Source organism: Gemmobacter nanjingensis (assembly GCF_014652195.1).
Taxonomy (GTDB): domain Bacteria; phylum Pseudomonadota; class Alphaproteobacteria; order Rhodobacterales; family Rhodobacteraceae; genus Gemmobacter; species Gemmobacter caeni.
In genome coordinates this window covers 1-55547 of record NZ_BMYI01000001.1, presented here as the reverse complement: position 1 = coordinate 55547, position 55547 = coordinate 1, and the positions used below count along the sequence as shown (strand labels likewise).

The 55547-nt window shown below is 62.8% G+C and carries 56 protein-coding genes and 2 tRNA genes (1 of these 58 running past the window's edge); 29 read left to right on the top strand and 29 right to left on the bottom strand.

Translation table 11 applies throughout. The features are described 5' to 3' along the window. The 7 genes from IE126_RS00290 to IE126_RS00260 form a co-directional block, all read right to left on the bottom strand. On the bottom strand, positions 1-474 hold the 5' portion of the coding sequence (locus IE126_RS00290; protein ID WP_189379872.1) for a hypothetical protein. It extends 462 nt beyond the left edge of the window; 474 of the gene's 936 nt are visible here — the first part of the coding sequence; it begins with the start codon at positions 472-474; its stop codon lies beyond the left edge, outside the window. Between the two features lie 76 nt (positions 475-550). After that, a complete protein-coding gene (grxD, locus tag IE126_RS00285) occupies positions 551-910 on the bottom strand; it encodes a Grx4 family monothiol glutaredoxin (RefSeq protein ID WP_054303686.1) in 360 nt (119 codons plus the stop codon). Positions 911-1222: 312 nt separating this feature from the next. After that, positions 1223-1465 carry a BolA/IbaG family iron-sulfur metabolism protein gene (locus IE126_RS00280; RefSeq protein WP_054303684.1) on the bottom strand — a complete coding sequence of 81 codons (243 nt, stop codon included), beginning with the start codon at positions 1463-1465 and terminating at the stop codon, positions 1223-1225. Positions 1466-1494: 29 nt separating this feature from the next. After that, positions 1495-1992, bottom strand: a complete 498-nt coding sequence (locus IE126_RS00275; protein WP_189379871.1) for a GNAT family N-acetyltransferase — start codon at positions 1990-1992, stop codon at positions 1495-1497. Beyond that, positions 1989-4151, bottom strand: coding sequence for a phosphoribosylformylglycinamidine synthase subunit PurL (gene purL, locus IE126_RS00270; protein ID WP_189379870.1), 2163 nt, complete (start codon positions 4149-4151; stop codon positions 1989-1991). The genes IE126_RS00275 and purL overlap by 4 nt, the downstream gene beginning before the upstream one ends. Before the next feature lie 68 nt (positions 4152-4219). Next, positions 4220-4798 (bottom strand): DUF6151 family protein, encoded by a 579-nt coding sequence (locus IE126_RS00265; RefSeq protein ID WP_054303681.1) that lies wholly within the window; start codon positions 4796-4798, stop codon positions 4220-4222. A 261-nt stretch (positions 4799-5059) separates the two neighbouring features. Beyond that, positions 5060-5953, bottom strand: coding sequence for a LysR family transcriptional regulator (locus IE126_RS00260; RefSeq protein WP_054303680.1), 894 nt, complete (start codon positions 5951-5953; stop codon positions 5060-5062). A gap of 174 nt (positions 5954-6127) precedes the next feature. Between IE126_RS00260 and IE126_RS00255 the strand changes: the two genes are divergently transcribed. From IE126_RS00255 to IE126_RS00190, 14 genes are all read left to right on the top strand, one after another. Next, positions 6128-9520: an indolepyruvate ferredoxin oxidoreductase family protein gene (locus IE126_RS00255; RefSeq protein WP_189380319.1), complete on the top strand. Its 3393-nt coding sequence runs from the start codon at positions 6128-6130 to the stop codon at positions 9518-9520. Between the two features lie 61 nt (positions 9521-9581). Further along, entirely contained in the window at positions 9582-10538 is a 957-nt protein-coding gene (locus tag IE126_RS00250; RefSeq protein ID WP_189379869.1) for a lysophospholipid acyltransferase family protein, read from the top strand. Then, positions 10489-11301 carry a glutamate racemase gene (gene murI, locus IE126_RS00245; RefSeq protein ID WP_189379868.1) on the top strand — a complete coding sequence of 271 codons (813 nt, stop codon included), beginning with the start codon at positions 10489-10491 and terminating at the stop codon, positions 11299-11301. The genes IE126_RS00250 and murI overlap by 50 nt, the downstream gene beginning before the upstream one ends. Then, on the top strand, positions 11298-12065 hold the full coding sequence (locus IE126_RS00240; protein ID WP_189379867.1) for a DUF1684 domain-containing protein: 768 nt from the start codon (positions 11298-11300) through the stop codon (positions 12063-12065). Before murI ends, IE126_RS00240 begins: the two co-directional genes overlap by 4 nt. Before the next feature lie 62 nt (positions 12066-12127). Beyond that, positions 12128-13156 (top strand): N-acetyl-gamma-glutamyl-phosphate reductase, encoded by a 1029-nt coding sequence (argC, locus tag IE126_RS00235; RefSeq protein ID WP_189379866.1) that lies wholly within the window; start codon positions 12128-12130, stop codon positions 13154-13156. Between the two features lie 10 nt (positions 13157-13166). Then, a complete protein-coding gene (gene ccmE, locus IE126_RS00230; protein WP_054303674.1) occupies positions 13167-13622 on the top strand; it encodes a cytochrome c maturation protein CcmE in 456 nt (151 codons plus the stop codon). 69 nt (positions 13623-13691) lie between these two features. Beyond that, positions 13692-14303, top strand: a complete 612-nt coding sequence (locus tag IE126_RS00225) for a holin-associated N-acetylmuramidase (RefSeq protein ID WP_189379865.1) — start codon at positions 13692-13694, stop codon at positions 14301-14303. Beyond that, a complete protein-coding gene (locus IE126_RS00220; protein ID WP_189379864.1) occupies positions 14294-14587 on the top strand; it encodes a 3TM-type holin in 294 nt (97 codons plus the stop codon). The genes IE126_RS00225 and IE126_RS00220 overlap by 10 nt, the downstream gene beginning before the upstream one ends. A 51-nt stretch (positions 14588-14638) precedes the next feature. Continuing rightward, the gene (argS, locus tag IE126_RS00215) at positions 14639-16381 is read left to right on the top strand and encodes an arginine--tRNA ligase (protein WP_054303671.1); all 1743 of its coding nucleotides are present in this window, start codon (positions 14639-14641) and stop codon (positions 16379-16381) included. A 69-nt stretch (positions 16382-16450) separates the two neighbouring features. Beyond that, positions 16451-17524 carry an SPOR domain-containing protein gene (locus IE126_RS00210; protein ID WP_189379863.1) on the top strand — a complete coding sequence of 358 codons (1074 nt, stop codon included), beginning with the start codon at positions 16451-16453 and terminating at the stop codon, positions 17522-17524. Next, positions 17521-18522 (top strand): beta-N-acetylhexosaminidase, encoded by a 1002-nt coding sequence (gene nagZ / locus IE126_RS00205; RefSeq protein WP_189379862.1) that lies wholly within the window; start codon positions 17521-17523, stop codon positions 18520-18522. Before IE126_RS00210 ends, nagZ begins: the two co-directional genes overlap by 4 nt. Further along, positions 18515-19309: a segregation and condensation protein A gene (locus IE126_RS00200; RefSeq protein ID WP_054303668.1), complete on the top strand. Its 795-nt coding sequence runs from the start codon at positions 18515-18517 to the stop codon at positions 19307-19309. Before nagZ ends, IE126_RS00200 begins: the two co-directional genes overlap by 8 nt. Continuing rightward, positions 19306-19947: an SMC-Scp complex subunit ScpB gene (gene scpB, locus IE126_RS00195; RefSeq protein ID WP_054303667.1), complete on the top strand. Its 642-nt coding sequence runs from the start codon at positions 19306-19308 to the stop codon at positions 19945-19947. The genes IE126_RS00200 and scpB overlap by 4 nt, the downstream gene beginning before the upstream one ends. 4 nt (positions 19948-19951) lie before the next feature. Further along, positions 19952-20164 (top strand): hypothetical protein, encoded by a 213-nt coding sequence (locus tag IE126_RS00190; RefSeq protein ID WP_189379861.1) that lies wholly within the window; start codon positions 19952-19954, stop codon positions 20162-20164. Between the two features lie 78 nt (positions 20165-20242). Here the strand turns inward: IE126_RS00190 and IE126_RS00185 are convergent, their stop codons facing one another. From IE126_RS00185 to IE126_RS00150, 8 genes are all read right to left on the bottom strand, one after another. After that, on the bottom strand, positions 20243-21322 hold the full coding sequence (locus IE126_RS00185) for a 2'-deoxycytidine 5'-triphosphate deaminase (protein WP_189379860.1): 1080 nt from the start codon (positions 21320-21322) through the stop codon (positions 20243-20245). 69 nt (positions 21323-21391) lie between these two features. After that, positions 21392-21469, bottom strand: a tRNA-Pro gene (locus IE126_RS00180). A 61-nt stretch (positions 21470-21530) separates the two neighbouring features. Beyond that, on the bottom strand, positions 21531-22385 hold the full coding sequence (locus tag IE126_RS25815) for a MerR family transcriptional regulator (protein WP_229825138.1): 855 nt from the start codon (positions 22383-22385) through the stop codon (positions 21531-21533). Positions 22386-22399: 14 nt separating this feature from the next. Further along, positions 22400-22702, bottom strand: a complete 303-nt coding sequence (gene ihfA, locus IE126_RS00170; RefSeq protein ID WP_082401028.1) for an integration host factor subunit alpha — start codon at positions 22700-22702, stop codon at positions 22400-22402. A gap of 144 nt (positions 22703-22846) precedes the next feature. Further along, positions 22847-23818: a beta-ketoacyl-ACP synthase III gene (locus tag IE126_RS00165; protein ID WP_189379859.1), complete on the bottom strand. Its 972-nt coding sequence runs from the start codon at positions 23816-23818 to the stop codon at positions 22847-22849. Next, a complete protein-coding gene (gene plsX, locus IE126_RS00160; RefSeq protein WP_054303662.1) occupies positions 23815-24915 on the bottom strand; it encodes a phosphate acyltransferase PlsX in 1101 nt (366 codons plus the stop codon). Before plsX ends, IE126_RS00165 begins: the two co-directional genes overlap by 4 nt. A 24-nt stretch (positions 24916-24939) precedes the next feature. Continuing rightward, a complete protein-coding gene (rpmF, locus tag IE126_RS00155; protein ID WP_082401027.1) occupies positions 24940-25146 on the bottom strand; it encodes a 50S ribosomal protein L32 in 207 nt (68 codons plus the stop codon). 164 nt (positions 25147-25310) lie between these two features. Then, a complete protein-coding gene (locus IE126_RS00150) occupies positions 25311-25877 on the bottom strand; it encodes a YceD family protein (protein ID WP_189379858.1) in 567 nt (188 codons plus the stop codon). A 174-nt stretch (positions 25878-26051) separates the two neighbouring features. On the opposite strand from IE126_RS00150, the gene IE126_RS00145 reads away from it, so the two are divergent. The 13 genes from IE126_RS00145 (at position 26052) to IE126_RS00085 (ending at position 38444) form a co-directional block, all read left to right on the top strand. Then, on the top strand, positions 26052-26522 hold the full coding sequence (locus IE126_RS00145) for an outer membrane protein assembly factor BamE (protein ID WP_054303724.1): 471 nt from the start codon (positions 26052-26054) through the stop codon (positions 26520-26522). A 77-nt stretch (positions 26523-26599) separates the two neighbouring features. Next, positions 26600-27358 carry a GNAT family N-acetyltransferase gene (locus IE126_RS00140; protein ID WP_108129494.1) on the top strand — a complete coding sequence of 253 codons (759 nt, stop codon included), beginning with the start codon at positions 26600-26602 and terminating at the stop codon, positions 27356-27358. A gap of 34 nt (positions 27359-27392) precedes the next feature. Further along, on the top strand, positions 27393-29201 hold the full coding sequence (locus IE126_RS00135) for an ABC-F family ATP-binding cassette domain-containing protein (protein ID WP_189379857.1): 1809 nt from the start codon (positions 27393-27395) through the stop codon (positions 29199-29201). 119 nt (positions 29202-29320) lie between these two features. Then, on the top strand, positions 29321-29911 hold the full coding sequence (locus tag IE126_RS00130; RefSeq protein ID WP_108129496.1) for an outer membrane protein: 591 nt from the start codon (positions 29321-29323) through the stop codon (positions 29909-29911). Positions 29912-30030: 119 nt separating this feature from the next. Next, the gene (gene cysS, locus IE126_RS00125; RefSeq protein WP_189379856.1) at positions 30031-31398 is read left to right on the top strand and encodes a cysteine--tRNA ligase; all 1368 of its coding nucleotides are present in this window, start codon (positions 30031-30033) and stop codon (positions 31396-31398) included. Further along, positions 31395-32447, top strand: coding sequence for a cysteine desulfurase family protein (locus IE126_RS00120; RefSeq protein WP_189379855.1), 1053 nt, complete (start codon positions 31395-31397; stop codon positions 32445-32447). The genes cysS and IE126_RS00120 overlap by 4 nt, the downstream gene beginning before the upstream one ends. A gap of 4 nt (positions 32448-32451) precedes the next feature. Beyond that, positions 32452-33972 (top strand): Fe-S cluster assembly protein SufB, encoded by a 1521-nt coding sequence (gene sufB, locus IE126_RS00115; protein ID WP_108129499.1) that lies wholly within the window; start codon positions 32452-32454, stop codon positions 33970-33972. Continuing rightward, positions 33969-34283: a heavy metal-binding domain-containing protein gene (locus IE126_RS00110; protein WP_189379854.1), complete on the top strand. Its 315-nt coding sequence runs from the start codon at positions 33969-33971 to the stop codon at positions 34281-34283. The genes sufB and IE126_RS00110 overlap by 4 nt, the downstream gene beginning before the upstream one ends. A gap of 8 nt (positions 34284-34291) precedes the next feature. Then, complete coding sequence (gene sufC / locus IE126_RS00105; protein WP_054303653.1) at positions 34292-35047, top strand: Fe-S cluster assembly ATPase SufC; 756 nt, start codon at positions 34292-34294, stop codon at positions 35045-35047. After that, complete coding sequence (sufD, locus tag IE126_RS00100) at positions 35047-36324, top strand: Fe-S cluster assembly protein SufD (protein ID WP_189379853.1); 1278 nt, start codon at positions 35047-35049, stop codon at positions 36322-36324. Before sufC ends, sufD begins: the two co-directional genes overlap by 1 nt. After that, complete coding sequence (locus IE126_RS00095) at positions 36284-36808, top strand: YIP1 family protein (protein WP_229825137.1); 525 nt, start codon at positions 36284-36286, stop codon at positions 36806-36808. The genes sufD and IE126_RS00095 overlap by 41 nt, the downstream gene beginning before the upstream one ends. Before the next feature lie 2 nt (positions 36809-36810). After that, positions 36811-38031, top strand: coding sequence for a cysteine desulfurase (locus IE126_RS00090; protein ID WP_189380318.1), 1221 nt, complete (start codon positions 36811-36813; stop codon positions 38029-38031). A 336-nt stretch (positions 38032-38367) separates the two neighbouring features. Next, positions 38368-38444, top strand: a tRNA-Arg gene (locus tag IE126_RS00085). Positions 38445-38455: 11 nt separating this feature from the next. Here IE126_RS00085 and IE126_RS00080 read toward each other — a convergent pair. The 9 genes from IE126_RS00080 to IE126_RS00040 all read right to left on the bottom strand — a co-directional run bounded on the left by IE126_RS00080 (position 38456) and on the right by IE126_RS00040 (position 48952). After that, positions 38456-39367, bottom strand: coding sequence for a LysR family transcriptional regulator (locus tag IE126_RS00080; protein ID WP_103025184.1), 912 nt, complete (start codon positions 39365-39367; stop codon positions 38456-38458). A 101-nt stretch (positions 39368-39468) separates the two neighbouring features. Then, a complete protein-coding gene (locus IE126_RS00075; RefSeq protein ID WP_103025183.1) occupies positions 39469-39900 on the bottom strand; it encodes a DUF488 domain-containing protein in 432 nt (143 codons plus the stop codon). A gap of 165 nt (positions 39901-40065) precedes the next feature. After that, entirely contained in the window at positions 40066-42042 is a 1977-nt protein-coding gene (uvrB, locus tag IE126_RS00070; protein WP_030541533.1) for an excinuclease ABC subunit UvrB, read from the bottom strand. 151 nt (positions 42043-42193) lie between these two features. Beyond that, the gene (locus tag IE126_RS00065) at positions 42194-43540 is read right to left on the bottom strand and encodes a DUF3422 family protein (RefSeq protein WP_229825136.1); all 1347 of its coding nucleotides are present in this window, start codon (positions 43538-43540) and stop codon (positions 42194-42196) included. Next, entirely contained in the window at positions 43512-44846 is a 1335-nt protein-coding gene (locus tag IE126_RS00060) for an NAD(P)/FAD-dependent oxidoreductase (RefSeq protein WP_103025204.1), read from the bottom strand. The genes IE126_RS00065 and IE126_RS00060 overlap by 29 nt, the downstream gene beginning before the upstream one ends. A gap of 20 nt (positions 44847-44866) precedes the next feature. Continuing rightward, positions 44867-45697 carry an S-formylglutathione hydrolase gene (fghA, locus tag IE126_RS00055; protein WP_103025181.1) on the bottom strand — a complete coding sequence of 277 codons (831 nt, stop codon included), beginning with the start codon at positions 45695-45697 and terminating at the stop codon, positions 44867-44869. A gap of 145 nt (positions 45698-45842) precedes the next feature. After that, positions 45843-46241, bottom strand: a complete 399-nt coding sequence (locus IE126_RS00050; RefSeq protein ID WP_103025180.1) for a VOC family protein — start codon at positions 46239-46241, stop codon at positions 45843-45845. Positions 46242-46293: 52 nt separating this feature from the next. Next, on the bottom strand, positions 46294-47403 hold the full coding sequence (locus IE126_RS00045) for an S-(hydroxymethyl)glutathione dehydrogenase/class III alcohol dehydrogenase (RefSeq protein ID WP_103025179.1): 1110 nt from the start codon (positions 47401-47403) through the stop codon (positions 46294-46296). Between the two features lie 337 nt (positions 47404-47740). After that, a complete protein-coding gene (locus tag IE126_RS00040; protein WP_229825135.1) occupies positions 47741-48952 on the bottom strand; it encodes a glutathione-independent formaldehyde dehydrogenase in 1212 nt (403 codons plus the stop codon). A 400-nt stretch (positions 48953-49352) separates the two neighbouring features. Here IE126_RS00040 and IE126_RS00035 point away from each other — a divergent pair, with 400 nt between their 5' ends. Continuing rightward, positions 49353-50027 (top strand): SDR family NAD(P)-dependent oxidoreductase, encoded by a 675-nt coding sequence (locus IE126_RS00035; RefSeq protein WP_103025177.1) that lies wholly within the window; start codon positions 49353-49355, stop codon positions 50025-50027. Between the two features lie 48 nt (positions 50028-50075). Here the strand turns inward: IE126_RS00035 and IE126_RS00030 are convergent, their stop codons facing one another. From IE126_RS00030 to IE126_RS00020, 3 genes are all read right to left on the bottom strand, one after another. Then, positions 50076-50996, bottom strand: a complete 921-nt coding sequence (locus IE126_RS00030) for a LysR family transcriptional regulator (RefSeq protein ID WP_103025176.1) — start codon at positions 50994-50996, stop codon at positions 50076-50078. Between the two features lie 162 nt (positions 50997-51158). Beyond that, a complete protein-coding gene (locus tag IE126_RS00025) occupies positions 51159-51503 on the bottom strand; it encodes a metal/formaldehyde-sensitive transcriptional repressor (protein ID WP_456071383.1) in 345 nt (114 codons plus the stop codon). Positions 51504-51710: 207 nt separating this feature from the next. Next, positions 51711-51974, bottom strand: coding sequence for a DksA/TraR family C4-type zinc finger protein (locus tag IE126_RS00020; protein WP_030540722.1), 264 nt, complete (start codon positions 51972-51974; stop codon positions 51711-51713). Between the two features lie 508 nt (positions 51975-52482). Between IE126_RS00020 and IE126_RS00015 the strand changes: the two genes are divergently transcribed. Then, complete coding sequence (locus IE126_RS00015) at positions 52483-52887, top strand: single-stranded DNA-binding protein (protein WP_189379852.1); 405 nt, start codon at positions 52483-52485, stop codon at positions 52885-52887. A gap of 56 nt (positions 52888-52943) precedes the next feature. Here IE126_RS00015 and IE126_RS00010 read toward each other — a convergent pair whose 3' ends face one another. Further along, positions 52944-54281 (bottom strand): serine hydrolase domain-containing protein, encoded by a 1338-nt coding sequence (locus tag IE126_RS00010; RefSeq protein WP_229825133.1) that lies wholly within the window; start codon positions 54279-54281, stop codon positions 52944-52946. A 30-nt stretch (positions 54282-54311) separates the two neighbouring features. Continuing rightward, positions 54312-55313 carry an AraC family transcriptional regulator gene (locus tag IE126_RS00005; RefSeq protein ID WP_100196027.1) on the bottom strand — a complete coding sequence of 334 codons (1002 nt, stop codon included), beginning with the start codon at positions 55311-55313 and terminating at the stop codon, positions 54312-54314. Positions 55314-55547 lie beyond the last annotated feature (234 nt).

Genomic DNA, 55547 nt, shown 5'->3' with positions numbered 1-55547 from the left:
TCCGGGCGCGGGCAGAGGCGCCACACGCCCCTCCAGCAGAAAGCCGTTCACATAGGCGCCGCGCGGGCCTTCCAGCAGGGCCAGGATATCCGCGGTGCTGCGCGCAACCGGGGCATCGGTCAGGCCCAGCCACCAGTCAGCCGTGCGCCACAGACTTCCCGCCGCGATCAGCGCGACCCCCAGCACCAGAGCCGAGAGGACCGGCACCGCCAGCGCGCGGTCACGCCCCTTCGGTTTCGGATAGACCAGCCGCAGCAGCAGGTGCCCCAGCCCCAGCGGCAGGGCCAGCGCAGCGGCGGCGGCAAGGTTCGGCTCGAACACATCGGTCCGGTTTCCGGTCATCACCAGGGCCACCACCAGCCACAGTGCGGCGCCCGCCGCCGCCACCGTCCATTTCCAGCTGAGCCGGGCGAAGGCCAGAAACAGCAGCGCCGAGCCTGCGGCAATGGCCGCCAGAATCGCTTCGATCCCCATGAAATGAAAAACCCTGTCTGCAATCACTGCGGACAGGGGTCAGGGCTTTGACCTGAAGGTCAACGCAAAATGCGCCTCAGGCATTCGCCTCGCGGATCTTGTCGGCGGCTTCCTTGTTGAAGCCGATGCCATTCGATTCCAGCAGCGTGTCGAGTTCGCCCGAAATGGTCATTTCGGTCACGATGTCGCAGCCGCCGACGAATTCGCCCTTCACATAAAGCTGCGGAATGGTCGGCCAGTCGGAGAAATCCTTGATGCCCTGACGGATCTCGGCATCGGCCAGCACATTCACATCGGCGAAATCCACGCCCATGTAATTCAGGATACCCGCCACACGGGACGAGAACCCGCATTGCGGCATCATCTTGGTGCCCTTCATGAACAGCACCACGTCGTTTTTGGTGATCGTCTCGCGGATCTGGTCCTGCGCGCTCATCTTGCGGTTCCTTTGCATCGCTGGGGCCTTGCCCCGGTCTCAAGCGTTAATCTGTCTGTCTGATCCGGCGAAGCATCCTGCGCTGGATGTGGTTCGCTCTCCGGGTGAGTGCGTCGTTCCGGGCCATGGCTGCCGCGAAACTTGCGTGGTCTATCGCCTCTGTCCCAAGCTCTGGCTTGTGGTCTGGAACTTTCGGTTCCTCGCGGGGAGCGAGGGGCCGGTATCTGCCCCGCCGCCGCATCTGGGACAGCCAGACCAGCGCCACGATCCCGAGCAGAACCGCCAGAAACCAGAGTTTCGGCGTCACGCCTGTTACTCCGGCGCCTTGGTGGTCAGGGCGAGGGCATGCAATTCGCCATGCGCCCCGTCCATCTTGCCTTTCAGGCTGGCATAGACGGCGCGCTGCTGTTGCACGCGGTTCATGCCCTTGAAGCTGGCGTCCACCACCTCGGCCGCCCAGTGATTGCCGTCTCCGGCGAGGTCGGTAATGGTGATCTGCGCATCGGGAAAAGATTCCCGGATCAGCGCCTCGATGTCCTTGCCTTCCATGGGCATGTGGGTGTCTCCTGTCCTTCCCGTCCAATCTAGGACGAGCGGACGGGGGCTGCAAGCGGTGGCCATGGGCCGCGTGTCTGCCATTCGCGTTCCAGCATGGACATAAAGACACAATCCACCCAGTCCCCGCTGGGGCGCTGCCAGCATTCGCGCCAGACGCCCTCGCGCTGAAACCCTGCGCTTTCGAAGAATCGCAGGGCGCGGCTGTTGTCGGCGGTGCAGTCAAGGCCCAGCCGATGCGCCTGGCGTCTGGTGAAGACCTCTGTCATCAGCGCCTCCAGGAAGGGGCGGCCAAGGCCCGGGCGGCTCACGGCAAATTCGCGCAGTCCCAGCACACGGGGCAGCCATTCGACAATCAGTGCAAAGCCCACGGGTTCGGTCGCATCGAGCCAGAGCAGCAGGTCGCCAACGGCAATCGCTTCCTCGATCTGGCCCTCGGCGGGGGGATCGAGGAAGACGCGATTGTCAGCGCGCAGCCAGAGGGCGCGGATGAATTCCGCGTCCAAAGGCTGCGCGACACGGATCATCCTTCGATGGCCGCGGCGAAGGCACCGCGATACAGCGCCGAAAGATCGGCCAGAGCGGCGCTGTCTGCGCCAAAGTGGACGGTATCGCCGCCAAAACGACCGACGCGCAGGACCGGAACGCCCGTGGTCAGCGCGGCAGCTTCCAGCGCGGCGGCGCCTTCCTCGGATGCGGCCACCAGATAGCGGGCCTGATCTTCACCGAACAGCGTCGGAATGTCGCTTGCGTCCAGTGCCACGCCAAGTCCCGCCCCTTCAGCCATTTCAAAGGCCGCGAGTGCAAGGCCACCGTCGCCAAGGTCTGTCGCGGCGCGCAGCGCCTTGCGGTTGGCGCGCAGGAAATCGCCATGGCGCTTTTCGGCTTCCAGATCGACATGCGGCGCATCGCCCGCCTCGATCCCGAAGGCCTCGGCCAGCAGGGCGGACTGGCCCAGATGGCCGAAGGTTTCCCCGATCACCAGCGCAACATCGCCATCGGCGGGGCGGCCCGCGATCAGGTCATCCAGCGAGGCCAGAAGGCCCACGGCGCCGATGGTCGGCGTCGGCAGGATCGGCTGGCCATCGGTTTCATTGTAAAGCGAGACGTTGCCCGAAACGATGGGCATTTCCAGCGCTGCCACAGCCGCGCCGATACCTTTGATGGCGCCGACGAACTGGCCCATGATCTCGGGCTTTTCGGGGTTGCCGAAATTCAGGTTGTCGGTGGTGGCCAGCGGCAGGGCGCCCACGGCGGTCAGGTTGCGGTAGGCCTCGGCCACCGCCTGCTTGCCACCCTCGAACGGGTTCGCCTTCACATAGCGCGGCGTCACGTCGCTGGTGAAAGCCAGCGCCTTGGCCGTGCCATGCACCCGCACCACGCCCGCTGCCATGCCGGGGCGGACAACGGTATCGGCGCCGACCTGGCTGTCATATTGTTCCCACACCCAGCCCTTATGGGCATAGGTCGGGCTGCCGATCAGCGCACGCAGCGCGTCAATGGCACCGATGGCGGGCACATCGCCAAGCGCGGCAGCGGTCGGGGTTTCCACCCACGGACGGTCATATTCCGGCGCGCTGGACGACAGTTTCGACAGCGGCAGATCGGCCTTGACCTCGTTGCCGTGCAGGATGAGGAAGCGGTCTTCCGGGATCGTCTCGCCCACGATGGCGAAATCCAGATCCCATTTTTCGAAGATCGCGCGGGCCACCGCCTCTTTTTCCGGCTTCAAGACCATGAGCATCCGCTCCTGGCTTTCCGACAGCATCATCTCATAGGCGGTCATCGCCGCTTCGCGCTGCGGCACATGGTCGAGGTTCAGCCGGATGCCCAGACCGCCCTTGTCGCCCATCTCCACCGCCGAACAGGTCAGACCCGCCGCGCCCATATCCTGAATGGAAATCACGGCGCCGGTTTGCATCAACTCAAGGCAGGCTTCCAGCAGGCGCTTTTCGGTGAAGGGGTCGCCGACCTGCACGGTGGGGCGTTTTTCCTCGATGGTCTCGTCGAATTCGGCCGAGGCCATGGTGGCACCGCCCACGCCGTCGCGGCCGGTCTTGGCACCAAGATAGACCACCGGCATGCCGACGCCCGAGGCCGCCGAATAGAAGATCGCATCCGCATCGGCGAGGCCGGCGGCGAAGGCGTTCACAAGGCAGTTGCCGTTGTAGGCGCGGTGGAACCGCACCTCGCCGCCGACGGTGGGCACGCCGAAGGCATTGCCGTAACCACCGATCCCTTCAACCACACCCTTCACCAGATGCGCGGTTTTCGGATGCGAGGGCAGGCCGAAGCTCAGCGCGTTCATCGCGGCGATGGGGCGGGCACCCATGGTGAACACATCGCGCAGGATGCCGCCGACGCCGGTGGCCGCGCCCTGATGCGGCTCGATGTAGGACGGGTGGTTATGGCTTTCCATCTTGAAGATGACGGCCTGACCGTCGCCGATATCCACCACGCCCGCATTTTCACCGGGACCGCAGATGACCTGCGGGCCGGTCGTCGGCAGGGTGCGCAGCCATTTCTTCGACGATTTGTAAGAGCAATGCTCATTCCACATGGCCGAGAAGATACCCAGCTCTGTGAAGGTCGGCTCGCGGCCGATGATTTCGAGGATGCGCTGGTATTCGTCGGGCTTGATCCCGTGCGAGGCGATCAGCTCGGGAGAGATGGCTGGTTCTTGCATGGCGGCGCCCTGTCGTGATGCGTGATGCGGGCTTCTTTAGGGGAAGGCGCGGCCCGAGGAAAGGCCCGTTACCGGCCTGAGGGCGGCCTTGCGGCATTGCGCTGGTCCCGGGTGAGGATTTCAGGCCGCACTGCGGGCGTGCGGCTGTCGCGAAAGAACGGGTTCTGTCGCCAGCTTCCGGTGATCTTCGCGGGAAGCGCGCGGGCCAGCAGGCCGAGGATGGCGCCGAATGTGCCGTTCGGTTTCACCGGGCTGTGTGCGGCAGCCGTATTGGCATGGCAGGTCACCGGGCCGAACCCCGCCTGACCGGGTTTCAGGATCGCCGCGAAGAACGGCAGGCCCATATGCGGCAGCGAATTGCCGATGGGCGCACCGCAGCAGCCCGCATACCAGCGCATCAGCCCCTTCGGCCCCAGACGCAGGGCCGCCAGCCGGTCATATCCGGCGGTGAAACGGATGTGCTGCGGCAGGGTCTGGAAAATCTCGGTGCCGCCCCGGGCATCCAGCCAGATTGCATCGGCCTTCAGGTGGCGCACAAAGCTCTGGCAATCGGCGCAGTAGCATTCAACATGCGTGCCGGGGGCGGTTGGTGCGATTTCCCACTGCATCGTGCCGCAGGTGCAAAGGAATTGTCGGGGATTGGTCATGTGTGCCTCCGTCATGCGGGAGAGCCTGCCATATTCCGCAGGCAACCGCCCGAATAATCGGCAGAGCAAAAAAAAGGCCGAGCAGAAGCTCGGCCCAAGTCCAACAGGGAGGTATGAAGCCGACAAGAGAGAAACTCGATTGCCGTCTTCAAGACGCCATTTATGTGGGCAGATCGCACGGATCAAGGGCAATCATGCCGCAGGTGCAGCATGGCCGTCATGCGCTCGCTGCATGGCTGGCCAAACATGCCTCGCAAGTGCTTAATTTTGGTGCGTTTTACGAAAAAGCTGGATCTCTTCGGTCACGAAATCCCGGAAGGCGGAAACCCGCTTCGAATGCCGCAGCTCCTCGGGGTAGGCGAGGAATACCGGAACCTCGTTTGAATCGACATCCGGCAGCACCCGTACCAGATGCGGAAAATCTTCGGTGATGTAGTCAGGCAGGACGCCGATGCCGATATGGCTGAGCACCCCTTGCAGCACGCCGAAGTAGTTGTTCACCGTGAAGGTCGACGGGATGTCATAGCTCATCAGTTGCGCGACCAGCGCGGCGCCCGCTGCCACCTGCGACGTGCCCGCGTGCTGGCAGATCAGGCGATGGGCGCTGAAATCCGCCATGGTCGAGGGCGTGCCATGTTCGGCCAGATATTCAGGCGAAGCGTAGAGCCGCATGCGAATGTTCATCAACCGGCGGCGGATCAGATCGGCCTGGCTCGGTTCTTTCATGCGGATCGCCACATCGGCCTCCCGCATCGGCAGGTCCAGCACACGCTCTTCCAGCATGAGGTCGATCTTCAGCGCCGGATATTTGCGGTAAAGCTTCACCAGACGCGGCGCCAGCCACAGCGTGCCGAAGCCCGTGGTGGTGGTGACGCGCAATTCGCCAAAGACCTCATCCTCGCTGTCGCGGATGCGGGCGGCGGTGGCTTCCAGCCGTTTGACCATCGCGGTGGTGGCGTCGAACAGCAATTCCCCCTGTTCAGTGAGAATCAGCCCCCGCGCGTGGCGGTGGAACAGGGTGACATTGAGGCTTTCCTCCAGCGCCCTGATCTGCCGCGAGACGGCAGACTGGCTCAGATGCAGGGTATCCCCCGCATGGGTCAGGCTGCCCGCATCGGCAACCGCGTGAAAGATTCTGAGCTTGTCCCAGTCCATCGTGAAACTCTTCTTGTTTTTTGCACCGCTAACATTTCCGCAGGTAAATAGTCACGCTTTTGTGCCTGTAAACGGCAAACCGGCGGAAATTCCCGCTTTGTAGGTCAGCATTTTTGACCTATCATGGCGGATATGACCGTTTTGCAAGGGAGGTGCACAATGGGCGTGCAGAATGTGATCCGCAAGGATGTGTCGCTGGCCGACAGGTATGACATGACGAAATCTCCGGTCCTGCTGAACGGGACGCAGGCCCTTGTGCGCGTGATGCTGATGCAGGCGGCGCGGGACCGGGCGGCCGGGCTGAATACCGCCGGCTATTGTACCGGCTATCGCGGCTCGCCGCTTGGGGCGGTCGACCTGACCATGAGCAAGGCAAAGCGCGAGCTGGAGGCGGCGCAGACCCTGTTCCAGCCGGGGCTGAACGAGGATCTGGCAGCGACCGCGATCTGGGGCAGCCAGCAGGCCGAACTGCGGGGCGAGGGCAAGCATGATGGCGTCTTTGCCCTGTGGTATGGCAAGGGACCGGGGGTGGATCGCACCGGCGACGTAATGCGCCACGCCAATATGGCCGGGACCAGCCGCTTCGGCGGGGTGCTGATGGCGATGGGGGACGATCACACCGGCGAAAGCTCTACCGTGCTGCACCAGTCCGACTGGGCGATGGTCGATGCCTATATGCCCGTTGTCAGCCCCGCAGGCGTGCAGGAGGTGCTGGATTACGGGCTTTACGGCTGGGCGCTGAGCCGGTTTTCCGGGCTCTGGGTCGGCCTGAAAACCATGAAGGACACGGTGGAGGCGACGGCGGTGGTCGATGGTGACCCGTTCCGCCTGAGCTTTGTCACCCCCGATTTCCGCATGCCGCAGGGCGGGCTGAACATTCGTCTGGGCGATACGCCTGTCGCGCAGGAAGCGCGGATGATCGACTTCAAGCGCTTCGCCGCCGAGGCGTTTTCGCATGCCAACGGCATGGACAAGCGCATGTGGGGCAAGCCCGGCGCCCGGATCGGTTTCGTCGCGGCGGGCAAGAACTGGCTCGACCTGACCCATGCCATGAGCCTGCTGGGCCTCGACGCGAATGAGGCCGAGCGTCTGGGCGTCACCACCTACAAGGTTGGGCAGACATTCCCGCTGGACATGAAGGGCTTCCACGACTGGGCCGAGGGGCTGGAGGTCATTGTCGTCGTCGAGGAAAAGCGCAAGCTGATCGAGGTGCAGGTGAAAGAGGCGATCTTCGACGATCGTCGCGGTCGCCGGGTGCTGGGCTGGAAACACGATCGCACGCATGAAGAACTGTTCCCGACCCGCTTCGCGCTGGACCCGCTGCATATTGCGGAAAAGATCGGCGGCATCCTGATTGAAGAAGGGCGCGGGACTGAGGCAGTGAAGGCCGGGCTGGCCCGGATTTCCGAGGCGCGACGTGCGGACAATGCCCGCGATCTTGCGGCGCGTCTGCCGTATTTCTGCTCGGGCTGCCCGCATAATTCCTCGACCAAGGTGCCCGAAGGCAGCCGCGCCTATGCCGGGATCGGCTGTCACTATATGGTGCAATGGATGGACCGCTCTACCCAGGGCTTTACCCATATGGGCGGCGAGGGGGCCAACTGGATCGGCGAGGCGCCGTTCTCCAAACGTGAACATGTGTTCCAGAATCTTGGCGACGGCACCTATAACCATTCAGGTGTTCAGGCGATCCGGGCTGCTTTGGCCTCGGGCACCAATATCACCTACAAGATCCTGTTCAACGATGCTGTCGCCATGACCGGCGGGCAGTTCAACGAGGGCGGCCTGACCCCCGACCGCATCGCGCGTGAAGTGCTGGCGATGGGCGTCAAGGAGCTGGCGCTGGTTTATGACCCCAAGGAAGACCTTGATCTGTCGAAGTTTCCTGCCGGAATCGCGCGCCATACGCGCGACGAGATGGAAACCGTACAGAAGCATCTTGCCACGGTGCCGGGTGTTTCGGTGCTGCTGTATGTGCAGACCTGTGCAGCCGAAAAACGGCGGCGGCGCAAGAAGGGCAGTTTCCCCGAGATTGATAAACGGGTGTTCATAAACACCGATGTCTGTGAGGGCTGTGGTGATTGCGGCGTGCAGTCGAACTGTGTTTCCGTGGTGCCGGTGGAAACCGAACTGGGCCGCAAGCGCGCGATTGACCAGTCGTCCTGCAACAAGGACTTTTCCTGTCTCAACGGCTTCTGCCCGTCCTTCGTGACGCTGGCGGGTGCAAAGCCGCGCAAGGCGGCTGCGAAGGCGCTGGACCTGCCAGATCTGCCGGAACCCGTGCTGCCCGTTATCAACGGCACGCATAACATTGTCATCACCGGCGTCGGCGGCACCGGAGTGGTGACCATTGGCGCCATTCTTGCCATGGCCGCGCATATCGACGGCAAGGGCGCGGGCATGATGGAGATGGCGGGCCTCGCGCAGAAGGGCGGCGCCGTGCATATCCATTGCCGTATCGCGGAAAAGCCTGCTGACATTTCGGCGATCCGCGTGGCGGTGGGCGAGGCCGATGCGGTGATCGGCGGGGATCTGGTGGTGACGGCGGGGGCCAAGACGCTGGGCCTGATGACCACGGGGCGCACGAAGGCCGTGGTCAACGACCATGAGATCGTGACCGGCGAGTTCACCCGCAACACCGAATTCCGTATTCCACAAGAGGATTTGCGCGTCGCCCTTCAGGCGCGGCTGCAACAGGCGGTGCGGTTCATCGACACGACCGAACTGGCGCGCGTGGCGCTGGGGGATTCGATCTTTTCCAACATGGTGCTCTTGGGTATGGCCTGGCAGGCGGGGCTTGTGCCGCTGACGCTGGCGGCGCTGCGCGAGGCGGTGCGGCTGAACGGCGCGGGGGTGGAGGCCAATCTGCGCGCCTTTGACCTTGGCCGCTGGGCGGCCGAGAAACCGCAGGAGGCCGCCGCGTTGCTGGTGCCCGAGGCGAAACCGCAGGTCGATCCCGTTGCCTTCCGCGCCGATCATCTGCGCGCCTGGCAGGATGACAAGCTGGCCGCGCGCTATCTGGCGGCGGTGGCGGCGGCGCCGGAAAGCCTGCGCGACTCTGTGGCAAAAGGCTATCACAAGCTATTGGCATATAAGGACGAATACGAAGTCGCGCGGCTGCATCTGAAAACGATGGCGAAGGCGCGGGAGCAGCTTGAGGGCACCTTGCGCCCGACCTTCCACCTCGCGCCGCCGATTCTTGGCGGAACCGGGGCGGATGGCCGACCGAAGAAACGCGCCTTCGGCCCCTGGGTTCTGCCGCTGTTCCGCTTGCTCGCCCGGATGAAGGGTCTGCGCGGCACCGCCCTCGATCCGTTCGGCCGCCACCCCGAACGCCGTATGGAACGCGCGCTGATCGCGGAATACGAGGGCGACATGGCGGCGCTTCTGCCCCTGTGCACCCCCGCGACGGAACCTCTGCTGCGTGAGTTGCTGGAGCTGCCGCTGACGATTCGCGGCTATGGTCCGGTGAAGACGGCCAACGCCGAAAAGGCGTCCAGACGGCGGGCCGATCTGATCGCGCAAATTCGTGCGGGTGGTGACAGCGCGCCGCGTCTGGCGGCCTGAGCGTCATCGCGTTGTAACCTTTCTGTCGTTTGCCTGTGGCGACGACAGAAAGGGAACGCGCATGAGTCTGGTCGAAGCACAGCGGAATGTCAGCCGCGATATCTCCTATGCCTCGGCCGCGCGGTCGCGGGGCGGGCGGGCGCTGATCCGGCTTCTGGAAAACGCGACCGGACGGCCGCGCGTGATCGCCCGCGCGGCCGGATATGAGGCGGCGATGGCCGCCGGGCAAAGCTTCTGGCAGGTGATGCCCGAAAAATTTGGTCTGCGGCTTGAGGTTACATCCGGTTCTTTAACCTCTGTCCCGGGCTCCGGCCCGCTGGTGATGATTGCCAATCACCCTTATGGCATCCTTGACGGGCTGATGATGGGCAATCTGCTGGATGCGTTGCGCGGAGATTTCCGCATCCTCGCCAATTCGGTTTTCGTCAAAGCGCCCGATCTGCGGCGGGTGATCCTGCCGATTTCCTTTGACGAAACCCCCGAAGCGGTGGCGCTGAACCTTCAAACCCGACGCACGGCGCTGGACTATCTGACCGGCGGCGGGGTCATCGGCATCTTTCCGGGTGGCACCGTCTCGACCGCCGCGACTCCGTTCCGCGCCCGACCGATGGACCCCGGCTGGCGCAACTTTACCGCAAAGCTGATCCAGCGCAGCGGCGCGACAGTGGTGCCGCTGTTCTTTGAGGGCGAGAACAGTCGCTTGTTCCAGATCGCCAGCCACCTGCATTACACGCTGCGGCTGGGGCTGCTGATCAAGGAGTTCCGCGCCCGGATGGACCGGCCGGTGCGGGTGGCTATCGGCCAGCCGATCCCGCCGGATCGTCTTGCCACCTTTGGCCCGGACGCACGCGGGATGATGGATTTCCTGCGCCGTTCCACCTATGAGCTTTCCCCGAGGCCGGTCGACTCGTATGCTTATGGCTACGAGTTCGAGGCGAAATACAAATCCCGGCAAGGGGAGGGCAGCGATGGCGGTAGGCGTGTTCGATTCGGGGCTGGGGGGGCTGACCGTTCTTGATGCGGTGGCCCGGCGTCTGCCCGAGGTTCCCTTTGTCTATTTCGGCGACAATGCCCATGCGCCTTACGGGGTGCGGACGCATGACGACATCTTCAACCTGACCTGTGCCGCGGTCGAGAGGCTGTGGGCCGAGGGATGTGATCTGGTGATCCTTGCCTGCAACACCGCCTCTGCCGCCGCGCTGAAACGGATGCAGGAAACATGGCTGCCCGCCGACAAGCGGGTGCTCGGGGTGTTTGTTCCGCTGATCGAGGCGCTGACCGAACGGCAATGGGGCGATAACAGCCCGCCGCGCGAGGTTGCGGTGAAACATGTGGCGCTGTTCGCCACCCCGGCCACCGTGGCCAGCCGCGCATTTCAGCGCGAACTTGCCTTCCGCGCCATCGGTGTCGATGTCGAAGCGCAGCCCTGTGGCGGCGTGGTCGATGCCATTGAGCAGGGCGATGAGATTCTGGCCGAAGCACTGGTGCGCAGTCATGTCGAGGCGCTGAAGCGCCGGATGCCGCATCCCGAGGCGGCGATCCTGGGTTGCACCCATTACCCCTTGATGCAGAACGCCTTTCAGGAGGCTCTGGGGGCGGATGTGAAGGTGTTCAGCCAGGCCAATCTGGTGGCGGAAAGCCTTGCCGATTATCTGGCGCGGCGGCCGGAGTTCATCGGCTCCGGCACCGAGTCGAAGTTCCTGACCACAGGTGACCCGGCGAATGTGTCTTCCAAGGCGACGCAATTCCTGCGCCGCCGTATCGCTTTCGAGGCGGCATGACGCCGTTTGACGACTGGCAGGCGGCGCGGCTGTCGGCGCTGGTGGCCGAGGATGGCTGGCTGAACCTGACCGATCGGCTGGAATTGCAACCCGGCCGCTGGACAGTGGGCAGCGGCGCCGGCAATGACCTGCGCCTGTCGGTCGGGCCGGAGCGGCTGGGCCTGCTGGAACTGGCGCCCGATCTGGCCGCGCGGTTCGAAACGGTCGACGGTGTGGAGGATTTCATGCCCGGCGCCGGGGGCTTCCCGCTGCTGCGGGTGCCGCCGCTCTTGCTGGAACTGCATATCGTGGAGGGCGCCCCGGCACTGCGCGTGCGGCAGATCGACCATCCGGCGCGCGCGGGCTTCGCTGGCATCGAGCGGTTTCCCTTCGATCCGGCCTGGGTGATCGCCGCCGACTGGCTGGCGCTGGAGGTGCCGATCACCCGGCAGGTCGAGATGGTGGCAGGCCGCAGCGATGCGGTGACGCAGACCCATGTCGCGCGGTTCGGCCATGAGGGGCAGAAGGTCAGCCTTGTTCCGACCCATGTGAAGGGCGGCAAGCCGATGTTCGTGATCCGCGATGCCACCTCGGGGCGTGAAACCTATGGCGCCTCGCGGTTTCTGATCGGCGAGGTCGAGAGGAACCGCGTCTGGCTTGACTTCAACCGCGCCTTCAACCCGCCCTGCGCCTATACCGAATTCGCAATCTGCCCGCTGCCGCCACCTGAGAACCGGCTGTCCTTCGCCATTCGTGCCGGGGAACGTGCCCCCAAGGGCCACTGAGCGCTTGCATTGCGCCGCGACCGGCCGCAAAGAAGGGGCGATTTCCAGTCAGGGAGACCGCCATGAAAAAGCGCATCGCCATCCTCGGGGCATCCGGTTACACCGGGGCCGAGCTGGTGCGACTGATCGCCACCCATCCGCAGATGCAGATCGTCGCGCTGTCGGGTGACCGCAAAGCGGGCATGGCCATGGCCGAGGTCTTTCCCTTCCTGCGTCATATCGACCTGCCAAAGCTGTGCAAGATCGACGAGATCGACTTTTCCAAGGTCGATCTGGCCTTCTGCGCGCTGCCGCATGCGACCTCGCAGGCCGTTATCAAGGACTTGCCGCGCGATCTGAAAATCGTCGATCTGTCGGCCGATTTCCGGCTGCGCGATGTGGCGGAATACGAGAAATGGTATGGGCAGCCCCATGCCGCGCCGGAGTTGCAGGCCGAGGCGGTCTATGGCCTGACAGAGTTCTATCGCGAGGACATCCGGTCCGCCCGGCTGGTCGCGGGCACCGGCTGCAATGCGGCGACCGGACAGTTCGCGTTGCGCCCGCTGATTGAGGCAGGCTGCATTGATCTGGATGACATCCTGCTGGATCTGAAATGCGGTGTTTCGGGGGCCGGGCGGTCACTGAAGGAAAATCTGCTTCATGCCGAGCTGTCGGAAGGCACCCATGCCTATTCGGCAGGGGGCAAGCACCGGCATCTGGGCGAATTCGATCAGGAATTCAGCAAGATCGCTGGCCGGCCGGTTCTGGTGCAGTTCACCCCGCATCTGGCGCCGATGAACCGCGGCATCCTCGCCAGCGTTTATGTGAAGGGCGATGCGAAGACCGTCTGGTCCGCACTGGAGGCGCGTTATGCGCTGGAACCCTTCATCGAGGTGCTACCTTTCGGCGCACTCCCCTCGACACGGGATATCCGCGGCTCCAATTTCTGTCATATCGGGGTGGTGGGCGACCGGGTGCCGGGGCGCACGCTGGTGGTGGCGACGCTGGACAACCTGTGCAAGGGTTCGTCCGGTCAGGCTATCCAGAATGCCAACCTGATGCTGGGGCTGGAGGAGACCGCGGGGCTGATGCTGGCTCCCGTCTTCCCGTAAGGAGACGACCATGAAGGGGCTGAAGAAAACGCGCCGCATCCAGATCATCGCGCTGGCTTTCGTCGCGCTGGCCGGATCGACCGCGCTGATCGGCTATGCGATGCGTGACGGCATCAATTTCTTCCGAGCCCCGGCGCAGGTGGTGGCCGATCCGCCGCAGATGGACGAGGTGTTCCGCCTGGGCGGGCTGGTCGAGGATGGCTCGCTGGTGCGCGGGCAGGGCGAGACCATCACCTTCCGCGTCACCGACGGCGCCGAAAGCATCCCCGTCGCCTATACCGGCGTGCTGCCTGACCTGTTCAAGGAGGGCCAGGGCATGATCGGCACCGGCAAGATGGTGGATGGCGTGTTCGAGGCGACCGAGATTCTGGCGAAGCATGACGAGACCTACATGCCGAAAGAGGTGATTGACGCGCTGAAGGAACAGGGCGTCTACGAAGACCCGAACAAGCAAAGCGGATCGTAACGCGCGCCTCCTTTCCGGCCGGTTAATCAGTCTGGCCCAGCCTGTCCCCATGTTTCACAGGGGCAGGCCATGCAGACCGTCAAACAGATCGCAGAAGAAATTGTCGCCCGCGAGGGCGGCTATGTGAATGACCCCGCCGATCCGGGCGGGGCCACCAATCACGGTGTCACCATCCATACCCTGCGGCGTCTGGGGCTGGACCTTGATCGCGACGGGCAGGTGACAGCGGCGGATGTGCGTCGCCTGACCCGCGCGCAGGCGGTGGAGATTTACCTCAGGCATTATTTTGAACGGCCGCGTCTGGCGGAATTGCCCGTGGCTTTGCAGGCCAGCGTCTTTGATATGTATGTCAATGCCGGTTCCAATGCGGTGAAGATCCTGCAACGGCTGTTGACCACGCTGGGCTGGCCACTGGTGGATGACGGCGTGATCGGGCCGAAGACACTGGCGGCCGCACGGCTGGCGGCTGAGGCTATGCCGAACACGCTGCCCGACGTATATGGGGTGGCACGGCGGAATTATTACTATGCGCTTGGCGATGCGCGGCCTGCCAGCCGCAGATATTGTCGCAGGCGGGATGGCGGCAAGGGCGGCTGGATCGTGCGGGCCGAGGCGTTCATTCGCCCCGCGCTGCATCTGACCGAGGCGCAGCATCGCGCGCGGGTGGCATCATGGGGCTGAACCTTCTGTCCGATACCGCCCGCCTGCGGCGCATTACCGAACTGGTGGCGCAGGGCGACGGCCCTGAACTCAGCGCCCGGATCGACCTGATGAACCGTGCGATCCGGCCGCTTTCGGTGCTGTCGGTCTTTGCATTGGTCGCTTCGGCCTTTCTGGACCCGGAGCGTTATAGCGCCGGAATGGTTGCGCTGGCGGGCACGCCCTGGCCTGTCTGGGGCATCGCCGCGCTGATTGTGGCCCTGCATTTCCTGACGCGCGGCCCCGGAACACCTGCCCGAACTTGACCCGCCTTCCGGCCTCTGGCATGTGCCGGAGGGATAGGAAGGACGTGCAAGATGAACCTGTTCACCGAACTGCGGAACCTCGTCGTGGCCGAGCTTGGAGCGATGGCCGCTTCCGGCGCGCTGCCCGAGGGGCTGGACCTTGGAGCCGTCACGGTCGAGCCGCCGCGTGATGCGGCCCATGGCGACATGGCGACCAATGCCGCCATGGTGCTGGCCAAGCCCGCCGGGATGAAGCCGCGCGACATCGCGGATGCGCTGGCCGCCCGTCTGGCGAACGATCCGCGCATCGCGGCGGCTGAGGTGGCGGGGCCGGGTTTCCTGAACCTGCGGCTGCAACCGGGCGTCTGGCAGGGGCTGGTGAAGGCCATTCTGGACGCCGGCGCCGATTACGGCCGGTCCGATCTGGGCGCCGGGCAGAAGGTGAACGTTGAATTCGTCTCGGCCAACCCGACCGGCCCGATGCACGTGGGCCACGTGCGGGGCGCGGTGGTGGGCGATGCGCTGTCGAACCTGCTGGCCTTTGCGGGCTGGAACGTGACGCGCGAATATTACATCAACGACGGCGGCGCACAGGTGAACGTGCTGGCGCGGTCGGCCTATGAGCGCTACCGCGAGGCCAATGGGCTGGAGCCGGAAATCCGCGAGGGGCTTTACCCCGGCGATTACCTGATCCCGGTAGGCGAGGCGCTTAAGGCGAAATATGGCACCAGCCTGCTGGACCAGCCTGAATCCGTCTGGCTCGACGATGTGCGAGAATTTGCCACCGAGCAGATGATGCAGATGATCCGCGAGGATCTGGCGGCGCTTGGTGTGCGCATGGATGTCTATTCCAGCGAGAAGGCGCTTTACGGCACCGGCGAGATCGAGGCTGCGATCGAAACCCTGCGCGGCATGGGCCTGATCTACGAAGGCGTGCTGGAGCCGCCGAAAGGCAAGACCCCCGAAGACTGGGAGCCGCGCGAACAGACGCTGTTCCGCTCGACCGCGCATGGCGACGACGTGGACCGTCCCGTGATGAAATCGGACGGGTCGTGGACCTACTTCGCCCCCGACATCGCCTATCACTACAACAAGGTGCGGCGCGGCTTCGATCAGCTGATCGACATTTTCGGCGCCGACCATGGCGGCTATGTGAAGCGGATGAAGGCTGCCGTTTCAGCGCTGTCCGACGGGCGGGTGCCGCTGGACATCAAGCTGATCCAGCTGGTGAAGCTTTACAAGAACGGCGAGCCCTTCAAGATGTCGAAACGTGCAGGCACCTTCGTGACCCTGCGCGATGTGGTCGAGGAGGTGGGCGCCGATGTGACCCGCTTCGTCATGCTGACCCGCAAGAACGACATGGCGCTGGATTTCGACTTCGACAAGGTTCTGGAACAGTCGAAGGACAATCCGGTTTTCTACGTTCAGTATGCCAATGCCCGGATCAACTCGGTCCTGCGGAAGGCACGCGAAGCGGGTGTTGCGGTGGATGACGCGACGCTGGCGGGGGCGAAGCACGACCTGCTGTCGCATCCGGCGGAACTGGCGCTGGTGGGCAAGCTGGCGGAATGGCCGCGTCTGGTGGAAATCGCCGCGCGCGGCAATGAACCGCATCGCGTGGCCTTCTACCTTTATGAGCTGGCATCGGACCTGCATGGCCTGTGGAACCGGGGCAATGACGAGCCTTCGCTGCGCTTCGTGCAAGAGGATGTGACCGTTTCGCAGGCGAAAATCGCCCTGGCGCGGGCCGTGGGCGTTGTGATTTCTGCCGGTCTTGCTATTTTGGGGGTCACGCCGGTCGAGGAAATGCGCTGACAAAACGCGCCCCGCCGGTCACACAGGCAAAGACGCGACGGGCTTCGTGCCCGTGCGCCGGGGCAGAGAATGGCAGACGTGGATTACGACGGCTATGATTCCCGCTATGATGCGGGGCAGGGAACTGAGGCCCGCCGGGGCCGCCGCTGGGTCAATCTGACCGGCGGGCTTGTCTCGGTGGCCTTGTTGCTGGGGGCGGGCTGGTGGGGCTATCGCATCGCCATGCGCGATGTGATGGGCATTCCGGTACTGAAGGCCGCCGAAGGCCCGGCGCGGGTGGCCCCAGACAATCCGGGCGGTGAGATTACCGCCTATCAGGGTCTTTCGGTCAATGATGTTGCAGCCGTGGGGGTTGCAGCCCCGCTGCCCGACGAGATCGTTCTGGCCCCGCGCCCGGTGGAATTGTCACAACAGGATACGCCCGGCCTTGCCGCCGAGCCGCCGCCCGAGCTGGTGGCCGCAGCACCCGAGCCGCCGGTGCAGCCGCTGTTGCCGTTGCCGGAGGCCGAGGCGCCGACATCAGCCAATCCCATGCCCGAAGCACTGGCCGCCATGTCGGATGCGGATCTGCCGCTGGACCCGCTGACCTCGGTCGGGCCGCTGGGCGATCCTGCCACTGACGCGGCTTCCGATGCCCCGGCGGATGTGCTGGCGCTGGCCGATCAGCTTGCCGCCGGCGCCGCGCCACTGACCCCGGCCAACCCGGACGCCATCCCGTCCGAGCCCGAAGCCTTCGTTCCGGCGCCGGTGGTTCCCGGTGGTATCGGCAAGTCGCTGCTGCCTCTGGCCCGTCCGGCCGGGCTGGTCCCGGCCAGTGCGGCGCCTGTTGCCAATGCGGTGACGGCGGCGCTCACCGCCGCCACGGCCGAGCTTGACCCCGCGACGCTTGCCCCCGGCACCCGCCTTGTGCAGTTTGGCGCATTCGACAGCGCCGACGAGGCGCGCGCGCAATGGGACAAGCTGGCCGGTCGCTTTGGTGATCTGATGCAGGGCAAATCACGGGTGATCCAGTCTGCGGAAAGCGGTGGTCGCACCTTCTACCGCCTGCGTGCCGAGGGCTTCGCCGACGAGGATGATGCCCGCCGCTTCTGCGCTGCCATCACCGCTGAAGGCCCGGATTGCATTCCGGTGGCCGTGCGATGACCCACGGTGCCACGGTCTTCGGTTGTGCGGGGCCGGTGCTGCTGCCCGAGGAAAAGGCTTTCTACCGCGCGGCTGATCCGCTGGGGTTCATCCTCTTCGCCCGCAATGTCGAAACGCCTGAACAGGTGGCCCGGCTGACCGCTGATCTGCGGGATGCTGTGGGGCGTGATGCGCCGGTTTTTGTTGATCAGGAAGGCGGGCGCGTGCAGCGCCTGCGCGCGCCGCACTGGTCGGAATGGCTGCCGCCGCTGGATGCGGTGGCCCGCGCCGGGGCAGGGGCTGCGCGCATGATGTGGTTGCGCGCCCGTCTGATTGCAGCGGAACTCCGCGCTGTCGGCATTGACGGCAATTGCGCGCCCTGCCTCGATATTGCGACCGATGTGACCCACCCTTTTCTGCGCAACCGCTGCTATGGCACCGATCCGGCGATGGTGATCGCAATGGGACGCGCCACGGCTGACGGGCATCTGGCGGGCGGCGTTCTGCCGGTGATGAAGCATATGCCCGGTCATGGCCGCGCCAGTGCCGACACGCATCACGATCTCCCGACAGTTGCCACCGATGCCGATACCCTGCGCCAGACGGATTTCGCGGCCTTCCGCGCATTGAACGATCTGCCTGCCGCCATGACGGCGCATATCGTCTTTTCGGCTTTTGACAGCGAACCGGCGACCTGTTCCGCCGCCATGATGCGGGTGGTGCGTGAGGAAATCGGCTTTGGTGGTCTGATCCTCTCGGATGATCTGAACATGCAGGCGCTGCCCGGCACCCTGGGCGAGCGCGCCGCCCGCGCCGTCGCGGCGGGTTGCGACATCGCCCTGCACTGCAAGGGCGATATGGCAGAGATGCAGGCTGTAGCGGTCGCTGCGGGGCAGCTGACCCGTGAGGGACAAGCGCGGGCCGAAGCCATGCTGGCCGCCCGCAAGGCGCCTGAGCCTGCCGATCTGCCGGCCCTGCGGGCCGAACATGATGCGCTGATCGGGGGGGCGGATGGCTGACGGCTGGGAGGACACCGGGCCAGAGCGGCTCAGTGTCAGCGACCGGCTGGCGGCAGAGGCGCTGATCGTCGATGTCGACGGGTTCGAAGGCCCGCTTGACCTGCTGTTGACGCTGTCGCGCACTCAGAAGGTCGATCTGCGGCGCATTTCTGTGCTGCAACTGGCCGAGCAATATCTTGGCTTCGTGGATCGCGCCAAGGCGCTGCGGATCGAACTGGCGGCGGATTATCTGGTGATGGCGGCCTGGCTCGCCTATCTGAAATCGCGTCTGCTGCTGCCTCCCGACCCGACCGAGGAAGGCCCCAGCGCCGAGGAACTCGCGGCCCATCTGGCGTACCAGCTGGAGCGGCTGCAGGCGATGCGCGAGGCGGCAGCCCGGCTGATGGCCCGTGACCAGCGGGGGCGTGACTTCTTTGTGCGCGGTCTGCCGGAGGAGGTGATCCGCGCCCGCAAGGTGACTTATACCGCTTCGCTGATCGACCTGATGCGCGCTTATGCCCGCATCCGCACCAAGGATGAATTCCGCCCCTTCGTGATGGACCGCGACGACGTGTTCACCATGGAACAGGCGCTGGAGCGGTTGCGCGGCCTGATCGGCTATGCCGCAAGCTGGTCCGACCTTGAAAGCTGGCTGCCCGAAGGCTGGGACCGCAATCCGATGCGCCGGCGTTCCTCAATTGCAGCACATTTCGCGGCTATCCTGGAAATGGCGAAACGGGGCCAGGTCGATATCCGGCAGGGGGAAACCTTTGCTCCGATCCAGATTCGCCGGAAGGACGGCGCATGAGCGAACCGCAGGAAAAAAGCCTTTTCGATGCTCCGCCCATTGCGGAACAGGAGCGTATGGTCGAGGCGATCCTGTTCGCCGCCACGGAACCCGTCTCGGTCGCGGAACTGGAAAAGCGCATGCCGCATGGCTGCGACCCGGCCGAGGCGCTGGCCTATCTGCGCCGCCGCTATGAGGGGCGTGGCGTGCGTCTGGTACGGGTGGGCGATGCCTGGGCCTTCCGCACCGCGCCCGATCTTGGCCATCTGATGCAGAAAGAAGTGGTTGAGCAACGCAAGCTCAGCCGCGCCGCGATCGAGACGCTGGCCATTATTGCCTATCACCAGCCCGCCACCCGCGCCGAGATCGAGGAAATCCGCGGCGTCGCCGTCAGCCGCGGCACTATCGACCAGTTGCTTGAGATGGAATGGATTCGTCTGGGCCGCCGCCGCATGACACCGGGGCGCCCGGTGACTTTCGTTGTCACGGAAACCTTCCTTGATCACTTCGGGCTGGAATCGGCCCGCGACCTGCCGGGGCTGAAGGATCTGCGCGCGGCTGGCCTGCTGGACAACCGCCCGCTGCCCGGCTCGATGCAGCGCCCCGATGAAGACGATGAAGACAGCCCCACCGGCCAGACCGAACTATTCGAGGATTGACGCCATGGATGCAGGACGGATCTTTCAGCAGATCTTCAACATGATTTTCCGCCGCGCGATGAATACCGCGATCAACAAGGGCATCGACCATGTGGCGCGCAAGGGCAAGCCGCCGGGGCAGATGACGGCGGACGAACGCAAACAGGCCAGCGCGGCGCGCGACATGACGAAAAAGGCCCGCCAGGCGGCCCGCATCGCCCGCCGTCTGGGCCGCTGAGCCGCATTTTCTGTCGAGAAGTATCCTCGGGGGAGGTGCCGTGGGGGCGGGCAGCCCCCATGGCACATTCAAGCCCGCTCAGGCGCGGAAATGCTTGGCAAGCTTCAGACCCTGCCCCTGATAGTTCGAGGCGATCCCGGCGCCATACAGTGTCTCGGGCCGCTCTGACATCCGCTCATAGACCAGCCGCCCCACGATCTGCCCATGCTCCAGCACGAAGGGCGCCTCGTGGCAGCGTACCTCCAGCACACCGCGCGAGCCTGTGCCGCCTGCCGCCGAATGGCCGAAGCCGGGGTCGAAGAAGCCTGCGTAATGTACGCGGAACTCGCCCACCATCGCCAGATAGGGCGCCATTTCGGCGGCGTAATCCGGCGGGATCGTCACTGCCTCGCGGCTGACCAGAATGTAGAAGGCACCGGGATCGAGGATGATCCTGCCGTCGCGGCTGCGGATTTCCTCCCAGAACTCGGCGGCCGGGTAATGACCGATCCGGTCAAGGTCGATGACGCCGGTATGGGGCTTGGCGCGATAGCCCACCAGATCATCCGGCCCCGGCCGCAGATCGACGGAAAAGCCCAGCCCTTCCGAGATCACCGCAGGCCCGTTTACCAGCGGTTCGCGCCCGTGCAATGCGGTGAGGTCCGCATCCGACAGCACGGCCTGACCGTGGCGGAAGCGGATCTGGTTCAGCCGCTGCCCGGCCCGTGCCAGGACAGAGAAACTGCGCGGGCAGACCTCGGCATAAAGCGGGCCGCTGTAGCCCCCGGCGATGCGGTCGAACTCCACCCCGCCATCGGTGATGGTACGGGTGAGCAGGTCGAGCCGCCCGGTCGAGCTTTTGGCATTGGCGACGGCGGTGATGCCCTCGGGCAGCGCCAGCCGCTCCATCAGGGGAATCACATAGACGCAGCCCTTTTCCAGAACAGCACCGGCGCTGAGGTCCATGCGATGCATCTCGAATTCGGCGATCCGTTCGGCCACGCTGCGGCCCTGACCGGCGAGGAAGGAGGCGCGAACGCGATAGGCGACATCACCCAGACGCAGGTCGAGACTGGCGGGCTGGATTTGTTCGGGAAGGATGGGCCGGTCGGCGCCGATCACGCCATCTTCGATCAGGCGGCGCAGGGTTTGCGCGGGCAGAACTCCGGTTTCAGTCACGCCATCCCCCGTGCATGGATCAGATACGAAAAAACCCGCGCCTTGTTTCCAAGGGCGGGCTTTTCTCGGTGGTCGGGCCGGCGAGATTCGAACTCGCGACCTTCCGCCCCCCAGACGGACGCGCTAACCAGGCTGCGCCACGGCCCGACTGCGCGGATACATAACGATAATTCCGGCGGGGGCAAGCGCCAAATCGCATCGTGGCAATTTATCCGCGCCGCGTCCGGCGGATCGCCTCCAGCCGCGCCTGAAGTGCTTGCAGACGCGGTTGTGCAGTGGCCAGCGCGGCCGCGCTGGCCATGCGGGCTTCTGGCGTCAGGCTCCGCAGAATCGCCGGAAGCCAAACCGGGTCCGATTCGGGCGGCGGGGCAGGTGGCGCCGCCCCGGCATCGGCGCTGGCCCCGGACGATTCGGCCCTGGTAGAATCGTCGGGCTCCGCCGCGGCTGTGTCTTCGGTCGGGCCGGGGTTCGTCTCTGGCGCTTCGGCCATCAGGTTTTCAGCCGGTGCGGCGGTTTCGTCCCCCTCGTCGGGCACCTCCCCGAAATCGAAAAGCGAGGGCTGGTCATCTGGCTGTCTGGGCATGTCCACCGCCGTCGTCATCTCGGGATCATCGGGTGCCGCGGCCTCGGCGGGCGGTGGCGCTTTCGGCGCGGCGCGGGCGGCGGCGGCCATTTCGGTGGAGATGGCCGCGATTTCCTGCCAGTCGTGCAAAGACACGACCTCGGCGACAGGCGGGGCATCATCGGTCGCATCCAGGGCCGCGTCAAAAGCCTCCAGATCGTCGGAAACATCCGTGCCCGACAGGCTCGCAACATGGCGAACGCCTTGCTCGCGCAGAATTTTCTGCACACCGCGAATCGTCATGCCTTCGTCGTGCAGAAGTTTGCGGATGCCTTGCAGCAGCGCGACATCGGTGGGGCGGTAATACCGCCGCCCCCCGGCACGCTTCACCGGCTTGATCTGCGGAAAGCGGCTTTCCCAGAACCGCAGCACATGGGCCGGGGTTTCCAGCTGATCGGCCACTTCGCTGATGGTGCGGAAGGCATCGGGCGATTTCTCCATGCCCCAGGCCCCGGTCAGCCTTTCGTGCCGCTGGCGACACGCTCTTTCATCAGATGCGACGGGCGGAAGGTCAGCACGCGGCGCGGGCTGATCGGCACTTCATCGCCGGTCTTGGGATTGCGGCCCATGCGGGCCGACTTGTCGCGCACCGAGAAGGTGCCAAAGGACGAAATCTTGACCGTCTCGCCGCGTACCAGCGCATCCGAGACATGCTGGATCACGGTTTCCACCAGTTCGGCGGATTCATTGCGCGACAGCCCCACCTCGCGGAAGACGGCTTCGCTCAGATCCATGCGCGTCAGAGTCTTTTCACTCATTCCCAAATCCCCCCCGGGTTTTCAGGAAGATTGAGGGCATTGGGTTTTCGAGTCAATATCAACCACTTGTGCGGGCAAGTTCAGATGGCGTTCCCGGGGCCAATCCGGGGCAATATGGCGGTATCCTGCGCAGGTTGCGAACAATCACCAGCGCAGGACGACCGAACCCCAGGCCAGACCGCCGCCGATCGCCTCGGTCACCACCAGATCGCCGGGTTTGATCTGCCCGCGCGTCACGCCGACCGACAGCGCGAGCGGGATCGAAGCGGCCGAGGTATTGCCGTGGTCCTGCACGGTCACGACCACACGGTCCATCGGCACCTGCATCCGCTTGGCCGTGGCCTCGATGATACGGATATTGGCCTGATGCGGCACGATCCAGTCCACATCCTCACCGCTGAGGCCGATCTTCTCCAGCGCGGTATGGGCGGTTTCGGCCAGCTTTTCGACCGCGTGGCGGAACACTTCCTTGCCCTGCATGCGCAGATGGCCGGTGGTGCCCGTCGAGACCCCGCCATCGACATACAGTATATCGCGATGCCGCCCGTCGGAATTGAGGTCGACCGACAGGATGCCCCTGTCGGCAGGGGTGCCGGACCCGTCATGCGCCTCAAGCACCAGCGCGCCCGCGCCATCACCGAACAGCACGCAGGTGCCCCGGTCGGTCCAGTCCATCAGGCGCGAAAAGGTCTCGGCCCCGATCACCAGCGCCCGGCGCACCTGGCCCGAGACGATCAGCGCATTGGCATTGGCCAGCGCATAGACGAAACCGGCACAGACCGCCTGGACGTCATAGGCGAAACCGCGTGTCATCCCCAGGCGCGCCTGCACCATGGTGGCGGCGGAGGGGAAGGTCAGATCGGCGGTCGAGGTGGCGACAACAATCGCGTCAATATCGTCGACCGTCAGCCCGGCATTGGCCAAAGCCGCCTCGGCCGCGCGGGCGGCAAGGTCCGAGGTCGTCTGACCCTCGGCCGCGAAATGCCGCCGCTCGATTCCGGAACGGGAGCGAATCCATTCGTCTGACGTGTCGATGGTTTTCTCGAATTCGGCATTCTGAACCACCCGCTCGGGCAGATAATGCCCGACGCCCTTGACCACGGCCCTGATTGTCATTCCTGCCCGCCTCCTTCGACGGCGGCATCCTGCCCCGCGCGTCCGGCGGATGCAACCCGGGCCGCCAGCCGGTCGACAAAGCCCGAACGTGCCAGTTGCGCCGCCAGACGGATCGCGGCGGAAACGCCGGTCGCATCGGCGCCGCCGTGGCTTTTCACCACAGTGCCGTTCAGGCCAAGAAATACCCCGCCGTTCACCCGGCGCGGGTCGATCCGCTTTTGCAGGCGCTTCAGCGCCCCCAGCGCCAGCAGCGCCCCCAGCTTCGACAGAATACCCGAGGCAAAAGCCTCGCGCATGAAATCGGAGGACAGCTTCGCGGTGCCTTCGCCGGTTTTAAGGGCGATATTGCCGGTGAACCCGTCGGTCACGATGACATCGACACGGTTTGACGGAATGTCGCCGCCTTCGACGAATCCCACGAAATCGAACTCCGCAGCATCCTGCGCGGCGAGCATCCGGTCATGTGCCAGCTTCAGTTCTGCCCGGCCCTTGTGTTCCTCGGTGCCGACGTTCAGCAGACCGACACGCGGGCGCCGCAGATGCAGCCCGTTGCGCGCGTAGGCCGCGCCCATGGTGGCATATTGCAGAAGATCTTCGGCCTCGGCCTTGATGTCGGCGCCAACGTCCAGCATCACATTGAACCCGCCGGGGTTGCGCGAGGGCCAGAGACAGGCAATGGCCGGCCGGTTCACCCCCGGGAGCTTGCGCAGCCGGATCATGCTGACCGCCATCAGCGCGCCTGTATTGCCGCAACTGACCGCAACAGCGGCCTCGCCATCCTTCACGCTGTCGATGGTGGACCACATTGAGGTGCCCGCGCCATGGCGCATCACCTGGCTGGGCTTGTCTTCCATCGTCACCACACGCGGGGCATGGCGAATCTCACAGCGATCCGCGATCTCGGCATGTTGCGAGACCAGCGGACGCAGCACCGCCTCGTCGCCGTGCAGCAGGAAGGCCAGGTCGGCATCGGCACGCGCAGAATCAACAAGACCGGCAACAACCGCTGCCGGTCCGCGATCCCCGCCCATGGCGTCTACCGAAATGATCGTGCGCTGCTGAGCCTGCGCCGGACGTTCGCTTCCGTTCGTCGTCATGGTCGGCCGGGGAGGGGAAGCGGCTTACGCCGCGTCCTCGTCCACGTCGACTTCGGTGGTCACAGCCACGACTTCACGCGAGTCGTAGTGGCCGCAGGCGCCGCAAACGTGGTGCGGACGCTTCAGTTCGCCGCAGTTCGGGCATTCCGACGGGTTGCCTGCGACGAGAGCGTCATGCGAGCGACGCATGTTGCGGCGCGAACGGGTGACTCGGTTCTGAGGGACAGCCATGTCTCAACCTCGGGTTAGTGAGGGGACAAGCCCCTGATTCTGTTCTGGGAAAAGCCAATTTCCGACCCTCTGGCACGGCGGCTTTTCACGGTGTTTGCGAGGCGCGGAACATAGTCGAATTCTGGCCGGGTGCAAGTCTTTTCTGCATCCGTTCCGGGTTCGCGTCACTCGGGTGTCGTATCGCCTTTTCCGAGCTTTTCCGCAAGCCCTGCCAGACCGGCAAAGGGGCGCAAATCCTCGTCGCGCAGCGGTTTTACTCCGGGTGCCGCGAAAACCGCCTCGCCCAGCTCGACACCGGGCGCGCGCGGATACATCGGCAGCGCCAGCGCCAGCGCCTCCAGTGCCACCACGCCGGGGTCGACGATCTCTGGCAGCGGTTCCTGCGTGTCATCCTCGGGCATTTCCACCTCGTCCCCTTCGGGCACGGGCATCTCGGCCAGATAGCGGCGCCGGACCTCCTCGCGGATTTCGGTGATGACGGGAACAAGTGTGACGCAGCAGGGCTGTTCCACCACGGCGGCAAGCTCTGCCACCAGTTCCCAGTCGCGACGCCCCACCGGCCGTAGCTCGCCCCGGAAGGTCAGTTCCGGGACGTCGGTGATTTCCAGCGCCTGCGCCACGGCGGCGCGGGTGTCGGCGTCGGGTTCCAGCCTGAACCGCGTGGGTTTGCGCGCCGCGAGGGCGGCGATGCGCAGCGGGTGGCTCAGGGCAGGGGTGGTCGGTTCGGTCATTGGTGTCTCCGCAAGGCGGGGCGCGCGTTCCATTCTTGAACAGCGGCCCGACCTTCTGTAAGCCGGAAGGCAAGCCGGCCGGGCGTCATGCCGGAAGCGCGGCATCTGATGCGATCCGGGATAAGTCCCATGCCGGTCAAAGGCAAGGGGCGCCCGGAAGGGACGGGAGAGAACATGGCTTCGGCAGGCAGCAGCATGCGGCGGATCGGGCTCTGGCTCGCGGGGGCACTGGTCGCGGGGGCCATGGCGGCCTGTGCGCCGGTCTATCGCAACCACGGGTATGTGCCGACGGACGACGAACTGGCCGAGGTGCAGGTGGGCGCCGACAACCGTGACAGCGTGGCGGAAAAACTTGGCCGTCCTTCGGCTGAGGGTCTGCTGAACGACGAGGGCTGGTTCTATGTCCAGAGCCGCTGGCGCCACTATGGCGCGCAGGAGCCGCAGGAAATCGACCGTCAGGTCGTGTCGATCACCTTCGATCAGGGCGGCGTCGTGCGCAATGTCGAGCGGTTCGGTCTGGATCGCGGCGAGGTCGTGGTGCTGTCGCGGCGTGTGACCGAAAGCAATATCAAGGGAATCGGCTTCCTGCGGCAGATCATGGGCAATCTGGGTCGGTTCCGCGCCGATCAGTTCCTGCAACAATAGCGCGGGCCGTCATCGGCCCGTCGCAGGCTTGTGGCAAACCGGGCGCGCAAGGCCCGGCAGACGGGCGGGAGGTCGGGGTGCAGCCGTTGCGCAAAGGTCGTCTGGTGGCGCGGGTGGCGCAGGAGGCGGGGGATGTGCAGCGCGCGCAGGCCCTGCGGCAGATGTGCTTTCGCGGCCCCGCTGCGACCGGGCTGGATACCGACCGCCACGATGCCGATTGCCTGCATGTTCTGGTCGAGGATACGGAAACCGGCGCGCTGGTCTGCTGCTACCGCCTGCTGCCGCTGACGGGCGGGGCCGAGATCGGGCGCAGCTATTCAGCGCAGTTCTATGACCTGCGCCCCTTGCACAGCTTTCCCGGCCCGATGGTGGAAATGGGGCGCTTCTGCATCGCGCCCGGTCACCGTGACCCGGACATCCTGCGTCTTGCCTGGGGGGCGATGACCCGGATCGTCGATGCGATGGGGGCGGAACTGCTGTTCGGCTGTGCCTCGTTCCTCGGCACCGATGCCGACCGCCATGCCGAGGCTTTCACCCTGCTGCGCGCAGGCCATCTGGCGCCGCGCCGCTGGTTGCCGCGGGTCAAGGCGCCGCGGGTATTCCGCTTTGCCAAAGCTTTGGCGGGGCGCGAACCTGACCGCAAGCGCGGCATGCTGACCATGCCGCCCTTGTTGCGCACCTATCTGTCGATGGGGGGCTGGGTTTCGGATCACGCCGTAGTGGACGATCAGCTTGGCACCCTGCACGTCTTTACCGGCGTCGAGATCCGCGCGATTCCCGAGGCCCGCGCCCGTGCCCTGCGCATGGTCGCGAGCCCGGAACCCGGAGCGGCTTGACCTGCGGCCCCGGCGCCTTTACCTGCCGCCTATCATGGCACGCGCACCCCTTCTTCAGCTTTCCGGCATCTCGCTCACCTTTGGTGGCAATCCCTTATTTGACGGGCTCGACCTGACTGTGCAACCGGGCGACCGGGTGGCACTGGTCGGGCGCAACGGCTCGGGCAAATCCACGCTCATGAAAATCATGGCGGGGCTGGTCGAACCCGATCAGGGGCTGCGCACCGTGCCCCCCGGCGTCAGCGTCGGCTACATGGAACAGGACCCCGATCTTTCGGCCTATGCCGCGCTGGGCGATTATGCCGCGAGCGGCCTGCCTGCGGATGAAAGCTACAAGGTCGATGTGGTGGCCGAGGGGCTGAAATTCCGCCCCGATACGCCGGTTTCCAGTGCCTCGGGCGGGGAACGTCGCCGTGCGGCTTTGGCCAAGCTCATGGCTGAGGCGCCGGAACTCATGCTGCTGGACGAGCCGACCAACCATCTGGACATTCAGGCGATCCAGTGGCTTGAGCGCGAGCTTTCCGAAACCCGCACTGCCTTCGTGCTGATCAGCCACGACCGTGCCTTCCTGCGCGCGCTGACCCGCGCGACGCTTTGGGTCGACCGGGGCGAGGTGCGGCGGCGCGAACAGGGATTCGAGGGATTCGAGGAATGGCGCGAGCAGATCTGGGCCGAGGAGGATGACGCCCGGCACAAGCTGGAGCGCAAGATCAAGCACGAGGCCAAATGGGCGGTGGAGGGCATCAGCGCCCGCCGCAAGCGCAACATGGGCCGGGTGCGTGCGTTGCAAGACCTGCGGGCGCAGCGCGCCGCGATGATCCGCCGTCAGGGCACCGCCGCACTGGATCTGGACAGCGGCCCGACCTCGGGCAAGAAGGTGATCGAGGCCAGGGGGCTGAGCAAGGCCTATGGCGACAAGCAGATCATCCGTGATTTCGACCTGCGCGTGCTGCGCGGTGACCGGGTGGCCTTTGTCGGGCCGAACGGCATCGGCAAGACCACGCTGCTGAAAATGCTGATCGGGCAGGAAACGCCGGATGCGGGCACGGTGACTCTGGGCACAAACCTGCAAATTGCCGTGTTCGACCAGACCCGCGCGCGGCTGGACCCGGAGGCGAGCCTTTGGGAAAACCTGACCGGCGATCCGCTGATGGCGGTTTCCGGCGCGTCGGATCAGGTGATGGTGCGCGGCACGCCCAAGCATGTTGTGGGCTATCTCAAGGATTTCCTGTTCAGCGAATTGCAGGCCCGCGCGGCGGTCAAGTCGCTGTCGGGTGGCGAAAAAGCGCGGCTTCTGCTGGCCAAGCTCATGGCGCAGGAATCGAACCTGCTGATCCTTGACGAACCGACCAACGATCTGGATGTCGAAACGCTTGATCTGTTGCAGGACATCCTCGGCGAATATGACGGCACCGTGCTGCTGGTCAGCCATGACCGTGATTTCATCGACCGGGTGGCGACGACGACCATCGCGATGGAAGGCGAGGGCAGGGCAACCGTCTATGCCGGCGGCTGGAGCGATTATCAGAGCCAGCGCCCGGTTGATGCGCCTGCGCCAAAGGCTGCCGCGCCGAAGCCCGCCATTGCCGCAAGGCCCGACCCCGCGCCGAAGAAGGCCGAGGGCCTCAGCTTCACCGAACGCAAGCGTCTGGATGAACTGCCCAATGTCATCGAGCGGCTGGAACATGAAATCGGCAAGCTGGGTGAATTGCTGGCAACGCCGGACCTCTTCACCAAAGAGCCGGTGAAGTTCCGCAAGGCCTCGGACATGCTGGCTGAACGGCAGCAGGCGCTGGCTGCGGCCGAGGAGGAATGGCTGGAACTGGAAGAAAAGGCCGGGTGATCGCAGGCAATCGCGGCGCTTCAAGGTGCCGTGATGAACTATTGAGTTCAGTTTCGTCAGGCGCCATCTCTGGACCGACGCGGCGACAAAGACCGCCGTGATGGTAAGGAGAAAGACCGATGAAACGCTTTGCCCTGGCTGTTCTGGCCCCGCTGACGCTTGCCGCGCCTGCCTTTGCGGGTGGGCTTGCAACCCCCGCCCCGGAACCCGTGGTAACCGCTCCCGTGCCGGTCGCGCCGGTGCGCGCCGATGGCAATTGGGGCGGCGCCTACGCCGGTGCGCACCTTGGCTATGCCGATGTGAATGACCCCAATGCCGATGGCGCCTTCGGGGGCGCGCAACTGGGTTATCGCTGGGATCTGGGCACCACCGTTCTGGGCGTCGAGGCCGATGTGTCTGGCACCAATATCAAACCCTCCGCCGGTGGCGGCAAGGTTGATACGCTGGCCCATCTGAAGCTTCAGGCGGGTTACGATTTCGGTCGCACGCTGGTTTATGCGACGGCGGGCGCAGCCTATGCCAAGGGCGATATCGGCGGCACCAATACCTCTGACACCGGCTATTTCGGCGGGATCGGCGTGGACTATCAGGTCAACGACCAATGGACCGTTGGCGGCGAGGTTCTGGCCCATCGCTTCGACAATTTCGACGGAACCGGGCTTGACCCCGATGCGACGACCGCGGCGCTGCGGGTCAACTATCGCTTCTGATTGCCCGTCCGGGCAAGGCAGGGGGCGGCGGGGCGATCCGCCGCCCTTTCGCATGCGGATCAAGGTTTCCAAGCCGTCGCGAAAGCGGTAAGTCGGCGCCATCCCAAAGGGAGAGCAACATGACCACGACGATCCGCCTGCACAACACCCGCACCCGCCAGACCGAAGATCTGGTACCGCTGATCCCCGGCAAGGTGCGCATGTATGTCTGTGGGCCGACCGTCTATGACCGCGCCCATATCGGCAATGCCCGGCCCGTGGTGGTGTTCGACACGCTGTTCCGCCTGCTGCGCCATGTCTACGGCGCGGAGCACGTCACATATGTGCGCAACTTCACCGACGTCGATGACAAGATCAACGCCAAGGCCGCCCAGACCGGCCGCCCGATCCGCGACATCACGGATGAAACGATCGGCTGGTATCACGCCGATATGGATGCGCTTGGCGCCCTGCGCCCGACGCATGAGCCGCGCGCGACCGAATATATCGGCGCGATGATCGCCATGATTTCCGATCTGATCGACCGGGGGCACGCCTATGCCGCTGAGGGCCATGTGCTGTTCGATGTGCGCAGCTATGCCGATTACGGCAAGCTCTCGGGCCGGTCAGTCGATGACATGATCGCCGGCGCGCGGGTCGAGGTGGCGCCCTACAAGCGCGACCCGATGGATTTCGTGCTATGGAAGCCCTCGGACGACACGTTGCCCGGCTGGAACAGCCCCTGGGGGCGCGGGCGTCCGGGCTGGCATATCGAATGCTCGGCCATGAGCCGCGAATTGCTGGGCGAGACCTTTGACATCCACGGCGGTGGTATCGACCTGCAATTCCCGCATCATGAGAATGAAATCGCGCAAAGCTGCTGCGCCAATCATTCTGGCCAGTTCGCGAATATCTGGATGCATAATGAGATGCTTCAGGTCGAGGGCAAGAAGATGTCGAAATCGCTCGGTAATTTCTTTACCGTCCGCGACCTGCTGGATCAGGGCTATCCGGGCGAGGTGATCCGGTTTGTCTACCTCGGAACGCATTACGCGCGGCCGATGGACTGGACGCATGAAAAGGCGATGCAGGCGGAAGGCACGCTGCGCAAATGGCGGGGGCTGACGAAAGGCGTTCAGCCGGGGCAGGTGGCCGATGCGGTGGTGGCGGCGCTGGCGGGCGATCTGAACACCGCTGGGGCATTGGCGGAACTGCACCGGCTGGCGGGCGACGGCGATGCGGCGGGGTTGCTCGCCTCGGCGCAACTGCTGGGCTTGCTGCTGCCGGAACTCGGCGGCTGGGACGAGGCCGGGGTGGACCTTGCGCCCTGGGTGAACCGTCTGGCCGGGTTGCGCGCCGAAGCGATGGAGACGAAGGATTTCGCCCCCGTCGATGCGTTGAAATTGGCACTGATGACGGCAGGGCTGGAGGTGCGGATGTCGAAAGCGGGGGTGGAGCTGCTGCCCGGCCCCGGTTTCGATGCGGCCAAGCTTCCGGTGCTGGAATGAAACCACGCACCTATCTCGACTGGAACGCGACCACGCCGCTGCGCCCTGAGGCGCGGGCGGCGATGATCGCGGCGATGGATCTGGTGGGCAACCCCTCCTCCGTCCATGCCGAGGGGCGGGCGGCGAAATCGCTGCTGGAACGCGCGCGCGGCCAGATCGCCACCGCACTGGGGGCAGATGGTGCCGACATCGTGTTCACCTCGGGCGCGACCGAGGCGGCGGCGCTGGCCTGTGCCGGGCGTGACCTGCATTGCGGCGACATTGAACACGAAGCCATCAGCGCCTGGTGCACCCCCGATCTGCCGGTCGATGCGGCGGGGCAGGTGACGGTGACCGACCCGACGAAAACCGCACTGCAATATGCCAATTCCGAAACCGGCATCGTGCAGGCGCTGCCTGAGGGGCTCGCGGTCTCCGACCTGACGCAAGCCTTTGGCAAGCTTCCCTTTGCCTTCAACTGGCTGGGCTGCGCCATGGGAATCGTCTCGGCCCATAAACATGGCGGGCCAAAGGGAATCGGCGCGCTGATCCTGCGGCGGGGGCTGGACGTTCCGGCGCAGCTGAAGGGCGGCGGGCAGGAGATGGGTCGCCGCGCCGGAACCGAGAACCTGATCGGCATTGCAGGATTCGCTGCCGCCGCCGAAGCCGCCGCGCGGGATCTTGCGGACGGGGTCTGGGAGCGGGTGGCTGAATTTAGAAATATTCTAGAGTCAGCATTGTCAGCCGCAGAGAATGAGACTATTTCTGTCGGGAAAGGAAGTGTTCGACTTCCGAACACCCTGTGCCTCGTCACCCCCGGCTGGAAGGGCGAGACGCAGGTGATGCAGATGGATCTGGCTGGTTTCGCCGTTTCGGCGGGCTCGGCCTGTTCCTCGGGCAAGGTTCGGGCCAGCCGGGTGCTGCGCGCCATGGGGTTCGACGAGACCGCCGCCGCCTCGGCGCTGCGCGTGTCGATTGGCCCCGAGACGACGGAAGAAGATGTGTTGCGCTTTGCCGATGCCTGGACAGCGCAATACCGCAAGGCCCGCAAGCGGGCGCAAGAGGGATAAGGCCATGACGGCACTGGAAACCGAAGACCAGATCGAAGTGCGCGACGGCGTCGACCGCGAGACGATCGAAACCGTGCAGGCCATGGCCGGCAAATACAAATACGGCTGGGAAACCAGCATCGAGACTGAATATGCGCCGAAGGGGCTCAATGAGGATATCGTGCGCCTCATTAGCGAAAAGAACGGCGAACCGGAATGGATGCTGGAATGGCGTCTGGCCGCTTATCGCCGCTGGCTCCAGATGGAAGAACCTCGCTGGGCCATGCTGAACTACCCGGAAATCGACTATCAGGATCAGTATTACTACGCCAAGCCGAAGAGCATGGCGGTGAAGCCGAAGTCCCTGGATGAGGTCGATCCGAAGCTGCTGGCGACCTATGAGAAGCTGGGGATTCCACTGAAGGAACAGATGCTTCTGGCCGGTGTTGAAGGTGCCGACGAGCCGCGCAAGGTTGCGGTTGACGCGGTGTTTGACAGCGTTTCCGTGGGCACGACCTTCAAGGAAGAGCTGAAGAAGGCGGGCGTCATCTTCTGCTCGATCTCTGAAGCGATCCGCGAATACCCGGAATTGGTGAAGAAATACCTCGGCACAGTGGTACCGCAGTCGGATAACTTCTTTGCCACGCTGAACTGCGCCGTCTTCTCGGACGGGTCGTTTGTCTACATCCCCGAGGGCGTGCGCTGCCCGATGGAACTGTCGACCTATTTCCGCATCAACGCGGAAAACACAGGGCAATTCGAACGCACGCTGATCATCGCCGACAAGGGCGCCTATGTCAGCTATCTGGAAGGCTGCACCGCCCCGAAGCGCGATACCCACCAGCTTCATGCTGCGGTGGTGGAGATTGTGGTTCTGGACGATGCCGAGGTGAAATATTCCACTGTCCAGAACTGGTATCCGGGCGACGAGGAAGGCCGGGGTGGCATCTACAACTTCGTGACCAAACGCGCCGATTGCCGGGGTGCACGCTCCAAGGTGATGTGGACGCAGGTGGAAACCGGCAGCGCGATCACCTGGAAATACCCGTCCTGCATCCTGCGCGGCGATGACAGCCAGGGCGAGTTCTATTCCATCGCCATCGCCAACAATGCCCAGCAGGCCGATACCGGCACCAAGATGGTGCATCTGGGCAAGAACACCAAATCCCGCATCGTCTCGAAAGGGATTTCGGCGGGGCGCGCGCAGAATACTTACCGCGGACTGGTAAGCATGCACCCCAAGGCATTGAATTCGCGGAACTATACGCAATGCGATAGCCTGCTGATCGGGGATAAATGTGGCGCGCATACCGTGCCCTATATCGAGGTGAAGAATAATTCCTCGCGGGTGGAACATGAGGCGACCACCTCGAAGGTCGATGACGACCAGCTCTTCTACTGCCGTTCACGTGGGATGGACGAAGAGGAGGCCGTGGCGCTGGTGGTGAACGGCTTCTGCAAGGAAGTGCTGCAAGCGCTGCCGATGGAATTCGCCATGGAGGCGCAAAGCCTCGTGGCGATCTCGCTGGAAGGCTCGGTCGGATGATCGTCACGACCACCCCCACCATCGAAGGCCACCGCATCACCGCCTATCACGGGCTGGTGGTCGGCGAGGTCATCATGGGCGCCAATATCGTGCGTGATCTCTTTGCCTCGATCACCGATGTGATTGGCGGACGCTCGGGCGCTTATGAAAGCAAGCTGGCCGATGCCCGCGAAGAGGCCACGAAAGAATTGAAAGACCGCGCCCGTGCATTGGGCGCCAATGCCGTTGTCGGCGTGGATCTGGACTACGAAGTGGTCGGGAATTCCATGCTCATGGTGTCGATCTCCGGCACCGCCGTGACTGTCGACTGAGGAAAATCATGCTGGAAATCAACAATCTGCACGTCAAACTTGAAGAGGATGACAAGGTTATCCTCAAGGGCGTGAACCTCAGGGTCGAGGCGGGCAAGGTCCACGCGATCATGGGGCCGAACGGCTCGGGCAAATCGACGCTGAGCTATGTGCTCTCGGGCCGCGACGGCTATGAGGTCACCGACGGCTCCGCCACGCTGGACGGGGTGGAACTGCTGGAGATGGAGCCCGAAGAACGCGCCGCCGCCGGCCTGTTCCTTGCCTTCCAGTATCCGGTGGAAATTCCGGGCGTTGGCAACATGACCTTCCTGCGCACCGCTGTGAACGCGCAGCGCAAGGCGCGCGGGCAAGAGGAAATGAGCGCGGGCGAGTTTCTGAAGGTCGTGCGCGAAAAGGCCAAGGCACTGAAGATCGACGCCGAGATGATGAAGCGCCCGGTCAACGTGGGCTTCTCGGGCGGTGAGAAGAAGCGCAACGAGATCCTCCAGATGGCCATGCTGGAGCCCAAGATGTGCATTCTGGACGAGACTGACTCCGGTCTCGACGTCGATGCGATGAAACTGGTGGCCGACGGTGTGAACGCGCTGCGCAGCGAAGGCCGCGCATTCCTTGTTATCACGCATTATCAACGGCTTCTTGACCATATCAAACCTGACGTCGTGCATATCATGGCGGATGGCCGCATCGTGAAGACTGGCGGGCCGGAACTGGCCCTTGAAGTCGAGAACAACGGTTACGCCGACATTCTGGCCGAGGTGCTGTGATGGCGGTCGCGGAGGCGAAACGCGACGCGGCGGAGGCGCGGCTTTCCGTGCTGGCGCTGCCGCAGGGCGGATGGGCCGGGGCCGCGCGGGCCGAAGCGCTGGCGCGGCTGCGCGCCATGGGCCTGCCCGGTCGGCGGGATGAGTACTGGCGTTATACCGATCCGTCGTCGCTGGTGCAGGCAGACGCGCCCAAGGCTTCGTTGTTCGACCCGAAGGACGAGCCGATGGCCTTTACCGGGTTCGACCGGGTGAAGGTTGTCTTTGTTGACGGTGTCTTCGATCCGGCGCAATCCGACGATCTGGAAGCGGCTGGGGTTGAACTGCTCAGCCGCCAGACGGCCGACATCCATTGGGCGCAGTCGCTGTATGGCGTGCTTGAGACGCGGGGTCAGACCCCGGTGCAACGCCCGCTGGCAGCGCTGAATTCCGCTGCGGCTACAGAAGGCGTTCTGATCCGCGTTACCGGCAGGGCCGCCAAGCCTGTTTCCCTGATTTATCTACACAAATCAGAAACTTCCGATGCGATCCTTCATCATTGTGTGAAGCTGGAGGAAGGCGCCGAGCTGACGCTGCTGGAAAACGGCCCGGCCGCCGCGCGCTTTAACAAAGTGCTGGAAGTCGAGGTCGCCGATGGCGCCCGTTTCCACCATATCCGCACCCAGGGCCGTGATCACGAACGCCGCGCCGTGACGCATATCTTTGCCCGTCTGGGTCGGGAATCGCTGTTCAAGAGCTTCACGCTGACCGCCAATGGCGTGCTGACGCGCAACGAGGCGGTGATCGAACTGACCGGCGATGATGCGGTGGCGCATGTGGCGGGGGCCGCGGTCGGCGATGGCGACTTCCACCATGACGACACGGTGTTCGTGACTCATGCGGCAGAACGCTGTGAAAGCCGTCAGGTGTTCAAGAAGGTGCTGAAGAATGGCGCCGTCGGCGTGTTCCAGGGCAAGATCCTTGTGAAGCCCGGCGCGCAAAAGACGGACGGATATCAGATTTCCCAAAGTCTGCTGCTGGATGACCATTCGCAGTTCCTTGCCAAGCCCGAGCTGGAAATCTACGCCGATGACGTGAAATGCTCGCACGGGTCCACCTCGGGCGCGATTGACGAGACGGCGCTTTACTACCTGCGCTCGCGCGGGGTGCCGCTGCGTCAGGCGCAATCGCTTCTGGTGCTGGCCTTCCTCGCGGAAGCCATTCAGGAGATCGAGGACGAAGGACTGGCCGAAGATATTCGTGCCCGTCTGGAAAGCTGGCTGGCGCGGCACGGGCAGTAAGATGGCGGTCACCTCGGATATCGTCGAAAGCTGGCGGCGCCCCCGCACGGTGCTGCGCCGTCATCTGGAACGCGGCGTGTCCGAGCCTTTCGCCTTCAGCCTGCTGTTCGTCTTTCTGCTGATCGCCTTCATCGCGCAATATCCGGTTGCGGCGCGCGAAACCGTAATGAACCCGGACAAGCCGCTGTCGGCGCAATTGCTGGCTGTGGGGCTGGGGCTGCTGGCGACAATCCCGGTGTTTTACCTGCTGGCGGCGGCGAGCCGTCTGGTGGGGCGTCTGAGCGGCGGGCGCGGCAGCTGGTATGGCGCACGGCTGGCGCTGTTCTGGGCGCTGGTCACTGTCACGCCGCTGGTGCTGCTGGTGGGGCTGGTCGCCGGGATGATCGGGCCGGGTCCGCAACTGACCGCCACCGGGCTGGTGGCTTTCGCCGGTTTCCTGTTCCAGTGGATCATGGGGCTGAGCGTGGTGGAACAAGGGGCATGAGCATGTTCGATGTGGCGAAGGTGCGCGCGGATTTCCCGATCCTCGGGCGCGAGGTGAACGGCAAGCCGCTGGTCTATCTGGACAACGGCGCTTCCGCGCAGAAGCCGCAATGCGTGATCGACGCGGTGACGCGGGCCTATTCCATGGAATATGCCAATGTTCACCGTGGCTTGCATTACCTTTCGAACCTTGCGACTGAAAAGTACGAAGCCGTGCGCGGAACCATCGCCCGCTTTCTGAACGCGGGAGACGAAGAGGAAATCGTCTTCGCCTCCGGCACGACCGAGGCGGTCAATCTCGTTTCCTACGCCTGGGCTGCGCCACGGCTCCAGCCCGGTGACGAGATCGTGCTGTCCATCATGGAGCATCACGCCAATATCGTGCCCTGGCATTTCCTGCGGGAACGGCAGGGCGTGGTGCTCAAATGGGTGGAATGTGACGCCAACGGCGATCTGGACCCGCAGGCGGTGATCGACGCCATCGGCCCTCGCACCCGTCTGGTGGCGGTGACGCAGATGTCTAATGTGCTGGGCACTGTGGTTGATGTGGCCGCGATCTGCCGGGGCGCGCGCGAGAAGGGCGTGCCGGTGCTGGTCGATGGAAGCCAGGGCGCGGTGCATATGCCGGTCGATGTGCAGGCGATGGGCTGTGATTTCTATGCCATCACCGGGCACAAGCTCTATGGCCCGTCCGGCTCCGGCGCGATCTATATCCGGCGCGAGCGTCTGGCTGAGATGCGCCCCTTCCTCGGTGGCGGTGACATGATCCGCGAAGTGACACGCGATGCGGTAACCTATGCCGACCCGCCGATGAAATTCGAGGCAGGCACGCCCGGTATCGTGCAGCAGATCGGGCTGGGCGTGGCGCTGGATTACCTGATGACGCTGGGGATGGAGAATGTCGCCGCGCACGAACGCCGGTTGCGCGATTATGCGCGGTCGCGGCTCGCCGGTCTCAACTGGCTGAACGTGCAGGGGAATTCAGCGGGGAAGGGCGCGATCTTCTCCTTCACGCTGCAAGGCCCGGCCCATGCGCATGACATCTCGACCGTGCTGGACAAGAAGGGTGTTGCCGTGCGTGCCGGTACCCATTGCGCCATGCCGCTCCTGGAGCATATGGGCGTGGGCGCCACCTGCCGCGCCTCATTCGCGCTTTACAACACCGAGGCAGAGGTCGACCGGCTGGTCGAGGCGCTGGAACTCTGCCACGAACTTTTCGCCTGATTCCGTGTTGCGCGCCCCTGCGGCTTGGTCTATTCAGGCCGCAACGCACCCATAGCTCAGCTGGATAGAGCGTTGCCCTCCGAAGGCAAGGCTAAGTCAAGTGGGTTGTGGGTGCTAGGTAAGAAAATTGAGCAAAACCAATATCTTGGTGATGCTCGAAGGAAGCGCAAAAACCGCTTCCGTGGTCACGGAAGCATCACGGAAGCAAACTGAAGGAGGCTGTAGAGAACGAGCGGCGACAATCGGCAGAGCTTTTTAGCCTAGTCCGGTATCGTCGATTCGAAGTCGGATTCGTGATTGACCCAGTTCGGTCTCGAACCCTATCTGAACACAGATGCACCCGTAGCTCAGCTGGATAGAGTGTCGGCCTCCGAAGCCGAAGGTCACAGGTTCGAATCCTGTCGGGTGCGCCACCCATTTTTCTTCAACTTGATCTTTGCTCCAGTTCGACCGCCATATTTCTGGCGATGCCGAGCAGATGCAGGGCTGCGCGTTTGGGATTGGTATCAAGCCAGACGGCGCTTATCGTGCCGATGCTGTCCGGTCCGACGATTGGCCGCCATACCGTACCAGTGATATCGATGGCGTCGGCAAAGCTTACCCCGGTGACGGTAAAGCCACTGCCAATCTGCACTTTCAGAACGATCGTGGCCTGACAGGCCTGACACTGTTCGATAACGGGTGCCCGTTCTCCGGCGGAGATGCGATCTGTAAGCCAAGGCTCGAGCAGCGGACCGTCAGCGCCTTGCGGTACGAGCAGCCGATCCCCAGCAAAATCGCTCCAAGTCAAGGCTTCCTTTTCGGCAAGGCGATGATCGGCCGGCAGCAAAGCGACCAGGCCTTCACTCCAGATATCTTCACGCCGGCAGGGTCTAGTTTCATAGCCGCCGCACATAAAGGCTATGTCCAGATGGCGACGACGGATGGCGTTTGTATGGTTGCGGCATGAACCATCCTGAAACGTGACGGCAATGCGCGGATAGCGCTTTTCGAACCGATCAATGAGACGGACAAGGAACTCGCGACCGAACGGTGTGCTGAGGCCGATGCGGAGTAGGTCGTTATGTTTTGTTTGCTGATTGCCTTGGCTGAGCGCCGCCTCAAGCCCGCGATAATGTTCGCGCACACCCTCGATCCAGTCCCGTCCGGCAGCGGTCAGTCTGACGCCGTTATTGTGGCGTTCAAACAGGAGCAGGTCGAGGCGTTGTTCGATGGCGGCAATGTTTCTGCTAACGGTAGACTCCTGAACGCTCAGGGCCTGCGCGGTCTTCCGCATGCTACCCAGTTCGACGACCTTGAGTACATATTTCAAATGCCGCAGGGCAGCTTCGTTCATACAGCGAAATCCTCCCGCATGTGATTGAGACGGCGGCTGTCGGTCTGGCACCCTGTTGAACAGAGAGGAGGGCCTATCTCCTGCCGTCTTTTGTTCGTGCTCTAGAGATGCACGATCTCAACGTTAGGCCATTTTGTTGCTAAGTATTCTGCGACAAGTCGTCGATGACAGTGGTGCGGCTTGTCCTCGCTGCACAACAGGCATCCACCTTCAATTTTCTCCTTGTCGATCATCTCGATCTGGCGTCGCGATATCAGATCCCGAAATCTTGCGGCATAACTGTTCCAGTCTCCCCCTCTTACCTTGAAATCTTCGAACATATCCTTCGTCGGTGCGAGTTCCGGCAGATGCTCATATTCCATTCCACACAGGGCTTCGGAAAAATATCTCAGGTCGTCACGCTTCGCGAAGCCTGATAACTGTGAAACATTATTGAGGCGAACATCGACAAGCCGTTTGGCGCCGGAGTCTCTCAACCTCGTGAAGAAGTGCTGAGCCGATGACTTGGTGAACCCAATGGTGAATATTCTCATCGTCCTGATCTACCCAAGATCCCCAGCCTCACGGATCTGTGCTGCCGAAGCCCGTATTTGCGTCGGACGAACCATCGTTCCAGGAAAAATACCTCTTTGCTCATTAATGAATGTACTTCAGCGGGTGGCCAGAACGCTTCAGATACCGATCCACGTCTAATGTGATCATAGATAGATAAACTGGCCATATAGCTTGTCCAGGCGAAGGCGAATGTCTTCCGCCAGTGCGTCGTCGCCGGTGTCGACGGCCGACAGCAGACGATGCTCTGCCTCGCCGATCCGATTACAAAGCTCCGAGAGGTTGGCACAGAACGCTTCCGAGTGAACTGAAGGTTCGGACGCCGGAGATTGCTCGGAGGCGATTTTTCGGATGGATGAAGAGGGGGTGACGCCATGCTCTTCGTTAAAGGCAATCTGACGCTGCCTTCGATCGATTGTTTCATCCATTGCCTGTTTCATTGCCGGTGTCACCACATCAGCGTAAAGGATTGCCTTCCCGTTGACGTTCCTGGCGGCTCTGCCGATCATCTGAATCAGAGTCGGCGCCGTTCGTAGGAAGCCCGCGCGATCTGCGTTGAGAATCGCGATCAGGGATGCCTCGGGAATATCCAGTCCCTCGCGCAAGAGACTTATACCGATCAGGACATCAAACTCGCCGGCGCGAAGGCCGTTTATGATCTCAATCCGGTCTTCCGTCTTAATATCGGAGTGCAGATACCGCGCCCGAACGCCCTTGCTTTCAAGGAAGGCATGAAGATTTTCCGTGGCGACCTTCGTGAGCGTCGTCACCAGCACCCGCTCGTTTCTGGCCGCACGCTCGGTAATCTCGCGCAGCAGATCGTCGATGTCTCCCTCGCAGGGACGGACTTCGACTTCAGGGTCCAGCAGGCCGGTGGGTCTCACGATCTGGTCAACGACGCGATCCTGCGAAATATTCAGCTCATATGCGGCAGGGGTTGCGGAAACGAAGATCGTCTGCGGCTTCATGGCCTCGAACTGCCTGAAGCTCAGAGGATGATTGTTCTTGGAGGACGGCAGACGGAAGCCGAACTCGATCAACGTGTCCTTGCGACTCTGATCGCCGCTATACATGGCCGAGATCTGCGGAATCATCACATGGGATTCATCGACGAACAGAAGGCCATCCTTCGGGAGGTAGTCGAGCAAGGTGATCGGAGGAAGGGAGGGATCGCGGCCACTCAGATAGCAGGCGTAGTTTTCCATGCCCGAGCAGTATCCGACCTGCCGCAGCATTTCGGCGTCGTTCGTAATCCGCTCATATAGGCGTTCCGCTTCCACATGGCGGTTTTCGCTGTTTAACTGAGCAACACGCCTTTCCATCTCTTCAAGGATCGCCGTGGCGGCGGTTTCCACCTGGCTTGCCGAGGCTGCCAGAACCGTCTTCGGCGAGACAAGATAGTGAGCGATGCTCTCCAGTTGTTGTCCGGTAGCTGCGTCGATCCAGTCAAGGGTCTCGATCACGCCATTCGACAACCTGAGACGAATGGCCTTGTATTCCGAATCCGCTGGAAAGACCTCGACCATATCGCCGGTAACGCGATAGGTTCCACGCTTCAGCTTGTGCTCGGTACGATCATACTGCAATCGGGCAAAGCCATGAAGAAGCTCGTTCAGGCTCAACCTCGCGCCCGGCGAGAGCGGAACCTGCAATGCCCGATAATCGTCGGGATCGCCCATTCCGTAGATGGACGACACCGAAGCGACGACGATGGTGTCTCGACGCTCGATGAGCGATTTCGTCGTGGACAGGCGCAGGCGCTCCAGATGGTCGTTGATCGCGGAATCTTTCGGGATGAACCGATCACTACCCGGCAGATATACTTCCGGCTGGAAGTAGTCATAGTATGAAACGAAATACTCCACCGCGTTCTCAGGGAAGAACTGTTTCATTTCGTCATAAAGCTGCGCGGTCAGCGTCTTGTTCGGCGCCAGGATCAGGGTGGGCCGCTTCAGGCGATGAATCACATTGGCCATTGTGAAGGTCTTGCCCGATCCGGTGATCCCCTTCAGGGTCTGATGATGCGCCCCCTCTTCGATGCCTGAGATCAGCCGTGCGATGGCTTCGGGCTGATCGCCCGAGGGGGTATATTGAGAGTGCAAAATGAAAACGCCGGTAGACATTAGAAACCCTCCTGCAAGCGTCGTTTCATGGTGAATATCTTCCCGGCATTACTGCCATTAGAACCTAAATACCGGTAGGCTCCGGCAATCCGGTCTTTGGAGGCGAGGCATGCTTCGTGAGCGCCTTTCGCACCCGAATTAGGTTGTCGGGTCATGTTCGATCCCTCCGATCCGGAAGCCCAGGGTCGCTATGAGAGTTCCTGATCCGCCGAACGGTCCACCATATCGCGAGCAGGACCACGGGAACGAGGGCAGAAATTACCAGTTCGGGTGAAACGATATCGTGGTACCCTGGGAGGCCCTTTATGAGATAGGACAATAGTCCAATGACATAGTAGGAAATTGCCGCGACAGACAGACCTTCTACGGTCTGCTGAAGCCGCAGTTGCAGCCTCGCCCTATTGTTCATGGAGGCCAGCAGATCGCTGTTCTGTCGTTCGAGTTGCACATCGATCCAGGATCGAAGCAGCGTCGTTGCGCGCGCCAGCTTGTCGGACAGGTTGGCCTGACGCTCTTCAATAGAACGGCAGGTTCGCATTGCCGGAGCAATCCTGCGATGTAGGAAACTGCGCCAACGATAGCAGCCGGGGACGAAAGTCTCGCCGAGTGCGGTCAGCCGTTCCTCGACGATTTCATAATAGGCGCGGCTGGCGCCAAAGCGGTAGAGGCTCGACGCCGTGTCGGCCTCAAGCGTTGCCGACAGGTCCGTCAAGCTGGACAGCAGCTCCTCGCTGTTGCGGCGCGCGGACTGGCGCATCTCGTCGGTGATGGCGGCAAGTCGCTTCTCGATCTCCCGCAGATGCGGTCCAAGCTGTTGGGTCATCGGGATGCTGAGAAGGGCAAGCGTCCTATAGGTTTCGATTTCGAGAAGCCGTTGGGCCAGGGCGCCAAGCCGTATTGGCGTTAGCCCCCGATCCAGAATGACAATTCGCGTCAGGCCATCGCTGTCCTGACGGAAATCGGTAATGATATCGGCCATGCCATCCTCGACAAGCGAGTGGCAGCGGCTGACCGGATCGAAGCGATCTATGTAAGACTGCGCACTCTCCTCAGTCCAGGTCACGACATCCAGACGGATACCCGATACGATCGGCCCAGGCGGGATGAAGCCATGTTTGAAGGGATCGAGACCCACCGGATTCCCGGTCTCAGGGTCAAGAGGTGCGCACCACAGGTAGGTGAAGAACTCAGTGTGCTTCTCGCGATGCAGATCGCCCTGCTCGAATGTCAGGCCGTGAAGGGGAGTGCTCTGATCCGGTAGTGAGGCGCCCACCCGGCTCGATAGTTCGGCCAGGGTTTCGCGATCCTTCGCCAGATTGCCTTCGTTCATGAAGGCAAGTTGCACCAAGGCGCGCGGAGCTTCTACCAAGGGAAACGGGCGGGCATGAAGCTCATCTAGGGCAATCTTCCTGCTACCCAAGACTGGCATACCATAGACTGTAGAACTGCCAAGCGGTGTGGCGCCTCCTTCACTCAACTGACGGTCCTTCCTTGTCATTCTTCTTTGCGGCGCCGTAACCATCGTAGTTGTTATAAGTAATCAGCCGGGAACCACGATATCCCATACCATGCGTCCACAACCAGCTTAGCGCAACGCTAAGACGATTCTGCACCCCGATCAGGAAGTAGATGTGAATGAGCTTCCACATCCACCATGCCAGTGTGCCGCGCAGCCGGATCCGCCCCATGTCGACGACGGCAAGACGGCTGCCTATCGTCGCCAGATTGCCCTGATGCCGATAGCGGAAAGGCGTGGTGGTCTTAGAGCCCCGCATCCGCTGACGGATCAGCCGCGCCACATATTGCCCTGCCTGCTTGGCCGCGGGAGCGAGGCCGGGGACGGGCTTTCCGTCCGGGCCGGTAGCAGCCGCGGTGTCGCCAATCACGAAAATGTCGCGCTGGCCGGGCACTGTCAGGTCAGGTCCGACGATGACACGCCCGGCGCGATCAGCTTCCGCATTCAGCCAGCGCGCAGCCGGTGATGCCTGCACGCCAGCCGCCCACAGGATCGTCTGAGCGGGGACAAGCGCACCATCGACAATGACGCCATCGGACGAGCAGTCCGTAACCGGCATGCCGAGCCTGACCTCGACACCCAGCTTTTCCAGCGCCTGGCGCGTATAGGCGGACATATCCTCCGGGAAGACCGACAGGAGGCGTTGCCCCGCCTCGATCAGCACCACGCGCGTCGCATCAGGGTCGATGATGCGAAAATCGTGCGCGAGCGTCCGATGGGCGAGTTCCGCTATCGTGCCAGCAAGCTCCACGCCGCTTGGTCCGCCTCCGATGATGACGAAAGTCTGCAAGGCGGCTCGCCGGGCGGTGTCAGTTTCGCGCTCGGCTTCCTCGAAAGCCAGCAGGACACGGCGACGGATGGTCGTCGCGTCTTCGAGCGATTTCAGGCCGGGCGCGAAAGGCTCCCATTCGTCATGGCCGAAATAGGAATGCGTCGCCCCCGTCGCGATGACGAGCGTGTCGTAGGCAAGCGCCGGGCCGTCCTCCAGGAGGACGTGCCGCTCGTCCGTATCGACATGCCGGACCTCACCGAGCAAGGTGCGCACGTCCCTGCGCTTGCGGAAGAGCGCGCGGATCGGCCATGCGATGTCTGACGGCGACAGCGAAGCGCCTGCGACCTGATAGAGCAGCGGCTGGAAAAGGTGATGGTTGCGGCGGTCGACAAGGGTGACGGCGACACCGCTTCCGGCGAGCCTCTGCACAACCTCCAGCCCACCGAAGCCTGCCCCCACGACCACCACACGATGGCGACCTGAGGCGGTCTCAAGGCCCGATGCGGTTTCGCGCATGGGCGAAGATGCTGGCGCGGTCATTGGAACAGCGCCGCTGCATGATGGGCCATATGCTCGTCGATGAAACTCGCGATGAAATAGTAGCTGTGGTCGTATCCGGGCCTCTGACGGAGGATCAGCGGATGTTCCGCTGCCTCGCACGCTGCTTGCAGGAGACTCGGACGCAACTCACGATCTGCAAACTCGTCATCAAGACCCTGATCGATCAGCAGCGGCAGGCGCTCTCGGACGGTCTTGATGAGTTCGATGGTATCATATTGCTCCCACGCAGAACGGTCATCGCCGAGATATGCCGTGAAAGCGCGCTCGCCCCAAGGCGCCTGGCTCGGCGCGACGATTGGCGAAAAAGCCGATACGCTGCGATAGCGTCCGGGATTGCGCAGTGCCGCGACGAGTGCGCCATGTCCGCCCATGGAATGCCCCGCAATCGCGCGACGGTCATCGGCCGGAAATGTGGCTTCGATCAGTGCCGGTAATTCCTCGACGACGTAATCATACATGCGGTAATTGGCAGCCCAGGGCTGCTGCGTCGCATTGACGTAGAAGCCTGCGCCATGCCCAAGATCATAGCTGGGATCGTCTGCCACGCTTTCGCCTCGTGGGCTGGTGTCCGGCGTGACGATCATGATCCCATGCTCCGCCGCGAAACGCTGCGCGCCGGACTTGGTGATGAAATTCTGCTCGGTGCAGGTCAGGCCGGACAGCCAATACAGCACCGGCACGCGACCGTCCTTGACCTGGGGAGGCAGATAGACGCCGACCTTCATCGGACAACCCAGGCTGATCGAGTCATGCTGATAGACGTCCTGCCAACCGCCGAAGCTGGCGTGATGTTCGACACGTTCCATTTTTGTTTCCTTGCTTCGACGGTTGGTGGACGGTGTGCCGATAGGCTCCTGTTCATGGCTGTTGTGCGGGGGAAGCGCCGGCGGCTGTTTCAGCGCCGGCGACAGCCAGTCATAGGGTTGCGGGTATCGCCATCACCTTCCGGCCTTAGATGAAGGTGTAGGAGCAGACCTTGTTGCCCGCCGGATCGCGCAGATAGGCAGCATAGGCACCCGGCAGGTGGCCACGGGGGCCAGGCTGGCCTTCGTCAGTGCCACCAGCAGCGAGGCCGGCGGCGTGGAAAGCATCCACTTCGGCGGGCGTCGCGGCAGCAAAGCCGACCGTCACGCCATTGCTGGAGGGCGCTTCGCCATTACCGGGGCGGGCAATGATGAAAGCGGGCTTTTCGCGACCGTACAGCACCCAACCATTGCCGAAGGGGCCGAGGTTGTTGATGCCCAGAGCGCCCAAAGCGGCGTCGTAGAACGCTGCCGACTGCTCGACGTCGGCAGCGCCGATGAAGACGTGCGAGAACACGCCGTTGCCGGAGATAACGGGGTCAGCCATGATATTCTTCCTTGAGGTTAGTTATTGAAGTTAACAGACTTGATTTGTCGGATCAGTAGTGGATCACGGTGCGGATCGACTTGCCTTCGTGCATCAGGTCGAACGCTTCGTTGATTTCCTCCAGACCCATGGTGTGGGTGACGAAGGGAGCCAGATCGATGTCGCCTCTCATGGCGTCTTCGACCATGCCGGGAAGCTGGGTCCGTCCCTTGACGCCGCCGAAGGCCGACCCCTTCCAGACGCGGCCGGTGACGAGCTGGAACGGCCGCGTCGAAATCTCCTGTCCGGCCCCGGCGACGCCGATGACGATCGACTGGCCCCAGCCACGATGCGCGGCTTCCAGCGCCGCGCGCATGACGTGGACGTTGCCGATGCACTCGAAGGTGTGATCGATGCCCCAGCCCGTCATCTCGATCAGCACCTGTTGGATCGGCTTGTCATGATCCTTGGGGTTGATGCAGTCGGTCGCGCCGAACTGGCGGGCCAGCTCGAACTTGGACGGATTGGTGTCGATCGCGATGATGCGGCCCGCCTTGGCCTGACGCGCGCCCTGGACCGCTGCGAGACCGATGCCGCCCAGGCCAAATATGGCAACGGAGTCTCCCGGCTGAACCTTGGCGGTGTTGTGGACCGCGCCGATGCCGGTGGTGACACCGCAGCCGAGAAGGCAGACATGCTCGGGATTCGCTTCGGGATTGATCTTGGCGAGCGAGACTTCGGCAACGACCGTATATTCGCTGAATGTCGAGCAGCCCATATAGTGGTATAGAGGCTGGCCATTGTACGAAAAGCGCGTGGTGCCATCCGGCATCAAGCCCTTGCCCTGCGTTTCGCGAACCGCGACGCACAGATTGGTCTTGCCGGACGTGCAGAACTCGCACTTGCCGCATTCGGCCGTGTAGAGCGGAATGACGTGATCCCCCGGCTTGACGCTGGTGACGCCCTCGCCGACCTCGACGACGATGCCCGCGCCCTCGTGGCCGAGAACGACCGGAAAGATGCCCTCCGGATCATTGCCGGACAGCGTGAAAGCATCGGTGTGGCACACCCCGGTATGCGTAACCTTGATGAGCACTTCACCCTTCTGGGGCGGGGCGACGTCGATCTCGACGATTTCGAGTGGCTTGCCTGCCTCGAAGGCAACAGCGGCGCGAGATTTCATCTTTGGATTCTCCTCGTGGGTTGAAGCGGGCTGCCAGCGGCCATGCCTGTTGTGACATGTCGATTCGTGGGCCGCATATACTGCATGGGAGTACACCTAGTATACTCCCATGCAGTATGCAAGAGGATGTCCAAATCAAGGATTGCCAGGGAGTGAAGGGAGGTTAGAGACTCGGAAAACCGCAGTAGCTGGCCGATAGTGCGGTCCGGAATGGTTTGGCTCGTCGATCTGGCGGCGTGCGCGATTGGCAAGCCAAGATTGGCATTCTTGCGTCAAGCCGTCCTGCGAAACCGGAATGCCCCCCGATCATGATCGTGAGACATTCCGGTTGTGAGGATCAGTGCTTCACCGAGCCATGGGGATCGATGACGTACTTGAATGCAGATCCGTCATCGAACTCCTTGTAGGCCGCCGGGGCATCCTCCAGGGCGATGAACTTGATATTCATCATCGGGGTCAGATAGGGCATCCGATCATTCAGGATCGCCCGCATGAGGGCATGGTTGTAATTCGCGGTCGGCGACTGACCCGCCGACATGCGCGGCGACTTGATCCAGCCACTGGCCCAATCGACTTCCATGCTGCCTTTTTTGCTGAGCGGATCTTTGGAGATCGGATTGGGGCAGTAAACGCCGACCGTGCTGGTCATCCCACCGAAACGGACATATTTCAGGAGCGCGTTGGTCACGGCATTCTCGACGATCTTGTCGGAATCCGGCCCGAAGCCTCGACAGTCCAGCCCCACATAGTCGATTACGCGATCGACCTGACGCTTGCCGGTGATGCGTTCGAGGTGGTCCTCGATCGGCGTCCCGTCCGACAGGTTGATGGTTTCGATCCCGTGCGGCTTGAGCAGGTCGAGCCGCTCCTGAATGAAGTCGGCGACGATAATGGCGCCTGCGCCCAGCAGTCGCGCGCAAGCAGCACCCGCACGACCGACAGGCCCCGCGCCGAAGATCAGCACATTCTCACCGACGATATAGGAGGGCTGCGCCGGCCAGTCGGGTGCGGCGAAACCATGGAACGCGGTCGGCAGCACGTCCGACAGCAGCGTCAGATCACGGATCTTCTCCATGGCCGCGTCCTTGTCAGGGAAGGCCAGTAGGTTGAAATCCGCATAGGGGACGAACAGGTAGTCCCCTTGCCCACCGGTCCAACCGCCCAGGTTGAAGCCATAGGCTCCGCAATCGACTTCGGGATTGGTGTTTTCGCACACCTCCGAGCGCATGTGCTTGCAGTTGTAGCAGCGCCCGCAGCCCACGTTGAAGGGGACAGATACGATGTCGCCGACCTTGATATACTCGACATCAGAGCCGACCTCGATCACCTCGCCGGTCATCTCATGGCCCATCGTCATTCCCTTGGGGACTTCGAACGACCCTCTATAGATATGGAGGTCGCTGCCGCAGATGTTCGTGGTGACGATCTTGAGAATGGCGCCGTGCGGTGCCCTCTTGCCCTGCGGGGTAATCAGCTCCGGGAATTTGAAGGTGTTGACCTTCATTTCCATCGGTTTCTCGAAGGTTACGATCCGGTTGCCGGTAGCCATCAGATATCTCCTACGTTCTTTTCAGTGCCCCCTAAGCATTGATGAGAATAAAATTTGACGCGCCTCAATCTGCCGAGCCGAATAACTTCGACACAGCACAATAACGCCGTTGAGTGGCTCATCATTACCGTAGAAGCAGGATGCCCTCGCTTCTTCGTCGCGGCAAACTCGAAGATTCTATCCCAGGATCAGAAATTTCTATGAACACGCCGCGAGATGATGGCGGCTGCGTCAAAACAATACGATATAACATATCACAAACGTAGCGACATAATGCCTGTCGAAGAGAAGGAGCAGTTAAAGTTCATCGAGGCGCCTTCCACGCACACTCATCCGGCATTAGTTGTGTTGGCGGAACGCGGCCAGTCTAGTTATCATTCCTAGACAGAAAGGAGTCCTTATGAAGCGCGCGATTGTAACAGGAGGGTCTGGGCTGATCGGTCAGGAGATATGCTCCGCCTTGTTGAGTGATGGATGGGAAGTCGCATCGTTTGATCTGAAGGAGGGGGCAATCGGTCAGCAGATTTATTGCGATCTTTCGAGCGAAAAATCTGTAACCGAAGCTTTCCGCACCCTTGGCTGGGATCAACTAGACTTGCTCGTCAACAATGGCGGGCTTGTTTACGACACATTCATGCAGCTCGGGGACACCTCACTCGAACAGTGGAACAACACTATCGGTAGCCATCTGACAGGGGCCTTTTTGATGTCGCGAGCGGCATCGCCCCTACTCACCGGCGGTGGTTCAATTGTCATGATGGCTTCCACGCGCGCGTTGATGTCGGAAGGCGTCGACTTTGCCTATGCCGCTGCAAAGGGTGGCATGGTGGCACTCGCGCAGGCGCTAGCTGTGCAACTTGGCCCAAAAATTCGGGTCAATACAATCGCACCTGGTTGGATCACGAACGAAACAAATCTGCGCGCCGAGGACGAGGCGCAGCATCCGGTGGGCCGGGTCGGTCGTCCCCAGGACATTGCCGAGGCCGTTCTATATCTGGCGTCGGCCGGCTTTGTTACGGGGCAAACGCTTGTGGTCGACGGCGGGATGACCAAGAAAATGATCTACGTGGAATAGCGGGTCGCGGGACCGTTCATGCCGCGTTGCCACGGCATGAACGGTCGGTCAGCTCCCATCGGGTTGAAACTGGCGATACAGGTCCAAAGCATCCTGTATCGCGGCGATTGTTTCGGGAGAGCGGACTATCTCCAAAAGTGCGGTCGAAGGCGTCGATTTCAGCTCATTTCTGATCGTAGCCAACCCAACAGCGGCATCCGTGCCTTCACCTGTGACTTCAACCGCCCGAATGTCGGGAATCCGAGCAAAATAGGTTGCGAGGGATTGCGGAAGGACGGTGGCATATCGCCCACTCGCTATATGGGCGGTGAGAACATCGACATTGTTGGTCCTGATCGTCTTTGCGGCACAGTGCCCGAGTCTGGAGTGCGCGGCTTTGGGTAGCGCGCAGTCCAAGATGCACTGGGGCAGATTTGCGACATCATCCCATGAGACCTGTCGCGGCAACGGGTCTCTGGTCGCTTGGAATATGACGATCTGCTCTCGGTATAGAAGGTGAGTATCGAAGTCCTCCTCTGTTACGTCTTCGAGATAGACCAGCGCCATGTCTATTTCATGCGCCAGCAAGGCTTTGGTCAGCGACGAGAGCTGGGTCGCGCGAATGGATTGTTCAAGAAGAGGCATCCTTTCAGCGAGGGCCAAGCTGAGGATCGGCGCCACCACCGACGCACTCGACAGGAGGCCTAAGCGGAATTGCCCTTCAAGCCCACGTTTGAGAGCCGAAATGTCGCGCTCCAGCCCCTCGCAGTTGCTCTCGATCTTCTTTGCCCAAGCCAGCACGGTCTCACCTTCCAAGGTGAGGCCGTCATAGCGCCGACCATGCCGCACGATCTCGACGCCCAAGTTTTGCTCGAGCTGCTTGATGCCGGCGGAAAGCGTGGGCTGCGATACGTTGCAACTCTTGGCCGCTCTGCCGAAGTGCCCCTCGCGATACAACGCAAGCAGGTATCCAAAATTTCTCACGATCATAGATCGCCTCCTATGCTAGAACGGCGAGGAGAGCACCCGTTGTCAAACTCAAAACGCCTTCGCAGAATCAGTCGATCTGTTGCGGGGCTGGACGTCTCAAGCATCTGATGAACAAAGAAAAATACTGATGTAAGAAGCGCGTTTCGTAACGACAGGGATGCGCTATTTGAGATAGGTTCGTAAGATCTTCATCACACCTTCAAGGTCTTCATCGTAATCAGTGGCCTTTGGAGCGGCTTTGGACTTGATCCGTGGATCAAAGGTCTCCCGAAGATGGCTCTCCATCACTTCCGCCATCAAGCCGTTGGTCGCGCCACGCATCGCCACGATCTGCTGAAGCAACGCTGCGCAGCTGGCCCCAGCTTGGATCGCACGCTCAAGCGCTTCGGCTTGGCCCCTGATACGACGAATGCGAGTGACGGCCCGACTTTTCTCTTCTGGTGTGTATGGCATCAAATCTTCCTGTTCGGCGCTGAGGCATACTATACAGGAGATATGTTCATCCATGTGTGATGTCCACGCCTTTATCGGGTGGACGCCGACTTCCCGCCGCGAGGCCTTTGGATGCGGCCAAGCCAGAGGACCGGTCTTGTGCCTTCGTGCGCGGATTCTGATCGGCTTTCAGGCCACTAGGAACGACGGTTGACCGTCGAACGAAGATGACGACTCACGTCCACTCCGAAGCAAGCTTAAGAGCCGATCTGCACCTGCCATTCAACGCAGTTGGCTATCCTTGTTGCCCCGGCGGTTGATCGCGGAGAACGTTGGTCGCTTATCGCGTTCGCCTTGGCAAGCAATACATGTCCTGACTGATGGAATGGCTTGGCGACGTCGCAGCGGGATCTCTTCTCCACACACCTCACATTCGAGGGTGCCGTCTCCCAAAGGAAGTCGAGAACGTGCCGCTGAGAGCGCATCCCTTACAGTAGCGTCAATCTGGTCCTGAACCCCGCCTTCGGGTCCCCATCCGTTCGCCATTTCCGGCTCCTTCAAAGCGCATGCGAGGTCAAATGGTTACATGGGCGCACGAGGCCCAAATATCCCAGCTACGCACATTTAGGAATACTCCTGCCCAGTATCAAGGGCTATGACAGTTGCCTGCTCGATCCCTCCAGCGGAGGTCGCCTTCCGCAGCGCTGTCGGGCGGTCTCTCGGCGATGAGCGCTCCGAACGGATGAGATTCGAATGTTGCGCCCTGGAGTGCGTATACGGTATAGTTGCAAGTGCCCCAGATCGTTCCCATTCCTGGAGCCATCCCTTCGACTGACAATCCCCTAAGCCTGTTCGGCCTCTGGCGCGCAACCCCGCGTCAGTCCGGGCCGTGTTGGCTAGCGTTTCTGAGGAAACGCGTCACCTGCCCGCTCCACCCCGGCCCTCTGGAGGTTTCCGGTCGACGTTCCGTCTCCCGTGCACGCCTCAGCCGACATGCTTTTTCCGGGTCTTGTCGAAGGGACGGTCCCAGGGACAGGAAACACAGGAGCTTAGCATGCAGAACATCGTCATCCTCGCCGGCAACATCGGTCAAAAGCCCGAAGTGCGCTCGACCCAAAGCGGCACGAAGATCACCAACTTCACCCTGGCCACCTCGCGACCGCGCCTCTCGGAAGGTCGCGTGTTGCGCGACGAGAACGGCTACCGGGTTATGGACACCGAATGGCACCGCATCACCTGCTTCAACGGTCTCGGCAAGACTGTCGCAGAGCACTGCGAAAAGGGCATGAAGGTCCTCGTCCACGGCCGCATTCACTACACCAAGTGGACCGACGCGACCGGCACCGACCGCTACGGCTGCGAGATCATCGCCGAGAAGGTCGACTTTCTGAGCCGCCCGAAATCGGCCGAGTTTGAGTCCCCCGAGCTGGTCGACCGCGACGACGAGATCCCGTTCTGAAAAGAACGGGGTCTCCCCCTCGGGGCCCGGCGGGGAAACCCGCCGGGTTCACTTCATTAAGCTGCGGCCTTGATCGCGTTGCGGTAGACGGCCGCTTCGAAGTCCACATAACCCCCGACTGACGCCGGATCGGCAAATGGCAGGATCTGCGTGGCCCAGAAGCCGCCTATGCCATTCTTTCGGTCGATCCAGTAGTAGAGATTGGCCAGCCCCGCCCACGCCAGCGCGCCTGCGGGGCGGCCGGTCGGGGCGTCTTCTTCGTTCACCATGAAGGTCAGCGCCCAGGATTTTGGCATGCCGGGGAAGAACTCGGCATAGTTCGACAGGCTGGGGATGACGCCGGGCAAGCCCTTGATCTTCAACTCGCCAAGGCCGTTCTTTTCAGCCATCGCAACGGTTTCAGGTTTCAGGACGCGGCCGTTTGGGCCGTTGCCGTCGTTCAGCCACATGCGGATGAACTTGGCGTAGTCGAGCGCCGTCGAATACAAGCCGTGCCCGCCCATGTCGATCTCGGGCGGCTGCGGCAGGGTCCAGTCCACCAGCGGCGACAGCACCCCTGCGGCATCGCGCTGGTGCATGGTTGCCATACGCGCCCGCATGTCGGGGCGCATCGCAAAGGCGCTGTCGGTCATGCCCAGCCTGTCGAACACGCGGTCCTGCATGGCGACACCCAGACGTTGGCCGAGGATGCCTTCGACGACCTGTCCCGCCCAGTCGATGTTCGATCCATATTCCCAGTCTTCGCCGGGATCGAACAGGATGGGCGTGGTGATCGCCGCGCGCGATGCCGTCACGACCGACGGCTGCCCGTGGTCGGTGGCCAACCGATTGTAGGTTTCGTTGAAGAAGTCATAGGCAAACCCGGCCGTGTGCAACAGCAACATGCGCGTGGTGATTTCGCGCTTGGGCGGGCGGAAGGTCGGATTGCCCGACGCGTCGAACCCGGTGATGACCTGGCATTTGGCGATTTCGGGGGCATAGGTGCTGGCCGGCGCGTCAAGGTCCAGCTTGCCCTCTTCGACCAGTTGCAGGCACACGGTGCCGGTGATGGCCTTGGTGGTGGAAAAGATGGCGCAGACCGAGTCAGTCGTCATGTCAACCGATCCGTCGAGTTGCCGTTTCCCGGCGGCGCCTTCATAGATGTTGCCCTTTGCGTCTGTCGCAACGGCAACCACGCCGGGAACGCCGGGTGTGCCGGAAACCGCCCGCGCCAGAACCGCGTCAGCGGCTGATTTCAGCGATGTGTTCATGTTCATCCTCCCAAATGACCACTCCGCCATCATCTTCGCCGCCACGCTTTGGTCGGCTGCCGAGATGGCCGAGTGCGTTTGCCCGTCCTCCTCGACGGGATGCACCAGAATTAGGAAGGGAACGGCAGCCCGTCTGTCTGCCATCGGAAAGCCCTGTCTGCCATCGGCAGATATTCAGCGACGCAGGGTATCGGAAGGACGTTCCCCGAACCGCGCCTTGTAGGCTTTGGCGAATTCACCAAGCGAAATGTAGCCCCAGCGATACGCAACCATCGAGACGGTTTTCCCTGCCTCAGACGAAATCAGGTCGCGCCGCACGCCTTGCAGCCGCTGTTCGCGCAGAAAGTCTGACGGTGCATAGTTGCGAAACTTGCGAAAGGCCGCCGTCAGGCTGCGGATTGACGTGCCGGCCGCCGCGGCGACCTCGCCCATGGTTGGCAGGCTGGCCGCGTGATCGGTCATGTATTGCTCGGCCAAACGCACAGTCTTTGGTGCGAGGGTCTGGGCCGGATCGTCCAGACCAAGCCCGGCCCTTGCGGCCCATTCGTTCAGCAGATGGATGCAGATCGTCTGTTCCAGATGCCGCCCGGCCCGGTCATGCGCCAGGCGGTCCGGCGCTTCGGCAAGGCAGGCCACGACATAGTGCATCAATGCCAGCCAACTGGAATTCTCGCCGCCGATCCGGCACTTGTGCTGCCAGAGTGCATCGCCGGGTACAAAGCCGAACCAGTCCTTGCAGACCTGTTCCAGCACCCGGTGGGGGATGGTCAGGTTCAGTTGCAGGTGGTCGGGATCGAAATCAACGTTGTAGTCGGTGCGGCTGCAATCCACCACGAACGACCCGCCGATCGGTGTTTCCACCGCGTTGTCGGTATCTACCCAGTGCCGCGCGGTGCCCCCGATCGTCGTAAGCACCACGGCGTTTCCGGCATCCTGCGACCAGTCGCGGATGTTGACCGGGATGCCATAGGCAAAGCGCGTGACGGTGATCCGGCCGATCATCGCTGAGTGCATTGTGGAAAGCGGCCGGTCGAATTTGCCCGTCGGTGAAACGTCATAAGGCATGTAGACCTTGCTCGACCAATCCTTGATCTCATCCCAGTCATCGGAAAGCACCTTGTGATCCTGGTGGATCGGGTTTCCCTTGGCGTCCAGCAGCAAAGCGTTCCTGAGCATACTGCTCCCCATTCTACCTAAGACCCAAACCGCCCACTCAACTTCATTTTTCGTCCAATTGGCTTCGAAAGTCTATGATTACGCACCGCCGATGGGCAGTTGCGACGAAAGCATCTAGTGGCACACAGTGTCCGACATTCCCCAAGTGGCCTGCCGCTTGACTTCAAGATCGCCTGATTTTGCTCGCTGGGCAAGCGTTTTTCGCCCCGAGCGGTGTCTGTCGTCGCGCAAACG

Excerpts from the sequence above, each read along its gene's own strand:
- grxD (WP_054303686.1), bottom strand. The coding sequence starts at position 910 with ATGAGCGCGCAGGACCAGATCCGCGAGACGATCACCAAAAACGACGTG.
- IE126_RS00280 (WP_054303684.1), bottom strand. The coding sequence starts at position 1,465 with ATGCCCATGGAAGGCAAGGACATCGAGGCGCTGATCCGGGAATCTTTT.
- IE126_RS00275 (WP_189379871.1), bottom strand. The coding sequence starts at position 1,992 with ATGATCCGTGTCGCGCAGCCTTTGGACGCGGAATTCATCCGCGCCCTC.
- purL (WP_189379870.1), bottom strand. The coding sequence starts at position 4,151 with ATGCAAGAACCAGCCATCTCTCCCGAGCTGATCGCCTCGCACGGGATC.
- IE126_RS00265 (WP_054303681.1), bottom strand. The coding sequence starts at position 4,798 with ATGACCAATCCCCGACAATTCCTTTGCACCTGCGGCACGATGCAGTGG.
- IE126_RS00260 (WP_054303680.1), bottom strand. The coding sequence starts at position 5,953 with ATGGACTGGGACAAGCTCAGAATCTTTCACGCGGTTGCCGATGCGGGC.
- IE126_RS00250 (WP_189379869.1), top strand. The coding sequence starts at position 9,582 with ATGAGTCTGGTCGAAGCACAGCGGAATGTCAGCCGCGATATCTCCTAT.
- murI (WP_189379868.1), top strand. The coding sequence starts at position 10,489 with ATGGCGGTAGGCGTGTTCGATTCGGGGCTGGGGGGGCTGACCGTTCTT.
- IE126_RS00240 (WP_189379867.1), top strand. The coding sequence starts at position 11,298 with ATGACGCCGTTTGACGACTGGCAGGCGGCGCGGCTGTCGGCGCTGGTG.
- argC (WP_189379866.1), top strand. The coding sequence starts at position 12,128 with ATGAAAAAGCGCATCGCCATCCTCGGGGCATCCGGTTACACCGGGGCC.
- ccmE (WP_054303674.1), top strand. The coding sequence starts at position 13,167 with ATGAAGGGGCTGAAGAAAACGCGCCGCATCCAGATCATCGCGCTGGCT.
- IE126_RS00225 (WP_189379865.1), top strand. The coding sequence starts at position 13,692 with ATGCAGACCGTCAAACAGATCGCAGAAGAAATTGTCGCCCGCGAGGGC.
- IE126_RS00220 (WP_189379864.1), top strand. The coding sequence starts at position 14,294 with ATGGGGCTGAACCTTCTGTCCGATACCGCCCGCCTGCGGCGCATTACC.
- argS (WP_054303671.1), top strand. The coding sequence starts at position 14,639 with ATGAACCTGTTCACCGAACTGCGGAACCTCGTCGTGGCCGAGCTTGGA.
- IE126_RS00210 (WP_189379863.1), top strand. The coding sequence starts at position 16,451 with ATGGCAGACGTGGATTACGACGGCTATGATTCCCGCTATGATGCGGGG.
- nagZ (WP_189379862.1), top strand. The coding sequence starts at position 17,521 with ATGACCCACGGTGCCACGGTCTTCGGTTGTGCGGGGCCGGTGCTGCTG.
- IE126_RS00200 (WP_054303668.1), top strand. The coding sequence starts at position 18,515 with ATGGCTGACGGCTGGGAGGACACCGGGCCAGAGCGGCTCAGTGTCAGC.
- scpB (WP_054303667.1), top strand. The coding sequence starts at position 19,306 with ATGAGCGAACCGCAGGAAAAAAGCCTTTTCGATGCTCCGCCCATTGCG.
- IE126_RS00190 (WP_189379861.1), top strand. The coding sequence starts at position 19,952 with ATGGATGCAGGACGGATCTTTCAGCAGATCTTCAACATGATTTTCCGC.
- IE126_RS25815 (WP_229825138.1), bottom strand. The coding sequence starts at position 22,385 with ATGGAGAAATCGCCCGATGCCTTCCGCACCATCAGCGAAGTGGCCGAT.
- ihfA (WP_082401028.1), bottom strand. The coding sequence starts at position 22,702 with ATGAGTGAAAAGACTCTGACGCGCATGGATCTGAGCGAAGCCGTCTTC.
- IE126_RS00165 (WP_189379859.1), bottom strand. The coding sequence starts at position 23,818 with ATGACAATCAGGGCCGTGGTCAAGGGCGTCGGGCATTATCTGCCCGAG.
- plsX (WP_054303662.1), bottom strand. The coding sequence starts at position 24,915 with ATGACGACGAACGGAAGCGAACGTCCGGCGCAGGCTCAGCAGCGCACG.
- rpmF (WP_082401027.1), bottom strand. The coding sequence starts at position 25,146 with ATGGCTGTCCCTCAGAACCGAGTCACCCGTTCGCGCCGCAACATGCGT.
- IE126_RS00150 (WP_189379858.1), bottom strand. The coding sequence starts at position 25,877 with ATGACCGAACCGACCACCCCTGCCCTGAGCCACCCGCTGCGCATCGCC.
- IE126_RS00145 (WP_054303724.1), top strand. The coding sequence starts at position 26,052 with ATGGCTTCGGCAGGCAGCAGCATGCGGCGGATCGGGCTCTGGCTCGCG.
- IE126_RS00135 (WP_189379857.1), top strand. The coding sequence starts at position 27,393 with ATGGCACGCGCACCCCTTCTTCAGCTTTCCGGCATCTCGCTCACCTTT.
- IE126_RS00130 (WP_108129496.1), top strand. The coding sequence starts at position 29,321 with ATGAAACGCTTTGCCCTGGCTGTTCTGGCCCCGCTGACGCTTGCCGCG.
- cysS (WP_189379856.1), top strand. The coding sequence starts at position 30,031 with ATGACCACGACGATCCGCCTGCACAACACCCGCACCCGCCAGACCGAA.
- IE126_RS00120 (WP_189379855.1), top strand. The coding sequence starts at position 31,395 with ATGAAACCACGCACCTATCTCGACTGGAACGCGACCACGCCGCTGCGC.
- sufB (WP_108129499.1), top strand. The coding sequence starts at position 32,452 with ATGACGGCACTGGAAACCGAAGACCAGATCGAAGTGCGCGACGGCGTC.
- IE126_RS00110 (WP_189379854.1), top strand. The coding sequence starts at position 33,969 with ATGATCGTCACGACCACCCCCACCATCGAAGGCCACCGCATCACCGCC.
- sufC (WP_054303653.1), top strand. The coding sequence starts at position 34,292 with ATGCTGGAAATCAACAATCTGCACGTCAAACTTGAAGAGGATGACAAG.
- sufD (WP_189379853.1), top strand. The coding sequence starts at position 35,047 with ATGGCGGTCGCGGAGGCGAAACGCGACGCGGCGGAGGCGCGGCTTTCC.
- IE126_RS00090 (WP_189380318.1), top strand. The coding sequence starts at position 36,811 with ATGTTCGATGTGGCGAAGGTGCGCGCGGATTTCCCGATCCTCGGGCGC.
- IE126_RS00080 (WP_103025184.1), bottom strand. The coding sequence starts at position 39,367 with ATGAACGAAGCTGCCCTGCGGCATTTGAAATATGTACTCAAGGTCGTC.
- IE126_RS00075 (WP_103025183.1), bottom strand. The coding sequence starts at position 39,900 with ATGAGAATATTCACCATTGGGTTCACCAAGTCATCGGCTCAGCACTTC.
- uvrB (WP_030541533.1), bottom strand. The coding sequence starts at position 42,042 with ATGTCTACCGGCGTTTTCATTTTGCACTCTCAATATACCCCCTCGGGC.
- IE126_RS00065 (WP_229825136.1), bottom strand. The coding sequence starts at position 43,540 with ATGACAAGGAAGGACCGTCAGTTGAGTGAAGGAGGCGCCACACCGCTT.
- IE126_RS00060 (WP_103025204.1), bottom strand. The coding sequence starts at position 44,846 with ATGCGCGAAACCGCATCGGGCCTTGAGACCGCCTCAGGTCGCCATCGT.
- fghA (WP_103025181.1), bottom strand. The coding sequence starts at position 45,697 with ATGGAACGTGTCGAACATCACGCCAGCTTCGGCGGTTGGCAGGACGTC.
- IE126_RS00050 (WP_103025180.1), bottom strand. The coding sequence starts at position 46,241 with ATGGCTGACCCCGTTATCTCCGGCAACGGCGTGTTCTCGCACGTCTTC.
- IE126_RS00045 (WP_103025179.1), bottom strand. The coding sequence starts at position 47,403 with ATGAAATCTCGCGCCGCTGTTGCCTTCGAGGCAGGCAAGCCACTCGAA.
- IE126_RS00040 (WP_229825135.1), bottom strand. The coding sequence starts at position 48,952 with ATGGCTACCGGCAACCGGATCGTAACCTTCGAGAAACCGATGGAAATG.
- IE126_RS00035 (WP_103025177.1), top strand. The coding sequence starts at position 49,353 with ATGAAGCGCGCGATTGTAACAGGAGGGTCTGGGCTGATCGGTCAGGAG.
- IE126_RS00030 (WP_103025176.1), bottom strand. The coding sequence starts at position 50,996 with ATGATCGTGAGAAATTTTGGATACCTGCTTGCGTTGTATCGCGAGGGG.
- IE126_RS00025 (WP_456071383.1), bottom strand. The coding sequence starts at position 51,503 with ATGGATGAACATATCTCCTGTATAGTATGCCTCAGCGCCGAACAGGAA.
- IE126_RS00020 (WP_030540722.1), bottom strand. The coding sequence starts at position 51,974 with ATGGCGAACGGATGGGGACCCGAAGGCGGGGTTCAGGACCAGATTGAC.
- IE126_RS00015 (WP_189379852.1), top strand. The coding sequence starts at position 52,483 with ATGCAGAACATCGTCATCCTCGCCGGCAACATCGGTCAAAAGCCCGAA.
- IE126_RS00010 (WP_229825133.1), bottom strand. The coding sequence starts at position 54,281 with ATGGCAGACAGACGGGCTGCCGTTCCCTTCCTAATTCTGGTGCATCCC.
- IE126_RS00005 (WP_100196027.1), bottom strand. The coding sequence starts at position 55,313 with ATGCTCAGGAACGCTTTGCTGCTGGACGCCAAGGGAAACCCGATCCAC.